General features: G+C 70.6%; 46 protein-coding genes, 1 tRNA gene and 5 pseudogenes (2 of these 52 cut by a window edge). 33 read left to right on the top strand and 19 right to left on the bottom strand.

Annotated elements, in window-relative coordinates; translation table 11 throughout:
- From B1L11_RS07045 to B1L11_RS07010, 8 genes and pseudogenes are all read left to right on the top strand, one after another.
- Positions 1-888, top strand: partial view of a HupE/UreJ family protein gene (locus tag B1L11_RS07045; RefSeq protein ID WP_079313729.1) — the 3' portion only. 237 nt of this gene lie to the left of the window's left edge; the window shows 888 of its 1,125 coding nt (coding positions 238-1,125); the start codon falls outside the window, past its left edge; its stop codon occupies positions 886-888.
- A 125-nt stretch (positions 889-1,013) separates the two neighbouring features.
- Positions 1,014-1,610 carry a class I SAM-dependent methyltransferase gene (locus B1L11_RS07040; protein ID WP_079313728.1) on the top strand — a complete coding sequence of 199 codons (597 nt, stop codon included), beginning with the start codon at positions 1,014-1,016 and terminating at the stop codon, positions 1,608-1,610.
- A gap of 81 nt (positions 1,611-1,691) precedes the next feature.
- Positions 1,692-2,102: a molybdopterin-binding protein gene (locus tag B1L11_RS07035; protein WP_079313750.1), complete on the top strand. Its 411-nt coding sequence runs from the start codon at positions 1,692-1,694 to the stop codon at positions 2,100-2,102.
- An 11-nt stretch (positions 2,103-2,113) separates the two neighbouring features.
- Positions 2,114-2,893, top strand: coding sequence for a molybdate ABC transporter substrate-binding protein (modA, locus tag B1L11_RS07030; RefSeq protein WP_218670945.1), 780 nt, complete (start codon positions 2,114-2,116; stop codon positions 2,891-2,893).
- A pseudogene (locus B1L11_RS07025) lies at positions 2,890-3,698 on the top strand (ABC transporter permease). The gene modA and the pseudogene B1L11_RS07025 overlap by 4 nt, the downstream one beginning before the upstream one ends.
- Positions 3,695-4,726, top strand: a complete 1,032-nt coding sequence (locus B1L11_RS07020) for an ABC transporter ATP-binding protein (protein WP_079313726.1) — start codon at positions 3,695-3,697, stop codon at positions 4,724-4,726. The pseudogene B1L11_RS07025 and the gene B1L11_RS07020 overlap by 4 nt, the downstream one beginning before the upstream one ends.
- 74 nt (positions 4,727-4,800) lie before the next feature.
- Entirely contained in the window at positions 4,801-5,661 is an 861-nt protein-coding gene (locus B1L11_RS07015; RefSeq protein ID WP_079313725.1) for a TIGR03619 family F420-dependent LLM class oxidoreductase, read from the top strand.
- Between the two features lie 81 nt (positions 5,662-5,742).
- Entirely contained in the window at positions 5,743-6,102 is a 360-nt protein-coding gene (locus tag B1L11_RS07010; protein ID WP_079313724.1) for a hypothetical protein, read from the top strand.
- An 87-nt stretch (positions 6,103-6,189) separates the two neighbouring features.
- Here the strand turns inward: B1L11_RS07010 and B1L11_RS07005 are convergent, their stop codons facing one another.
- The 4 genes and pseudogenes from B1L11_RS07005 to B1L11_RS49940 form a co-directional block, all read right to left on the bottom strand.
- Positions 6,190-7,467 (bottom strand): SGNH/GDSL hydrolase family protein, encoded by a 1,278-nt coding sequence (locus B1L11_RS07005; RefSeq protein WP_256862290.1) that lies wholly within the window; start codon positions 7,465-7,467, stop codon positions 6,190-6,192.
- Between the two features lie 46 nt (positions 7,468-7,513).
- The gene (locus B1L11_RS07000) at positions 7,514-8,302 is read right to left on the bottom strand and encodes an SDR family NAD(P)-dependent oxidoreductase (RefSeq protein WP_079313723.1); all 789 of its coding nucleotides are present in this window, start codon (positions 8,300-8,302) and stop codon (positions 7,514-7,516) included.
- A gap of 29 nt (positions 8,303-8,331) precedes the next feature.
- Positions 8,332-9,297, bottom strand: a complete 966-nt coding sequence (locus tag B1L11_RS06995; protein ID WP_256862289.1) for an MFS transporter — start codon at positions 9,295-9,297, stop codon at positions 8,332-8,334.
- Positions 9,298-9,401: 104 nt separating this feature from the next.
- Positions 9,402-9,668 (bottom strand): annotated as a pseudogene (locus tag B1L11_RS49940) (MFS transporter); the annotation flags it as partial.
- Positions 9,669-9,915: 247 nt separating this feature from the next.
- On the opposite strand from B1L11_RS49940, the gene B1L11_RS06990 reads away from it, so the two are divergent.
- Positions 9,916-10,530, top strand: a complete 615-nt coding sequence (locus tag B1L11_RS06990) for a TetR/AcrR family transcriptional regulator (protein ID WP_079313722.1) — start codon at positions 9,916-9,918, stop codon at positions 10,528-10,530.
- 65 nt (positions 10,531-10,595) lie between these two features.
- A complete protein-coding gene (locus tag B1L11_RS53735; RefSeq protein WP_079313721.1) occupies positions 10,596-11,195 on the top strand; it encodes a sugar O-acetyltransferase in 600 nt (199 codons plus the stop codon).
- Between the two features lie 40 nt (positions 11,196-11,235).
- Here the strand turns inward: B1L11_RS53735 and B1L11_RS06980 are convergent, their stop codons facing one another.
- Positions 11,236-11,751, bottom strand: coding sequence for a DUF6624 domain-containing protein (locus B1L11_RS06980; RefSeq protein ID WP_218670944.1), 516 nt, complete (start codon positions 11,749-11,751; stop codon positions 11,236-11,238).
- A gap of 306 nt (positions 11,752-12,057) precedes the next feature.
- On the opposite strand from B1L11_RS06980, the gene B1L11_RS06975 reads away from it, so the two are divergent.
- From B1L11_RS06975 to B1L11_RS53730, 3 genes are all read left to right on the top strand, one after another.
- Positions 12,058-13,041 carry a DUF6745 domain-containing protein gene (locus tag B1L11_RS06975; RefSeq protein WP_218670943.1) on the top strand — a complete coding sequence of 328 codons (984 nt, stop codon included), beginning with the start codon at positions 12,058-12,060 and terminating at the stop codon, positions 13,039-13,041.
- 91 nt (positions 13,042-13,132) lie between these two features.
- Complete coding sequence (locus B1L11_RS06970; protein WP_079313719.1) at positions 13,133-16,495, top strand: LamG-like jellyroll fold domain-containing protein; 3,363 nt, start codon at positions 13,133-13,135, stop codon at positions 16,493-16,495.
- A 333-nt stretch (positions 16,496-16,828) separates the two neighbouring features.
- The gene (locus B1L11_RS53730) at positions 16,829-23,428 is read left to right on the top strand and encodes a polymorphic toxin-type HINT domain-containing protein (RefSeq protein WP_143737076.1); all 6,600 of its coding nucleotides are present in this window, start codon (positions 16,829-16,831) and stop codon (positions 23,426-23,428) included.
- 393 nt (positions 23,429-23,821) lie between these two features.
- On the opposite strand, the gene B1L11_RS06955 is transcribed toward B1L11_RS53730, so the two are convergent.
- Positions 23,822-24,229 (bottom strand): DUF1778 domain-containing protein, encoded by a 408-nt coding sequence (locus B1L11_RS06955; RefSeq protein ID WP_143737075.1) that lies wholly within the window; start codon positions 24,227-24,229, stop codon positions 23,822-23,824.
- A gap of 103 nt (positions 24,230-24,332) precedes the next feature.
- Positions 24,333-24,980, bottom strand: a complete 648-nt coding sequence (locus tag B1L11_RS06950) for a response regulator transcription factor (RefSeq protein WP_179155015.1) — start codon at positions 24,978-24,980, stop codon at positions 24,333-24,335.
- Between the two features lie 309 nt (positions 24,981-25,289).
- Between B1L11_RS06950 and B1L11_RS06945 the strand changes: the two genes are divergently transcribed.
- The 4 genes from B1L11_RS06945 (at position 25,290) to B1L11_RS06930 (ending at position 30,561) form a co-directional block, all read left to right on the top strand.
- Positions 25,290-26,420, top strand: a complete 1,131-nt coding sequence (locus B1L11_RS06945) for a sensor histidine kinase (RefSeq protein WP_079313716.1) — start codon at positions 25,290-25,292, stop codon at positions 26,418-26,420.
- A complete protein-coding gene (locus B1L11_RS06940) occupies positions 26,402-27,574 on the top strand; it encodes a hypothetical protein (RefSeq protein ID WP_079313715.1) in 1,173 nt (390 codons plus the stop codon). Before B1L11_RS06945 ends, B1L11_RS06940 begins: the two co-directional genes overlap by 19 nt.
- 222 nt (positions 27,575-27,796) lie before the next feature.
- The gene (locus tag B1L11_RS06935; RefSeq protein WP_079313714.1) at positions 27,797-28,513 is read left to right on the top strand and encodes a hypothetical protein; all 717 of its coding nucleotides are present in this window, start codon (positions 27,797-27,799) and stop codon (positions 28,511-28,513) included.
- A 584-nt stretch (positions 28,514-29,097) separates the two neighbouring features.
- Positions 29,098-30,561, top strand: a complete 1,464-nt coding sequence (locus B1L11_RS06930) for an RICIN domain-containing protein (RefSeq protein WP_218670942.1) — start codon at positions 29,098-29,100, stop codon at positions 30,559-30,561.
- 376 nt (positions 30,562-30,937) lie between these two features.
- Here B1L11_RS06930 and B1L11_RS06925 read toward each other — a convergent pair.
- Positions 30,938-31,014 (bottom strand) — tRNA-Pro (locus B1L11_RS06925).
- Between the two features lie 35 nt (positions 31,015-31,049).
- Complete coding sequence (locus B1L11_RS06920; RefSeq protein WP_079313712.1) at positions 31,050-31,982, bottom strand: metallophosphoesterase; 933 nt, start codon at positions 31,980-31,982, stop codon at positions 31,050-31,052.
- An 80-nt stretch (positions 31,983-32,062) separates the two neighbouring features.
- Between B1L11_RS06920 and B1L11_RS06915 the strand changes: the two genes are divergently transcribed.
- Positions 32,063-32,518, top strand: coding sequence for a GatB/YqeY domain-containing protein (locus B1L11_RS06915; RefSeq protein WP_079313711.1), 456 nt, complete (start codon positions 32,063-32,065; stop codon positions 32,516-32,518).
- A gap of 130 nt (positions 32,519-32,648) precedes the next feature.
- On the opposite strand, the gene B1L11_RS06910 is transcribed toward B1L11_RS06915, so the two are convergent.
- Positions 32,649-34,784 (bottom strand): transglycosylase domain-containing protein, encoded by a 2,136-nt coding sequence (locus B1L11_RS06910; protein WP_256862288.1) that lies wholly within the window; start codon positions 34,782-34,784, stop codon positions 32,649-32,651.
- Positions 34,785-35,149: 365 nt separating this feature from the next.
- Between B1L11_RS06910 and B1L11_RS06905 the strand changes: the two genes are divergently transcribed.
- Positions 35,150-35,446, top strand: a complete 297-nt coding sequence (locus tag B1L11_RS06905; RefSeq protein WP_030506755.1) for a WhiB family transcriptional regulator — start codon at positions 35,150-35,152, stop codon at positions 35,444-35,446.
- Between the two features lie 48 nt (positions 35,447-35,494).
- Here the strand turns inward: B1L11_RS06905 and B1L11_RS06900 are convergent, their stop codons facing one another.
- Positions 35,495-36,634 carry an ArsA family ATPase gene (locus tag B1L11_RS06900; RefSeq protein ID WP_079313710.1) on the bottom strand — a complete coding sequence of 380 codons (1,140 nt, stop codon included), beginning with the start codon at positions 36,632-36,634 and terminating at the stop codon, positions 35,495-35,497.
- A gap of 43 nt (positions 36,635-36,677) precedes the next feature.
- Positions 36,678-37,718: an ArsA-related P-loop ATPase gene (locus B1L11_RS06895; RefSeq protein ID WP_079313709.1), complete on the bottom strand. Its 1,041-nt coding sequence runs from the start codon at positions 37,716-37,718 to the stop codon at positions 36,678-36,680.
- 228 nt (positions 37,719-37,946) lie between these two features.
- Here B1L11_RS06895 and B1L11_RS06890 point away from each other — a divergent pair, with 228 nt between their 5' ends.
- The 5 genes and pseudogenes from B1L11_RS06890 (at position 37,947) to B1L11_RS06875 (ending at position 41,217) form a co-directional block, all read left to right on the top strand.
- Complete coding sequence (locus B1L11_RS06890; RefSeq protein ID WP_256862287.1) at positions 37,947-38,861, top strand: slipin family protein; 915 nt, start codon at positions 37,947-37,949, stop codon at positions 38,859-38,861.
- A gap of 37 nt (positions 38,862-38,898) precedes the next feature.
- The gene (locus tag B1L11_RS44930; RefSeq protein WP_143737071.1) at positions 38,899-39,051 is read left to right on the top strand and encodes a DUF4177 domain-containing protein; all 153 of its coding nucleotides are present in this window, start codon (positions 38,899-38,901) and stop codon (positions 39,049-39,051) included.
- Positions 39,051-39,512, top strand: coding sequence for a RidA family protein (locus B1L11_RS06885; protein WP_079313707.1), 462 nt, complete (start codon positions 39,051-39,053; stop codon positions 39,510-39,512). The genes B1L11_RS44930 and B1L11_RS06885 overlap by 1 nt, the downstream gene beginning before the upstream one ends.
- 93 nt (positions 39,513-39,605) lie before the next feature.
- Complete coding sequence (locus B1L11_RS06880; RefSeq protein ID WP_079313706.1) at positions 39,606-40,430, top strand: NUDIX domain-containing protein; 825 nt, start codon at positions 39,606-39,608, stop codon at positions 40,428-40,430.
- Positions 40,427-41,217, top strand: a pseudogene (locus B1L11_RS06875) (MBL fold metallo-hydrolase). Before B1L11_RS06880 ends, B1L11_RS06875 begins: the two are co-directional and overlap by 4 nt.
- 4 nt (positions 41,218-41,221) lie before the next feature.
- Here the strand turns inward: B1L11_RS06875 and B1L11_RS06870 are convergent.
- A complete protein-coding gene (locus B1L11_RS06870) occupies positions 41,222-41,902 on the bottom strand; it encodes a Crp/Fnr family transcriptional regulator (RefSeq protein WP_030506761.1) in 681 nt (226 codons plus the stop codon).
- A gap of 341 nt (positions 41,903-42,243) precedes the next feature.
- Between B1L11_RS06870 and nth the strand changes: the two genes are divergently transcribed.
- The 3 genes from nth (at position 42,244) to B1L11_RS06855 (ending at position 45,010) form a co-directional block, all read left to right on the top strand.
- On the top strand, positions 42,244-42,981 hold the full coding sequence (nth, locus tag B1L11_RS06865; RefSeq protein WP_079313705.1) for an endonuclease III: 738 nt from the start codon (positions 42,244-42,246) through the stop codon (positions 42,979-42,981).
- 103 nt (positions 42,982-43,084) lie between these two features.
- Positions 43,085-43,732, top strand: coding sequence for a CoA pyrophosphatase (locus tag B1L11_RS06860; RefSeq protein WP_079313748.1), 648 nt, complete (start codon positions 43,085-43,087; stop codon positions 43,730-43,732).
- Positions 43,733-43,819: 87 nt separating this feature from the next.
- Positions 43,820-45,010: a MarP family serine protease gene (locus B1L11_RS06855; protein WP_079313704.1), complete on the top strand. Its 1,191-nt coding sequence runs from the start codon at positions 43,820-43,822 to the stop codon at positions 45,008-45,010.
- 57 nt (positions 45,011-45,067) lie between these two features.
- Here B1L11_RS06855 and B1L11_RS06850 read toward each other — a convergent pair whose 3' ends face one another.
- The 4 genes from B1L11_RS06850 to acs all read right to left on the bottom strand — a co-directional run bounded on the left by B1L11_RS06850 (position 45,068) and on the right by acs (position 49,519).
- On the bottom strand, positions 45,068-45,454 hold the full coding sequence (locus B1L11_RS06850) for a DUF309 domain-containing protein (RefSeq protein WP_239108649.1): 387 nt from the start codon (positions 45,452-45,454) through the stop codon (positions 45,068-45,070).
- 394 nt (positions 45,455-45,848) lie between these two features.
- Positions 45,849-46,769 (bottom strand): alpha/beta fold hydrolase, encoded by a 921-nt coding sequence (locus B1L11_RS06845; RefSeq protein WP_079313703.1) that lies wholly within the window; start codon positions 46,767-46,769, stop codon positions 45,849-45,851.
- A complete protein-coding gene (locus B1L11_RS06840) occupies positions 46,759-47,256 on the bottom strand; it encodes a phage holin family protein (RefSeq protein ID WP_079313702.1) in 498 nt (165 codons plus the stop codon). The genes B1L11_RS06845 and B1L11_RS06840 overlap by 11 nt, the downstream gene beginning before the upstream one ends.
- A 286-nt stretch (positions 47,257-47,542) precedes the next feature.
- A complete protein-coding gene (gene acs / locus B1L11_RS06835) occupies positions 47,543-49,519 on the bottom strand; it encodes an acetate--CoA ligase (RefSeq protein WP_079313747.1) in 1,977 nt (658 codons plus the stop codon).
- A 260-nt stretch (positions 49,520-49,779) separates the two neighbouring features.
- Here acs and B1L11_RS06830 point away from each other — a divergent pair, with 260 nt between their 5' ends.
- From B1L11_RS06830 to B1L11_RS06810, 5 genes and pseudogenes are all read left to right on the top strand, one after another.
- Positions 49,780-50,556 carry a Fic family protein gene (locus B1L11_RS06830; RefSeq protein ID WP_079313701.1) on the top strand — a complete coding sequence of 259 codons (777 nt, stop codon included), beginning with the start codon at positions 49,780-49,782 and terminating at the stop codon, positions 50,554-50,556.
- Positions 50,557-51,499: 943 nt separating this feature from the next.
- On the top strand, positions 51,500-52,585 hold the full coding sequence (ssd, locus tag B1L11_RS06825) for a septum site-determining protein Ssd (RefSeq protein WP_079313700.1): 1,086 nt from the start codon (positions 51,500-51,502) through the stop codon (positions 52,583-52,585).
- A pseudogene (locus B1L11_RS06820) lies at positions 52,582-53,759 on the top strand (TadA family conjugal transfer-associated ATPase). The gene ssd and the pseudogene B1L11_RS06820 overlap by 4 nt, the downstream one beginning before the upstream one ends.
- Positions 53,756-54,496, top strand: coding sequence for a type II secretion system F family protein (locus B1L11_RS06815; protein WP_179155014.1), 741 nt, complete (start codon positions 53,756-53,758; stop codon positions 54,494-54,496). Before B1L11_RS06820 ends, B1L11_RS06815 begins: the two are co-directional and overlap by 4 nt.
- A gap of 292 nt (positions 54,497-54,788) precedes the next feature.
- Complete coding sequence (locus B1L11_RS06810) at positions 54,789-55,544, top strand: type II secretion system F family protein (RefSeq protein ID WP_256862286.1); 756 nt, start codon at positions 54,789-54,791, stop codon at positions 55,542-55,544.
- Positions 55,545-55,858: 314 nt separating this feature from the next.
- Here the strand turns inward: B1L11_RS06810 and B1L11_RS46570 are convergent, their stop codons facing one another.
- Positions 55,859-56,098, bottom strand: coding sequence for a hypothetical protein (locus B1L11_RS46570; protein WP_179155013.1), 240 nt, complete (start codon positions 56,096-56,098; stop codon positions 55,859-55,861).
- Here B1L11_RS46570 and B1L11_RS49920 point away from each other — a divergent pair.
- The gene (locus B1L11_RS49920; protein ID WP_256862293.1) at positions 56,070-56,561 is read left to right on the top strand and encodes a DUF4244 domain-containing protein; all 492 of its coding nucleotides are present in this window, start codon (positions 56,070-56,072) and stop codon (positions 56,559-56,561) included. The genes B1L11_RS46570 and B1L11_RS49920 overlap by 29 nt on opposite strands.
- Before the next feature lie 48 nt (positions 56,562-56,609).
- Here the strand turns inward: B1L11_RS49920 and B1L11_RS06800 are convergent.
- Positions 56,610-57,671 (bottom strand): annotated as a pseudogene (locus B1L11_RS06800) (recombinase family protein) (its annotated part continues 33 nt past the right edge of the window); the annotation flags it as partial.

The following is a 57,671-nucleotide window of genomic DNA, read 5'->3' as shown; positions in this document are numbered from 1 at the left end:
CTCAAGAAGAACCGCGCCGCCGTCGCCGACTACGTCACCCGCCGCTTCGCCGTGGCGTACGGCGACAGGCCGTGCGCGCCCACGCCCGTGGGCGACGCGGGTGTGCGCGACCGGGACGACGTGGCCTACGCGGTGCTGACCCTCGACTACCACTGCGCGAGCGACGGCGGGGGAGGGCATGCGATCTCCAGTGCGCTCTTCCCCGACGCCGAGAGCTTCGTGCACAGCACGGAGACGATCGTCGGCTACACGCTCGACGGCACGACGGGTTCGGCGGTCCTGACCGCCGGTAACCCGACGCTGCGGGTCGGCGAGCACCGGGCCTCGCACCAGATCGGGGAGTTCTTCCTGCTCGGCGCCGAGCACCTGCTGTCCGGACTCGACCACATCTTCTTCCTGCTCGCCCTGCTCATCGGCGCCCGCCGCCCGCGCGACGTCGTCGTCACGGCCTCCGCGTTCACGGTCGCCCACAGCATCACGTTCCTCCTGGCGGCGCTGGGGATCGTGGATGTTCCCGCGGGGATCGTCGAGCCGGTCATCGCGGTGTCGATCATCGTCGTGGCCGTCGCCAACCTCCTGGGCCGCGACGAGGACAAACTGGGCAGGTGGCGGCTGCCGATCGTCTTCGCCTTCGGCCTGGTGCACGGGCTCGGCTTCGCGAGCGCGCTGGACATCGATGAGAAGGGGTCGTGGGAGCTGCTCCTGTCGCTGCTGAGCTTCAACGTCGGCATCGAGGCGACCCAGTTGCTGATCATCGCGGTGCTCTTCCCGCTGCTGGCGCTGCTGCGCCGTACGTCGGCAGTGCGCTGGGTGACCGCCGCCATGTCACTGCCCATCGTGGCGGTCGGCCTCTACTGGTGCGTCGACCGGATCACGCTCCCTCTCTGACGGAAGCCGGCGGTGATCTACCGGCGTAGGGTGAGCCCGTGCGCGAACGGGTGCTCGGCTTCGTGACGAGGCCCGCACCGTGGTCGAATCGTTCATCCAGCTCCTTCCGCTGAGGAGACGAAGAGATGAACGATCGATCCCTTGAGGAGACCAGGGAGTTCTTCGCCGCGAAGGCGGACACCTGGGAGGAGAAGTATCCCGACGACGGCCCGGCCTTCGCCGCCGCGATCGCCGAGATGGCCCTGCCTGCCGGAGGTCTGGTCCTCGACGCCGGATGTGGCACCGGCCGCGCGTTCCCTCTGCTGCGGGACGCGGTCGGGGCCGCAGGACACGTGGTGGGCGTGGACGTCACCCCGGAGATGATCCGGTCGGCCCGCGAGCGCGGACGCGGCGAGTTCGGCCGGCTGCTGATCGCCGACGTCGGGAGGCTTCCGCTCCGCGACGGCGTGGCCGACGGCGTGCTGGCCTCCGGGCTGATCTCCCACGTTCTCCAGCCGGTGGCCGTGCTGTCCGAGCTGGCCCGGGTGACCCGCCCCGGCGGACGGCTGGCGCTGTTCCATCCCGTGGGCCGTGCGGTGCTCGCGGCTCGGCGCGGCCGCACGCTGACCCCCGGCGACGTACGGGCCGAGCACAACCTCCGCCCCCTGTTGGACACCGCCGGCTGGACCCTGATCGACTACGACGACACCGACGAGCGCTATCTGGCGCTGGCTCGCAGATGAGAGAGCGAGAACCCGAATGAAAGAGCTTCTGCGATCGAACAGAACTCCAAGGGCCAGCAATTGCGGCGTAAGGTGGTGCCCGTGACGACGTTCCGGATCAGCGAAGCGGCCGCGGTGCTCGGCGTCAGCGCCGACACCGTGCGGCGTCTCGTCGACGGGGGCCGGCTCGCCGCGCACCGCGACGAGAACGGCCATCGCCTGATCGCCGGCACCGACCTCGCCGCGTTCGCCCGGGCCCAGACCGAGGCGGACGAGCGCACCGGAGTCTCCTCGGCGCGCAACCGCTTACGCGGGATCGTGACCGAGGTGATCAGGGACGCGGTGATGGCCCAGGTGGAGATCGCCGCCGGGCCGTTCCGCGTGGTCTCGCTGATGAGCCGCCAGGCGGCCGACGAGCTCGGCCTGGAGCCGGGGGTGATGGCGGTGGCCGTCGTCAAGTCCACCAACGTCGTCGTCGAGATCCCCGACCACGCGCGCGTCGCGAGTCAGTAGAAGGAGCCGTGGTGCTCAGACGTCTCTCCCTGGCCGCCGTCCTCGCCTCGGTGCTGAGCCTGGCGGCGTGCGGCTCCTCCTCCTCGGACACGGCCGCTTCCGCGTCCGGCTCGGGGGCTGCCAAGTCGCTCACGGTGTTCGCCGCGGCGTCCCTGACCGAGACGTTCACCGAGCTGGGCAGGCGGTTCGAGAGCACCCACTCCGGCACGAGGGTCACCTTCAACTTCGGCTCGAGCGCGACGCTCGCGCAGCAGATCACGCAGGGCGCGCCCGCCGACGTCTTCGCCGCCGCGAGCCCGGCCACGATGAAGACGGTCACCGACGCCGGGCTGGCCTCGGCGCCCACCGTGTTCGTCAAGAACACGCTCCAGATCGCCGTCCCGCAGGACAACCCGGCCAAGGTCGAGTCGCTCAAGGACCTGACCGACCCGAAGGTCAAGGTCGCCCTGTGCGCCGAGCAGGTGCCCTGCGGCGCCGCGGCGACCAAGGCGCTGGACGCGGCAGGCCTCAAGGTCACTCCCGTCACCCTGGAGCAGGACGTCAAGGCGACGCTCACCAAGGTCCGGCTCGGCGAGGTCGACGCGGCGCTCGTCTACCGCACCGACGTGATCGCCTCCGGCGGGAAGGTCAAGGGCATCGACTTCCCGGAGGCCGAGCAGGCGGTCAACGACTACCCGATCGCGGCGCTCACCAAGGCGCCCGCACCCGATCTGGCCAAGCAGTTCGTCGATCTCGTGCTGTCGCAGCAGGGCAGGGACGTGCTGACCAAGGCCGGTTTCCAGGCGCCGTGACCGGGCCCGTACGAGCGCGCGGCCCGCGGGCGCGCACGCCGTGGCCGCTGCTGGTGCCCGCGCTCGCGGGGCTGGCCTTCCTCGTCCTCCCGCTGGCCGGGCTGCTGGCCCGCGCGCCGTGGGCGACCCTGCCGGAACGGCTGGCCGAGCCGCGGGTGCTGGAGGCCCTGCGGCTCTCCCTGGTGACCGCGACCATCGCGACCGCCGTCTGCCTGCTGCTCGGCGTGCCGCTCGCCTGGCTGCTGGCCCGTACGACCCTGCCGGGGAGGCGGTTGCTGCGCGCGCTGGTCACCGTGCCGCTCGTCCTGCCGCCGGTCGTCGGCGGCGTCGCGCTGCTCCTGGTGCTCGGCCGTCGCGGGCTCGTCGGCCAGTGGCTGTACGACGCCTTCGGCGTCTCCCTGCCCTTCACCACCACGGGAGTCGTCGTCGCGGAGGCGTTCGTCGCCATGCCGTTTCTCGTCATCGCCGTGGAGGGGGCGCTGCGCGCGGCGACCAGCGCTACGAGGAGGCCGCCGCGACCCTGGGCGCCTCCCGCTGGACGGTCTTCCGCCGGGTCACCCTGCCCATGGTCGCCCCCGGCGTGCTGGCCGGCGCCGTTCTGTGCTGGGCCCGCGCGCTCGGCGAGTTCGGGGCGACCATCACCTTCGCCGGCAACTTCCCCGGCCGCACGCAGACCATGCCGCTGGCCGTCTACCTGGCGCTGGAGACCGATCCGGACGCCGCCATCGTGCTCAGCCTGGTGCTGCTCGCGGTCTCGGTGATCGTGCTGGCCGGGCTGCGCGACCGCTGGGTGGGTGCGGCATGAGCATGGAGGCCCACCTGGTCGTCGAACGTCCCGCCTTCCGCCTGGACGTCGAACTCCGCGCGGCGGCCGGTGAGGTGGTGGCGCTGCTCGGCCCCAACGGCGCGGGCAAGACGACCGCGCTGCGCGGCCTCGCCGGGCTCACCGCCCTGAGCGGCGGGCGCGTCGAGCTGGACGGCGCCGAGGTGCACCACCTGCCGCCGGAACGCCGCAGGATCGGCGTGGTCTTCCAGGACTACCTGCTGTTCCCGCACCTGTCCGCCCTCGACAACGTCGCCTTCGGGCCCCGCTGCCAGGGGCTCGGCAAGGCCGCGGCCCGCCGGGTCGCCGCCGAGCTTCTCGACCGCGTCGGCCTCGCCGGCCACGCCGATGTCCGCCCCGGGCGTCTGTCCGGAGGCCAGGCGCAGCGCGTCGCCCTCGCCCGCGCGCTGGCCGTACGGCCCCGCCTGTTGCTGCTGGACGAGCCGCTGGCCGCCCTCGACGCCCACACCCGGCTGGTGATCCGGGCCGAGCTGCGCCGCCACCTCGCCGATTTCGACGGCGCGACCATCCTCGTCACCCACGACGCGCTCGACGCGATGGTCCTGGCCCACCGGCTCGTGGTGATCGAGAACGGCGCCGTCGTGCAGACCGGCACCCCGGGCGAGATCGCCCGTCATCCGCGTACGGACTACGTCGCCCGCCTCGTCGGCCTCAACCTCTACCGGGGCGAGGCCGACGGGAACCACGTCGTCGTGGGCGATGTGCGCTTCAGCAGCGCCGAACGCCTGACGGGGCCCGCCTTCGTGGCCTTCCCGCCGTCCGCCGTCGCCCTCTACCGGACCCGCCCCGACGGCAGCCCACGCAACCTGTGGCAGGCCGTCATCGACGGCATCGAACGGCACGGCGACAACGTCCGCGTGCACCTCCACGGGCCGATCCCGCTGCTCGCCGACGTCACCCCGGCGGCCGCCGCCGACCTCGACCTCACCCCCGGCCGGCAGGTCTGGGCCGCCGTCAAGGCCACGGAGACGCACGCCTACCCGGCCTGAGCCGGCTCCGCCCTTGCCTTGACGCCTGCGTCAAGGTTCTAGCGTGATCGCGAACACCGGCCCGAGGAGCCCCGATGAAATTCGCGATCGCCTACTCCACCGCCGACGGGCTCGACCCCGACCGGCTCGTGGCCTATGCCCGCCATGCCGAGGACTGCGGCTTCGAGGGGCTGTACCTGCCGGAGCACATCGCGCTGTATCCCGGCGCCGCGATCGGCTCCTTCGAGATCCCGCCGACGCTGCCCTATCCCGATCCGCTCGACTGCCTGAACTTCGTCGCGGCGGCCACGCACCGCCTCCTGCTCGGCACGGCCGTGCTGCTGCTGCCGTACCACCACCCGGTGGTCCTGGCCAAGCGCCTGGCGACGATCGACGTGCTGTCCAAGGGGCGGATGCGGTTGCTGACCGTGGGGCTTGGCACCCTGCCCGGCGAGGCCGGGGCGGCGGGGGTCGACTTCGCCAGCCGGGGACGCCGTGCCGACGAGGCCATCGACGTGCTGCGGCTGCTGTGGGAGGGAGACGAGAAGGGCGTCAGCTTCAGTGGCGAGTTCTTCGGCTTCGACGACCTGTGCAGCTATCCCAAGCCCTATGACGTCACCCACCTGCCGATCCACGTGGGCGGGTCGAGCCGGGCCGCCGCCCGCCGCGCCGGGCGGCGCGGCGACGGCTACTTTCCCGGCGGCGCGCTCACCGCGGAGGAACGCGCCGCCCAGTGGGAACTGGCCCGGTCGGCGGCAGCCGAGGCCGGTCGCGATCCCGACGCGCTGGAATACACGCGCTGGGGGTCGATCGACATGTCCCCGGAACGCGTCGAGACGTACGCCGCGCAGGGCGTGACCCGCATCGTGGTCAGCCCCTCGTCCACGGAACCGGAGCGGCAGCGGGACGAGATGTCCGCGTTCGCCCGGCGGTTCGCCCTCCTCCGTACGGCCTGACGCCTGGCTCGCTCGGTGCGAGGCGCGACAGCGTGACGCGGCGCTCGCGACCACAGGCGTGAAGAACGGTACATTGCGCGCATGTCATCCACTTCGCGGCCGGACGACCGCCTCGCGTCCGTGTTCCGGTTCGCCACCGAGTTGGTCGCCTGGGTCGCGACACCGTGGGCCATCGCCTCATGGTCCGTGCCGCTGGCCGTGCTGTCGGTCGTGGTGCTGATCGGGCTGCCGACGCTGTTGTCCACGCCGGGAGACAAGCGGAACGTGATCGTCGCGGTGCCCGGGCCGGTCACGATCGCGCTGGTCCTTGTGCAGTTGGCGGCGGCGGTGGTGGCGGCGTGGGCCGCCTGGCCCGCGCTCGCCGCCGTGCCGGTGACCGTGCTGGCCGCGGTCACCGTGGTGCTCGAACTGCCCCGCTGGCGGTGGCTCGCCGCGCGGTGAGCCGAGGAAGAGAGGAGTGGCCGTTCAGGCGTGCGCGTGGTCGCCTGTGTGAGGAACGGTATTTCCGGTGAAGGGGCGTCCGGGGCCTCACCTCGTCGTGGTCGTCAGCTCGTCGGCGATGAGGCGGGCCATGACGGTGTAGCCGGCGTCGTTGGGATGCAGGTGGTCGCCGCTGTCGTAGGCGGGGTTGAGCAGGTCGGCGTCGCCCGGTGCGGCCATGGCGCGGTCGAGGTCGACGACGGCGTCGTACTCGCGGCTGGTGCGGATCCACTGGTTGACGGCGTCGCTGACGGCGGCGGCGTGCTCACCCCAGTGGTCGGAGCGCTTGAAGGGCAGCAGGGTCGCCCCGACCACCTTGACGCCCTTGGCATGCGCGAGCCGGATGAGCCGGCGGTATCCGCCGATCAGCTCGTCGGCCGAGACCACGGGCGCGGGCTTGTACGTGGGCGTGTCGGACTCGCTGAACCCGATGTCGTTGACGCCCTGTAGCACGACCACCGTGCCGACACCGGGCTGGTCGAGCACGTCGCGGCGGAAGCGGGCCGCCGAGCCGTCGCCATACCAGGCCGAGTCGTGCAGCAGCAGGTTGCCGCCGATGCCGGCGTTCAGGACGGGCCGGGCCCGGCCCCGGGCGGCGAGCTGCTCGGCCAGTTCGTCGGGGTAGCGGCCGTCGGCGTCGGTGGTCGAGCCGAACCCGTCGGTGATGGAGTCGCCGAAGGCCACGACCGCGTCCTTCCCCTGGTCGTTCCCGCCGGTGACGTCGACGCCGGACAGGTAGTACCAGGAGTGGGTCACCTGGGTGAAGGCGTCCGCGGTGGTGTCGGTGCGGTGGTCGCCCTGCGCCCGGTAACTGCCGGCGTACGCCTGCGCGTGGAAAGTCGCCGGTCCTGTGGTGCCGGCGAAGTAGAGCGTGACGGCCACGGACTGGAACGGCTGCACGCGGAGCCGCACCGGATCGCTGGTCAGGGAGCCGCGGGCCGGGATGTCGGCGGCCTCGGCGCCCGCGAAGGTCAGCCGCCGTATGGACTCCGGCCGCACCGAGGCTCCCTGACCGGCGTAGGCCACGGTGGCTCCGGTCAGGCGGACGGCGGAGGGGCCGTAGTCGTTCGACAAGCGGATGCGGAGCGACGAGCCGCCGGCGGTGAGCCTGACCACCTGGCGCACGCTCTGGCCGCTGAAGCCTTCCTCCGACCAGTTCGGTTCGAAACCGGTGCTGGCCCGCTGCGGCGCGGCCATCCACGCGGCCTGCCAGGCTGTCGGCCGTTCGGCGCGGGCCTGGGCAGGCACGGCGGCGGCCGCAGGCGCGCCGAGGGCGATCACGAGTGCCGCGAGCGCGGTGCCGGTCTTGGCTGCGAAGGGGTTCACGACGATCTCCTGTCTGTGGAACGCGAGTTTGAGTGGACGGCAGCGTTCACAACTGGCGCAGGGCTCCTCCGTCGATGACCCACTCGGCGCCGGTGACCTGCGCCGCGAGGGGTGACAGCAGGTAGGCGATCACCCCGGCCACCTCCTCCGGGGTGCCGATGCGCCCTGTCGGCAGTCGCCGTTCGACGCGTACGAAGTGGTCGACGGCCTCCGCCGGCGACATGCCGAAGCGCTGGGCCAGTTGGTCGGCGAAGCCGCCCGGAGCGTCGAAGAGCGCGGTGCGCGTGGGCCCCGGGGAGACGACGTTGGAGCGTATCCGGGCCGGGCCCAGAGCGGCTGCCAGGGACTTCGACACCGACAGCAGTGCCGCCTTGGACGCGGCGTAGTCCGCGATCGAGACGTCGGGCAGGCGGGCCGCCTCACTGGCGACGTGGACGATGGCGCCTCCCCCCGGGTTCTTCTCCAGGGTCGGCAGCACGGCCCTGGTCATCCGGACCGCCGCGTGCAGGTTGAGCTCGAACGTGGAGTGCCATTGGTCGTCGTCGATGGCGGCGAAGGACTCGCGGGAGGTCAGGGAGGCGGCGTTGTTGACCAAGCCGTCCAGCCTGCCGTACCGGTCTGTGATCTGCGCGATCGCATGCGCGGGGGTGGCCGGGTCGGTGAGGTCGGCGCGAATGAGCAGCGTGCCGGGCGGAAGCGCGGGGAGGGCGGAGCCGCCGCGCGCCAATGCCGCGACGTGCGCCCCCTCGGCGGCGAGCAACCGCGCGGTCGCGAGGCCGATGCCGCTGGTCGCACCGGTCACGAGAATCACTTTGCCGGTGAGCTGAAGGTCCATGATGTGCTCCTTGAGGGGGGAGGGACCGGTCAGGCGTGCGCGCGGTCGCGTCGTGTGCGCAGGAAGACCGCGGCGAGGAGGACGCCGAGCAGGACGAGGACCGCGTTGACGGCGACGGCGGCGGTGACACCGTGCAGGATCGCCCCGGCGGACGCCGCGCCCCCGGCCGTGGCGGTGACGATCGCGGACATGATCGGGGTCCCCATGGTGATGCCGACCTGCTGGGACATCGACGCCAGGCCGGTGGCCAGGCCCTGCTCGTGGTCGGGGAGCCCGGTGGTGGCGGTGACCATGAAGCCGACGATGACGAGCATGTTGCCCACGCCGCCCAGGAAGGTGGCGGGCAGCAGCAGTCCCATCGAGGCCGGCGTGTCGCCCAGGAAGACCAGCACGGCGGTGAAGACGGCCTGGAGCAGCCCGCCGCCGATCAGGACGGCCGTCGTGGAGGTGCGGGCGATCGCCTTCGGGGCGAGCATGCCGCCGGTCACGGTCCCGGCTCCCAGGACGCCGAAGGAGAGTCCGGCGGCGAGGGCCGAGAAGCCGAGGGTCTTCTGCATGTACAGGGTGAGCAGGTACACCAGGGACGTCTCGGTGACGAAGGCGAGCAGCCCGAGCAGGTTTCCCCAGGCCACAGTGCGCTTGCGCAGTACGCGCACCGGGACCAGGGGCTCGGCGGCCCTGCGCTCGACACGGTAGAAGACGACCAGCAGGACCGCCCCGGCCAGCAGGCCCGTCAGGGCGAGGGGCTCGCTCCAGCCGTGTTCGCCGGCCCGCGTCAGGCCGTAGACGACGCCGAGCAGCCCGAGGGTGACCGACAGCGCGCCGGGCAGATCGATCCTGGGACGGGCGGCGGGACGCGACTCGGCGATGACGGCGGGGGCGACGAGGAGCACGGCCAGGGCGACGGGGACGTTGACGAAGAAGGCCCAGCGCCAGGACAGCAGGTCGGTGAGCACGCCGCCGAGGACCGCGCCGGCGGTGAACCCGGCGGACATGAGCGCGCCGTTGAGGCCCAGGGCCTTCTGGCGCAGGGGGCCTTCGGGGGAAGGACGTGGTGAGCAGGGCGAGCCCGGCCGGGGGTGGCGGCGGCGGTGGCGAGCCCTTGGGCGATGCGGGCGATGACGAGGACCGTGGGGGTCGGGGCGAGCCCGCCGGCCAGCGAGGCCGCGCCCAGGAGCGCGAGGCTGCCGAGGAAGATGCGCTTGCGGCCGATCAGGTCGCCGATGCGGCCGAAGAACAGAGTGAAGCCGGCCGCGCACAGCGCGAAGGCGGTGGTGACCCACTGCAGATCCGCCAGGGAGAACCCGAGGTCGTCGCCGATCGCGGGCAGCGCCACGTTCAGGATCGAGAAGTCGACCGCCAGCATGAACTGGGCGACCAGCAGCACCGCGAGGACGACCTTCAGGCGGCCGGTCAGGCGCCGTGGTGGCGCGGCGGTCGCGGCAGTCGGCAGAGATTTCGTGGTGGACATGACAGAGACATCCCTTCGGGCATGGGGGCCATGCAGCGACTTAACGGGTCTGTCGTCCCGTTAAACTGATGAGGACACTAGCACTCCATGCCGCCTTAAGGGAACTGCGGTTCCGATAGTCGCCTTGTGGGAAGGAGCCGTCATGGCAGCAGCCACTCCACCGCCCGGTGCCGTCCGCCCAGGTGGACGCACCGCCCGCGTCCGCGAGGCCGTACTCGAAGCCGCCGCCGACACCCTGGCCGAAAAGGGCTTCGAGGGGCTCGACCTCGGCGAGATCGCGCGTACCGCGGGAGTCGGGAAGACCACCCTCTACCGCCGCTGGGGCACGCCCGGCGCGCTCGCCGCCGACCTTCTCCAGGACATGGCCGAACGATCCCTGCCCCGGTCCCGCAACGACGACATCGACCAGGATCTGCGCGACAACGCCCGGCTGGTCCTCAAAACCCTCACCGATCCCCGCCAGGGGCGGCTGTTCAAGGCACTGATCGCCGCCTCACTCTGCAACGACCAGGCGGCGCAGGCCTTGCGCCGCTTCTACGCCGTACGCATCGACGAATGGGCCGGCTGCGTCACCGACGCGATCGAACGAGGGGAACTGCCCACCGGCACCGACCCGCGCCGGGTGATCGCCGCGGTCTCCGCACCCCTGTACTACGCCCTGCTCAACACCGGGGAACCTCTGGACGAGGCCGCGGCGGACCGGGCCGCGGCGGCGGCGCTGGCGGCGGCCCGCGCCGGGGCCCTCTCGATGAGCTGATGCGCCGGCGTCCGCGACACTTGCTCCTCGACGAGTACGAAGACCGAACGCCGCAGGAGACAACCGTGAGCCTCGAGGCACAGCGCGCCCACATCCTCACCGGGCGGATGTACAACGACCTGACCGACGAACTGGTCGCCGCTCGCCGGCGCGCCGTGCTGCTCACCAACGCCTACAACGACAGCTTCGGCGCTCCCCAGGCCCACCGCGAGGCTCTCCTGCGTGACCTGCTCGACCACGTCGGCCCCGGCGCTCACTTCGAGCCCACCTTCCGGTGCGAGTTCGGCTACAACATCAGCGTCGGCGCCGACTTCTACGCCAACTTCGACGCCGTCATGCTCGACGGCGCACGAATCACGATCGGCGACAACGTCCTGCTCGGACCGCGCGTGAGCATCTACACCTCTAATCACGCCATCGATCCTGAGGAGCGCGTCGCCGGGGCCTGCTACGCCAAGCCCGTGACCATCGGCGACCGCGTGTGGATCGGGGGCGGGGTCACCGTCAACCCCGGTGTGACCATCGGCGACGGCGCGATCATCGGCTCCGGGGCCGTCGTGACCCGGGACGTCCCCGCACGCGTCATCGCCGCCGGTAACCCCGCCCGGATCCTGCGCGAGATCACCGAGCGGGACGTCACCGGCTGGCGCCCCGACGCCCCGTAGGCACCCCCGATAGGCACAGAAAGGTATGGCGAGAACGGCGTCAGACGTCGCCCTCGTACAGGCGCCGCATTTGCGCTTCATACTGCTCGAACGGCTCCAGGCCTACTGCAGCGCGTCGGTCATCCAGCTGATCTGCGTCCTCTATCGGGTGTGGTCTGAAGCCGCTGCCCTCGCTGAAGAATTGAGTTCCATATAGCTGGGGACGACCGGAATTCACTCGCACTCGATCCTCGAGGTAGGCGAGGTGGGCGGGCTTCGCCTCGTTCCGGGCAACGGCGTCGGAAAGCGCCCGGTGGAATTCGCGCTGAATCTCGGGCGAGGCGTCGGCGTGCTGGGCGAGTAGCCATGCCGCGAGCGCCCCGTCCTCTCCGACCTGGGACAAGAGTGGCCAGCCGCGCATGCCGACCACCGACCGCAGCCATGCCGTGTTGTCCCGGTCGATGTTCCTCCACTGGACCATGCGCTCCTGGTTCAGAGGCTCCTTGGCTGGTTCACGGATATCCTGATCGACCTTCATGCGCTTCAGCAATTCCGCTCGCAGTTCGTCGTCAGTCACGTTCCGACTTTACGATGCGGGTGGCGTTCAGTCAGCTTGTCGAAGCCGCGCAAATCGATTTCGGAATGCACTTGATTGCCGTCGACTGGGCGGTCGGCTTTTTGGTGCCGTCCCCAGCCCATTTTCTGTCTCGCCGCAACCGGCCCGTCCGCCGCGGAGCAAGCGGTGGTCGGGGCGCGGATCGGACGAGTGGTTGCGCGCACCGCGGCGTGCAGGCCATCATCGAGGCATGATCTCCAACCGAAAGGGCGGCGACGCCCACGCGCGTTGAGCGCGCTCACGCGGCGCTACGCCGCCGCTGAACCTGTGACCGACGTCCGGAGCGGCAAGAGCGCTCACGACCGGTGGCAGGAAGCCGTCAAGATCCGGCAGGAGTGGCTTGACCACGGCCTGTCCACCCAACCGGCCGACCGGCGGACGGTCGAACACAGCCTGACCGCGATCTACGCGAGGATCTCTCGCCCGAAGCCCCGGTTCGAATGGGTCGACTCGCCGGACCAGGCGATCCCGCTTGTCGCCGGTCTGCCCACTCTCGACCGGCTCTACGGCTGGATCCGGAATCCGCACCCGCGGGGGACACCGCCACTGGCCAGTGATCTGGCCATGCTCGAGTCCCAGCTACGGGGCGCACTCAGCGCCGGGGTCTCCCACGCCGACCCTGAGCTGTCCCCGGCACGGAGGGGCAAACGGAACGAGCCCTGGCCCGAACTGCCACCTCTGAGGGCACTCGACGCCGGCGTTCCACTGGGTGTCGTGGTGCACCAAGGCATCCGCACCGCACTGCATCGGAGCCTCGCGCACGGTTTCCGCATGCCGATCCGCAACACGTTGGCCGGCAGCGGGCCCGTACCGGCCTGTTGGTACGGCCAGCAGGACGCGGCGTGGGTCGCCTACTACGACGCCCTGCATCGGCTCGGACTGGCCTCCTACCGGCCGGACGAACTCGAGCACCTCGGCCACTGGGCCGCACTGGCGCGCTCCGGCGGCTGGTGGTGGCCTGGCGAGGATGTGTGCGTCGTGGTGGACCGACCCGAACTGGCCCGCACCGAACCGGTCCCCGGCACCTGGCACGACGAGGTCCGGCTCCGGCGCGGTGTGTCCGCTACCGCGACGGCTGGCACCCGCTATTGGCATGACCAGCGGGCGGGCCGGGACGAGACACCTTCTCTCGTCCCGGCCCGCCCGATCGATCAGAAATACCGGCCGCAGGGGGTCGGCCATGCTCAGGCCCGGGTTGGAGCCCCCGCACCACACGGGGTGTGGTGCGGGGCCGAGGTGCTTGTCCGGTGAATAGACGACAGGCGTTGTAGCTGGTCAACGGATCACAATCATCTTCCCGAGGTGGGATGGCAGACGCTGTCTGGGCAGGAGCGGGTGAGCCGTGACGAGGTGCATCGCCAAGCGTGTACGCGGATTCGTGGTCTGGATCGTCAGCCCGCTGGCACTGGCTTCGGTCGCGTTGGCGGCCCCGTTGAGCGCTCCGCCGGCCGCGGTCGCCGAAGTGGTCCGTCAGCCGGAGAACGCCTCGCCCTCACCGAGCGCCGACACGGCGCGCCACGACCAGAGGCCGTCGGTGGCACCGCGATCCGACGAGGCCGACGCGTCAGCCGCGGCACGCTCCTCACGGCATCGGGTGGAGGTGACCGGAAGCCGCACCGGCACCGCGACGGTGTACGCCAACCCGGACGGTTCGTTCACCATGGAGCAACGGAGCCGGCCCGTCCGGGTGCGCCGGGGTGACGACTGGGTACCGGTCGACCCCTCCTTGCGCCGCGCCTCGGACGGCTCGGTGACCCCCGGCGCCACCACGACGGGCTTGCGATTCTCCGGGGGAGGGACCGCTCCCCTGGCCACGATGTCGGGCAGGACCTGGTCGATGTCGCTGGCGTGGCCGACGGCGCTGCCGACGCCTTCGCTGTCCGGGGAAACCGCGACCTACCGGGACGTACTGCCCGGCGTCGATTTGCTGGTGACCGCGTCGAATGACGGATTCTCCGAAAGGCTGGTCGTGAACTCGCGCTCCGCCGCGGCCGATCCGGCGCTGCGCGAGGTCGCGTTCTCCCTGCGCTCTACCGGCGTTTCGGTGCTGGCGGGGGGCGACGGCGGGCTCGTGGGCCGGGACGAGGGGGGTGAGACGGTGTTCACCGCCCCGCCGCCGCTGATGTGGGACACCGCAGTGTCTCCCGGCGCGCCGCCACGGCAGGCCCGCGTGGGGCTCACCCTGCGGGACGGCACGCTGACCCTGCGGCCGGACCTGTCGTTCCTGCGCGATCCGGCCACGCGCTTCCCCGTCACGATCGACCCGTCGTTCAGCGGAAAGCGGCTGGACTGGACGACTGTGCTCGCCGGCTCCCCCGGTGTCTCCTTCTGGAACGGACAGAACCTCGCCGACAGCGCCAACGGCAAGGTGATGGTCGGCTACGAGACGGAGCAATACACGCTGGCCCGCTCGTTCTTCCGGATGGACACCTCCGGCGTCAGGGGCAAGCACATTCTCAACGCGAAGTTCCAGATCACCGAGAAGTGGTCGTGGTCCTGCCAGGCCCGGCCGGTCCAGCTCTGGCACGTCGGCGTGATCAACTTGGGCACCACGTGGAACAGCCAGCCCCAGTGGATCAGGCAACTGGGCGAGGCCGACGTCGCGAAGGGCAACGAGAACTACGGCTGCGGCGACGGGTCGGTCGAGTTCGACGTGACCTCGGCGGTGCGCGACGCGAGCGGCAGCGGACGGTCGGATCTCACCCTCGGCCTCCGTGCGGCCAACGAGTCCGACGCCTACGGGTGGAAGCGTTTCGACGACAACCCGGTCCTGGCCATCACCTACAACACCGTGCCCGACGCGCCGTCCGGGCTGACCGTGGAAGGAAAGCCCTGCGGCAGCGGGACATACGTCAGCACGACGACGCCGACGTTGCGTGCCAAGGCGACCGACCCGGACGCGGGTCAGATGCTCGACGTGTCGGCCTACTGGGCGGCGCCCGGCTCGGCCACGAACGGCACCGACAAGGTGACCCAGACCAACGTGGCGAACGGCGGGCAACTCGTCGCGAGCGTACCCGCCGGGCGGCTGTCCGACGGGCAGTCCTACTACTGGCAGGCGCAGTCCACCGACAGGACCGACACCTCCCCCTGGTCCGGGCAGTGCGCGTTCACCGTCGACGCGACACGCCCCGGCAGCCCTCCCACGGTGACGTCCGCCGACTACCCGGCCGATGGCGGCTTCCACGGCGGCAAGGGCAAGACCGGCATCTTCACCCTGGGCGCGGCCGGTGTCTCCGACGTGACGTCCTACCTGTACGGCTGGGCCGACCCGCCCACGACAGCGGTGGACGCCGGCACCCTCGGCGGCACCGCCGCCGTGTCCGCGACGCCGCCCGGCGAGGGGATCAACACGCTGTACGTGCGGTCACGCGACAGGGCGGGCAACCTGTCCGACGTCTCCACATACGTGTTCTACGCGGGCTCGGCGAACGGCCCGGTGGGAAGCTGGATTCCGGACGACGGCGGGGGTTCGGGCACCACGTTGACCGACACCTCGGGGAACGGTCGTACGGCGGCCCTGAGCGGCGGCGCGCAGTGGAGCGCCGGCCGGCTGCGGACGGCCGGCACCGCGATCTCCTTCGACGGGACGACCGGCTACGCCGCCACCGACGGCCCCGTCGTGCGCACCGACCAGAGCTTCGCGGTCTCCGCGTGGGTCCGGTTGACCTCCGCGGCCAAGTGGGCGACGGTCCTGTGCCAGGAAGGCGGGACGAACAGCGGACTCCTGCTGCAGTACGACCAACCCGGCAACCGCTGGTCCCTGACGGCGCAGACGGCCGACGCCGCCGACCCGCCCGCCGTACGGGCCGGCTCCACCGCGCCGCGTACGGGCGTGTGGACCCACCTGCTCGGCACGTACGACGCCGGCGCGGGAGAGCTCCGCCTCTACGTCGACGGCGTCCTGTCCGGCACCGCCCCTGTGCGGATCGGCTGGAACGCGGGTGGCCGGCTGCTGATCGGGGCCGAGAAGTTCGACGGCAAGCTCATCAGCTACTTCCCCGGCGACATCGCCGACGTCAGGGTGTGGGACCGGATGATCGACGCCTCCGAGGCGAGGGCGCTCGCCACCGCACCGACCCTGGTCGGCGCCTGGAACCTCGACGGCGCGGGCGAGGACGCCTCCGGCTACGGCCGCCCCGTCACGACCTCCGGCGGCGCGACGTGGACCGGGGGGCACAACGGGTCGGGCGGTGTCACCTTCAACGGCACCGACGGGTACGCCGAGACGTCGGGCCCGGTGCTGCACACCGACGAGAGCTTCACCGTGGCCGCCTGGGTGCGTCTGACGACCACGAGCACCTCCGGCCGATGGGTCACCGCGGTCAGCCAGAACGGAGCCGCCTTCAGCGCGTTCGTGCTCTCGTACAACGGCAGCCAGTGGGCGTTCGCGCTGCACGCTTCCGACGTGGACGACCCGGCGAAGTGGCGGGTCGCCGCGGACCAGCCGGTCCAGGCGGGAGTGTGGACGCATCTGGCCGGGGTCTACGACGCCGGCACCCGTGAGATGCGGCTGTATGTGAACGGCAGGCTCGCCGCGAGCACCACCGGCGCCGCGCCGTTCGACGCGGCGCGGACGCTGGACCTCGGCCGGGCCCGCGTGTCGAGCGCGTGGGGGGACCGGTGGCCGGGCGACGTCGACGACGTCCGTGCCTACCAGGGCGTTCTTTCCGACCAGCAGATCGTGACCCTGTTCAACGAGTGATCCCGGCGGCACCGCCGAACAGTGGGAGGTACGCGTGTCCACCCCTCGTTCCCGCGTACGGCGCGACCATGCCCTCAAGCGGTCGCTGACCGTGATGGCCGGCGGCACCGTGGTGGCGCTGCTGCTCGCGTTCACCGGAGAGGCCGCGGCGGGCGCCGCGGAATCCGCGAACGCGGCCGGGGCGGCGCGGTTCCAGCCGCTGAAGGTGCAGCGCGAGCATGTGGTCGCCGGTGAGTCCGAGTCCTCCGTGCTGCCCTACGCCGCCGACCCGGCGGCGAGCCACGCCATAAGAAAGGCGCCGGCGCCGCGGTGGCCGGCGCCGGGAGTGCCACCGTGGACGTCGGCACGTCCACGGCGAAGGTCCCGGGGATGGGGATCGTCCGGGTGGGGCCGCCCGAGGGGCGTGCCGCGCGCTCCGCCCTGGAGCGTCCCCCGGCCCGGGTCGCCGTACGTGTGCTCGACCGGGGCGCGGCCACCGCCGCAGGGCGGCCGGACGCCGTGCTGCTGCGGGTGTCGCGCGCGGACGGCGAAGGGGTCGAAACGTCGCGCGCGGACGGCGAAGGGGTCGAAACGTCGCGCGCGGACGGCGAAGGGGTCGAAACGGCCGAGGCGAGCACGGCCCCGGTGCGCGTCACGGTTGACTATTCGGCCTTCGGCTCCGCCTACGGCGGCGACTGGGCGCGGCGGCTCCAGATGGTGAGCCTGCCGGAGTGCGCGCTGACCACGCCGGACAAGGCCGGGTGCCATGGCACGGCGCTGCCGTCGCGCAACGACGGCACGACGGTGTCGGCCGAAGTGCCCGCCGCGGCGGGCGCCGGGACGCTGATGGCGGTGACCGCGGGCGCCTCGGGATCGTCGGGCAACTTCGCGGCCACCCCGCTGACGGCCTCGGGCACGTGGTCGGCCGGCGGCTCGTCGGGCGACTTCTCCTGGTCGTACGCGTTGCGCCTGCCGCCCGCGCTGGGCGGTCCGGCCCCGCAACTGGCGCTGGCGTACTCGGCGCAGAGCGTGGACGGCCGGCACGCCGCCTCCAACAACCAGCCCTCCTGGATCGGTGAGGGCTTCGAGATGTGGTCGGGTTACGTGGAGCGCCGCTACAAGCCGTGCGGCGAGGACGGGGTGCAGCCGAAGACCGGCGACCAGTGCTGGGCGACGGACAACGCCACACTCTCGCTGGGCGGCAAGGTCAGCGAGCTGATCCGCGACGACGCGACCGGCACCTGGCATCCCAAGGCGGACGACGGCTCGCGGGTGGAGCACCTCACCGGCGCCGTCAACGGCGACGACAACGGCGAGTACTGGAAGGTCACCACCCCCAACGGCACTCAGTACTGGTTCGGGCTGACCCGCCTGCCGGGCTGGACCTCGGGCAGGCCGGAGACCAACTCGACCTGGACCGTCCCCGTGTACGGCAACAACGCGGGCGAGCCGTGCCACCAGTCGACCTTCGACGCCTCGTGGTGCCGCCAGGCGTGGCGGTGGAACCTCGATTACGTCGTCGACCCGCACGGCAACTCCATGTCGTACCGGTATGCGAAGGAGACCAACAGCTACGGCCGCGACCTCGACCCGGCCAAGACCACGTCGTACGAGCGCGGCGGCTACCTCACCGAGATCGACTACGGCACGCGCACCGACGCCGAGTACGGCAACGCGCCCGCCCGGGTGCTGTTCACCGTGGCCGACCGCTGCCTGCCGAACACCGCCTGCGACTCGGCCCACCCGGCGAACTGGCCGGATGTGCCCTGGGACCAGTCCTGCACGGGCACCTCCTGCACGCAGACGTCGCCGACGTTCTTCACCACGAAGCGGCTGGCGAAGATCACGACACAGGTGTGGGGCGGGTCGGCGTACCGGGACGTCGAGTCGTGGACGCTCAACCACACCTATCCAGACCCGGGCGACGGCACCCGGGCCGGGCTCTGGCTGGCCTCCATCAGCCACAGCGGGCTCGTCGGCGGCACGGTCTCCGTGCCGGACGTCACGTTCACCGGAGTGCAGCTGGCCAACCGGGTGGACACGGTCGATCACTCACCGGCCATGAACTGGTGGCGTATCGCCTCGATCCGCACCGAGACGGGCGGCGAGATCTCGGTGCGCTACTCCGAGCCCGACTGCCTGGCCGGGTCACGCATGCCGTCGGCGCCGGAGTCGAACACGCTGCGGTGCTATCCGGTCAAGTGGACGCCGCCCGGCTACACGGATCCCGTCACGGACTACTTCCACAAGTACGTGGTGACCGCGGTGTCCGAGACCGACCACACGGGCGGCGCGCCCCGCGTGCAGACCCTCTACACCTACATCGGATCGCCGGCCTGGCACTACACCGACGACGACGGCCTCATCTCGGACGACCAGAAGACGTGGTCGGTGTGGCGCGGGTACGCCAAGGTGGGGGTCACCAAGGGCGACCCCGGCCAGCAGTCGTACGGAGAGACGCTGTACTTCCGGGGCATGGACGGCGACCATCTGCCGTCCGGCACCCGGAGCGTCTCGGTGACTGACTCGCGCGGCGGCGCCCACACCGACAGCGACGCCCTGGCCGGCATGGTCCTCGAGCGGATCACCTACAACGGTCCCGGCGGCGCCGAGGTGTCCTCCGTGCTCACCGAACCGTGGATGTCGTCGCCGACCGCGACCCGGGTGCGCGACGGGGTCACCACCCGGTCGCGTTACGTCAACACCGCGACCACGGTGCAGCGCATCGCGCTCGACGGCGGACGCGGCTATCGCGAGACGAAGACCGTCACCGGTTTCGACAAGTACGGCGCGGCCGACCAGACGACCGACTACGGCGACGTCGACGACCCCGCCGACGACCAGTGCACCAGATACACCTACGCCCGCAACACCGGCAAGTGGCTGCTGACCTTCACCTCCCGGGTGCAGACCTACGCCCTGTCCTGCGACAAGACCCCCACGTCCGCCGACCAGATCATCGGCGACGCCCGGACCTCGTACGACGGGCAGGACTGGGGTGTCGCCCCCACCAAGGGCGACGTGACCCGGACCGAGTCCCTGAAGGACTGGGCCGACGGCACGCCTGCCTACCTGACCACCAGCCGCATGGCGTACGACGCCTACGGCAGGGTCACCGACTCGTGGGACGTGGACGGGGACCATACGACGACCGCGTACACGCCCGCGTCGGGCGGCCCTGTCACGAGGACCACCACGACCAACCCGCTCGGCTGGACCAGCACCGCCGACGTCGAGCCCGCCTGGGGCGCCACCATCGGGACGACCGATCCCAACGGCCGACGCACCGACGTGACCTACGACCCGCTGGGACGCACCACCGCCGTCTGGCTCCCCGGCCGCGCCAAGGGCAGCCAGACGGCGAACACCACCTACAGCTACCTGATCCGCACCGACGGCCCCTCGACGGTCACGACTTCCACGCTGAACGCCAACGGCGGATACACCACGTCGTACGCCCTCTACGACGGCCTGCTGCGCGCCCGGCAGACCCAGGCCACGGCGGTCGGTCCCGACGGCGGGCGAATCGTGACCGACACCTTCTACGACACCGCAGGTCGCGCCTACAAGACCAACTCCGCCTACATCGCGGACGGCGCACCGGGAACCGGCCTGTTCACGGCGACCGGCGACAACGCCATCCCCGCCCAGACGCTCACGCTCTTCGACGGCGCCGACCGGCCCACCGCCTCCGTGTTCCGCTCGCTCGGCGTGGAGAAATGGCGCACCACCACGTCGTACGGCGGTGACCACACCGACACGACCCCGCCGGCCGGGGGAATCGCCACCAGCACCGTCACCGACGCCCGGGGCCGCACCGTCCAGCTGCGCCAGTACCACGGGCCGACGCCGTCGGGGACGTACGACGCCACCAGATACGCCTACAACGCCAAGAACCTGCTCGCGTCGGTCACCGACACGGCCGGAAACCAGTGGAAGTACGGCTACGACGTCCGGGGCCGCCAGGTTCGCGTGGACGACCCCGACAAGGGCACCCTGACCACCGCCTACGACGACGCCGGGCGGATCGTGTCCACCACCGACGGCCGGGGGCGCACTCTCGCCTACACCTACGACGCGCTCGACCGCAAGACCGCCGTCTCGGACGGTACGACGAAGATCGCGGAGTGGACCTACGACACCCTCGCCAAGGGCCAGGTGACCTCCTCCACCCGGTGGGCCGGCGGCAACGCCTACACCACGGCGGTCACCGGCTACGACGCCGCTTACCGCTCCCTCGGCACCTCGATCACCATCCCCGCCGCCGAAGGGGCCCTGGCCGGGACCTACCAGTTCAGCACCACCTACAAGCCGGACGGCAACGTCTCCACCACCACGATGCCCGCCGCCGGGGGCCTTCCCCGTGAGGTCCTGGGCTTCACGTACACCGACACCGGCCAGCCGTACACGCTCACCGGTGCGAGCACCTACGTCACCCAGGCCCAGTACACCCGCCTCGGCGAACCGGCGGTTCTCACGTTCAAGGCCGGCGGTCCGCTCGCCCAGCTCGGCTACTACTACGAGGAGTCCACCCGCCGTCTGGAGCGCAGTCTCGCCGTACGGGAGACCGCCCCGTCCACGATCGCCGACCAGCGCCTGACCTGGAATCCCGCCGGAAACATCACCAAGATCGCCGACACGCCGGCCGGTGGCGCGTCCGACACGCAGTGCTTCACCTACGACTACCAGCGCAGGCTGACCGAGGCGTGGACGCCGTCATCCGGGGACTGCGCCGCCGACCCGTCGGTCTCGGCCCTCGGCGGGCCCGCGCCGTACTGGCAGTCCTTCCGCTACGACGTCGTCGGCAACCGCACCTCCTCGGTGGACCACACCGCGGCCGGTGACACCACCACCGGGCTGACCTACCCCGACCCCGGCGCTCCGCGGCCGCACGCGGCCCAGGCCGTCACCACCACGACCTCGGCCGGTTCCAAGACCATCTCCTACGCCTACGACGCGGCCGGCAACACCACGGCGCGGCCGACGGCGACCGACATCCAGCAGCTCACCTGGGACGCCGAGGGCCGCCTGGCAACCGCACGCGACACGAACGGCGACGTCTCCTACGTCTACGACGTCGACGGAACCCGTCTCATCCGCCACGACCCCACCGGCGCGACCCTCTATCTGCCCGGGATGGAGTTACGGCTGACCACTGCCACCGGGACGGTCTCCGGCACCCGGTACTACGCCTTCGGCGGCACGACCATCGGCCAGCGCACCGGCTCAGGCGTCACCTGGCTGATGCCCGACCGGCAGGGCACTGCCCTGCTGGCGGTCGAGGCGGCCGGCGACCAGAAGGTCACCCAACGGCGGCAGAAGCCCTTCGGGGAGCCGCGCGGCGCGACGAGCGTGAACTGGCCCAACGAGCACGGTTTCGTCGGCGGCACCGACGAGCCCACCGGCCTGACCCACCTCGGCGCCCGCGAGTACGACCCGGCCACCGGCCGTTTCATCTCCCCGGACCCGGTCTTCGACTCCGGCGACCCCCAGCAGATGGCCTCGTACGCCTACGCGGGCAACAGCCCCGTCACCGCCAGTGACCCGTCCGGCCTGAGGTACCTACTGGACGACGACGGTGGCGGTGGCAGCACCTCCACTCCCAGCAAGCCGACTTCCAACAACGGCCCGCCCACCTCGACGCCGGCCCCGACCTACCCGGCACCGCCACCGGCCTGCGAGTGGTGGAACATCGGCTGCAACGCGCAGAAGGCATGGAACGCGACCGTCAATTTCGCCGAGCAGCACAAGGCGGAGATCGCCGGTTTCGTCACCAGCACCGTCGTCGGCGTCGGATGCGGCGCGCTCATCGGCTGGACCGGTGTCGGCGCCGTCGCGTGCGGCTTCGTCGCGGGGGCCGCCGGGTCGATCGTCAAGGATCTCGTCGAGGGCGGTCACAGCCCGCAGGAGATGCTCCTCAACGCCCTCGTGGACGGCGGCATCGGGGCCCTCACCGGCGGGCTCATGTCGGTCGGCGGCGCGGCGCTCAAGGCCGGCGCCGCCGCCATGAAACAGGGCATCAAGGAAGCCGGCCAGGCCGCGATGAAGGCCGCCACGACAGAAGTGGCCGAGATGTTCTCCGGCAAGCTCAGCGGCGGCCTTCTCAAGAACGCCGGCAAGAGTGTGGTCGACTGCGTCGCCAACAGCTTCACTCCCGGCACCGCCGTACTCATGGCCGATGGGTCGGCCAAGGCGATCGCCGAGGTCAAGCCGGGCGACAAGGTGAAGGCCACCGACCCCGAAACCGGCAAGACCGGCAATCGCCGGGTCCTCGCGACCATCAGTGGTGAAGGCGAGAAGCACCTCGTCGGCATCACCGTCGACACCGACGGCCCTCACGGCCACAAGACCGGCCACGTCGTCGCCACCGACGGCCACCCCTTCTGGGTTCCCGATCTGCACCAGTGGATCGACGCCGGCCGCCTTCAGCCCGGCATGTGGCTGCAGACCAGTGTCGGCACCCACGTCCAGATCACCGCGATCAAGAAGTGGACCGCCCACCAGCGCGTCCACAACCTCACCGTCGCCGATCTGCACACCTACAACATTCAGATCGGCGACTCGAGCATCGTCGTTCACAACTGTACTGGAAAGGTGCTGGGTATCGGCGGGGACAGGCTTACGAAATTTGCCGAAGAAAAATCTGTCGGGCATTTCATGAACTACTCTGCCGAAACCTTCCAGCATGCGGTTGTCAAAACAATTAAAAATCCGCAGGAGCCCCTTCATATTCTCCTTGATGAATTTTCTGGAAATACTCCAGAGGAGATGTTCAACCTCGCATGGCAGGCCGGGACGAAGCCTGGGGCGTATGCGACCCAATGGGAGATGGCCCAGGTGAGACGATTCGTGGTCAACGGGGTGCGCCCGTGGAGAAGTATCAAGTTCTACCTCGGTGGCAGCCCTGTCAAAGTTTCTGATGACGCGCTGTTTACGCCGGATGCGTTTCCGTGATGAACTGGTCCGGCCCTGGATCCCCACTCGGGCACCGTAACCGGCTGGTAGGGATGCGTTTCTGTCAACCCCGAAGAAGCCTCCCGTCGATCTTCGAGGAATGGGCTCGGGGCTGGGCGAAGTGGACCGACTACGGCACGCCAAGGCGCGTGGGGACTGTGCGCGGCATCGCGGACGCCGGAAGCGACGCATGTCGCCAGGGCCGGTCGTGCTACGCCGTCCCCGTCACGACCTCGGTCGTCAGGGTATGGCTCGCATTGGGGGGCGGGGCGGGTGAAGTTCGCCTTTGCTCCCCCGGCAGGTGTTGGGCCGGCGGAGCGGGTCAGACCGTGAAAAGCCGGAGCTTGACACCGAGGGAGTCGGCGAGGTGCTTCAGGTCTTCGGGGTCGCTGGTCACCACGGGCGCCTGGTATCGGACGGCGGTCGCGACCACGATCGCGTCCACCACATCAGCGGTTCCGGCGAGGCCGCACGCGACCCCGGCGGCACGGCCGACATGCTCGTCGTCGGGGCGAATGTCGCAGCCCTTGAGCACTCGTCGTCAAGCAGTCCTGCCTCCATCAAGAACTCCTGGGCCCGCCGCCGGGACTGCTCGGGCAGCGCGCCGTGCTCGCTCTCATATTCGGCCACCAGTTCGCGGGCGGCCGCGCGCCCCGCCGCGTGCAGGGCCGCGAGGCGGGCCTTTTCGACGGCGGCCTCCGCCAGCCATGCCGATACCGGCTTGCCTTCTTCCTCCGCCGCAGCTTTGATCGTCTCTTCGACCTCCGGGCTGACCGAGATTGACAATTTTCGTGCGGTCACGGCTTCACCATAGCCCTCGGTAGGAATGCGTTCCTACCGATCCTGAAGAAGCGCGCGTCAATCTGCCACGGCCCCGGTGACATATGTGGGCGTCCAGGTGCCGTCACGGACCTTGGTCGGGAGGGAAGGACTCGCGTTGGAGGGCGGCGCGGGTGAGGTCGGCTTTGTTGCCGGCGTTGAGTTTGGCCCGGATGCGTTCGACGTATGTGTCGACCGTGGCCTTGCGTACGCCGAGTCTGGTGGCGATCTGGCTGTGGGTGAGGCCGCGGGCGAGCAGGCGCAGTGTCTGGTCCTCTCGGGGCGACAGCCTCGGTTCCGCGGCGGTGCCGCCGTCGGGTGAGGCCAGCAGGGCGTGGACGATGTCCGCCAGCTCGGTGGAGAGCAGGAAACCGCCAGCGGCGACCGTACGCAGGCCGGACACCACCAGGTCGGCCTCGCTGCGCTTGGTGAGATACCCGGCGGCGCCCGCGCGGATCGATTGGACGACGTCGTCGGGCCGGGCCGAGGTGGACATCACGAGCACGCGGGTGACCGCGGCAAGGTGGGCCACGGCGTCGATCGACGGGGTGTCGCCGTCGAGGTAGAGGTCGAGCATGACCACGTCGACGCGCAGGCCGTCGGCGACGAGCCGCAGCAGGTCGTCCGCAGCGGACACCGAGGCCACGATCGCGACCTCGGCCACATGCTCGAGCACCCGCTCCACTCCGTATCGCGCGATGGGGTGGTCGTCGACGATCGCAAGATGGATCAACCTGACCTCCGTGACGCAGCCGTGCTGGAGCGACCTGCGAGGGACTCGCGAGGGGCGGTGCGACCCGAGCCGACGAGGACAACGGCGGCCCAGAAGGCAGCCCGGACGCCGGCCGGTGTCGAAGTGATTGTGTCTGGAAGCGAGACCAATGATCACCTGTTTTATCCCGCTCGTCCAGTGCACGGAATGAACGCCTTACATATTGTGATTTTCCCGTTTTGACGTCAGTTGTCGGGATGGTCTGCGGGGACATGGAGAGACTCTTCTGATCTGTTAGCATGTGCCCGATATTGGTCGGGGAGGTTCCGATTGCAGCCCGGTTCCGCTGTCGATCGGCACGAGGCCATCCTCGCGAACACGGCCGCCTTCTCGCGGCTCGTCGCGTGTCTCTATCTGGCGGGTCCGGCGTACGAAATCAACGCTGACCGGCCCATCCTGCTCGCCGGTGTCGTCGTGTCCGCGGCGTACTCCATAGGGTCCGCGTGGGCCTACTGGCGTTCTCACCTGGTGCGGGGCCGGTGGGTGGTGGTCGACTTTGTCGTGTACGGGGGCCTGCTGCTGGCCGGGACCTCCCTGCCTAAGGAGACGGGCCTGCCGGGGAACCCGTTCTTCAACCAGGTTCTGCTGTTATCAGTGGTCTTCGGCCTCCCACGATGGCCGGCCTGGAGAACGATCGCAGTGGGGTTCGGTCTCGGCGTGGTCCTGTTGATCGGTGATGTCGTGCTGGTGGGCCGGACGTCACTGCTCTGGAACGTGGTCCCCGACGCCCTGCAGTTTCCGGGCAACGCGACGATCCTCTGGGTCATCGCCAGTCAGTTGCGGGCGGCCGCCCGCCGGATCGACGACGCGCGGTTGGCCGCGACCCGCCGTGAGGCGGAGGTGGCCCGGCAACAGGAGCACGTCCGGCTGGCCGAGGCGCTGCGGCGGCGCGTGCTCGTGACGCTGGAGAGCTTGGCGCAGGCAGCGGCGGTGGACGACGAGCGGCTTCGCCACCAGCTGCGTGCTGATGTGACATGGTTGCGCGCGCATCTGGCAGGTGTTCCTGACGACGGCGACGTGGACCTGTCGGCGGAACTGCGCCGCCTGGCCGCCAACAGACGCCGCACCGGCCTGGCCATCGAGCTGGCGCTGCCGCCGGTCCTTCCGCCGTTGCGGGGTACGCGCATCCGGGCCCTGGTGGCGGCGGCCAAGGAGGCGGTCAACAACGTACACAAACACGCCGGCACCGCGACGGCCACGATAGAGGTGCACTGCGCCCAGGACGGTGTGGCGGTCACCGTTGCCGACCACGGGCGAGGCTTCGAACCGCACGCCGTCAGGGCGGGCATCGGCCTGGACGGGTCGATCCGCGGCCGCCTGGCGGATGCCGGAGGCCACGCTGAGATCGAATCCCGGCCCGGGCAGGGCACCATGGTGACGCTGTGGGTTCCGGCGGGATGAACCCCTTCTCCGCCGCTTCCGGCAATGGCACGCGGGCGTGGGCAGGGTCCGCCACGGTTGGGGAGGACGGCCGTACGCTGCGGGTCGCGTCGGCCGTGATCAGGATCGTGGCGCTGGGGCAGGTGTGGATCGCGGTGCCGCTCGTCTGGGGAAGGCTGGCGCGTCCTGCCGCCGGGCTGGGCCTCGCCGCGCTGCTGACGGCCGCCGCCGCGCTGGTGCTGTACCTGGAGCGGCGGCGCGGCGCGCCGACCCCGCACACGCTTGCCCTGGACCTTCCCGTCGGAGTAATCGCGCTCGTGTCGGGGGCGTGGGTGTGCTCTCGGTCCGGATTCTCCGGGTGGTCGTACTTCGCTTATCCGTACACCGGCTATCTGACGCTGACCTTCGGAAGCAGGTGCCGGCGGCTGCCGTGGGCGTTGGCGAATGGAGCGGTGTTCGGAGTGACCTACGCGGTGGTCGCCGTGGCGACACGGCACGAGTCGCCGGTGCCGGCCGTCGGCGTCGTCGTCACCTACCTGGTCAACGCCGTTCTCGGTTGGATATGCGCGCACTGGCTCCGGCGTACGAACCGGGACCTGCGGCGGGCCCGCCAGGAGGCGGTGACTCAGGCGGCCGAGGTGGCGGTGGGGCGGGAGCGCGCCCGGCACGCCCGTGCCGTACACGACCATGTGCTCCAGACCTTCGAGACCGTCGCCCGGATGGACGCGATCGCCGATCCGGGATTGCGCGGACAGGTGGCAGCGGACGCCGCCTGGCTGCGCGACTTCGTACGCTGGGGCAACGACTCGGCGGGTGCCGAGCTACGTCAGGGGTTGGTACGCGCGGCCGTCAGCGCGAGCAAGGCCGGGCTCGACGTACGCATCCAGGACGCGGCCTTGGCCGACCCGGCGGCGCTCACGCGGGTGCCGCTGCCGGTCCAACGGGACCTCACCTCGGCGGTCGAGGCTGTCTTCGCTCGCCTTGCCGGCACCGCGAGGCGGTTGGCGGTGCGAGTGGAGCCCACAGACAACAGCGCGCGCATCGTCATCGTGGTGACCGATCCTTCCCCGGCGCAGGTCGCCGCACCCCTCGCAGACCTCGGGACACTGCCCGGCAAGTGCCGACTGACCATCGCCGACGACGGAGTGATGGAACTCACGCCTTCCGCCCGGTAGGTAGCTCGGCCAACTGCGGCCCCGGGCGAATGACGCCGACCCGTGGTGAACCGTCCCTGCCTGTGTAGCGAGCTGCCATACGAGATCGGAAGGCGATAGTCGCGGCGCCCACGTACTGATGCCGGGGCCGGAAACATCAGCGACTGGTTATTGCGCACCCGAGATGTCCCGACCTTGCCCGGCTGTGGAGGGCATATTGCCCTTATGACAACGGGCAGGTGTGTGAGGGACCTACTGGCGGCAGGGGTCGCCGGTGGCATCCTCGTCTGGGGTGCGGTTGGTATGTGGACGGCCGCTACGGTCGGCAACTACCCCTGGAACGTCTGGGTCCCGATCGCCTACGGAGCCGGCAAAGGTGTCTTCCTCGGTCTGCTCGCCGGACTCGGTGCCGCCACAGGGCTGACAAGGTGGGCGCGGCGCACGCCGAAGTCCATCGCCTTCGTCGGCGCCCTCGTCAGCGGTTCGATTCTGGGCACGATCAAAGACTTCAACGGCCCACCTGCACCCATGGACTACTTCATGCCGCCGATGCCGGACGAGCGTTGGTATTGGTCCACCATGCTCGTCCATTGGTCCGGCAAGATTATTGCGCCGGCCGTCGTTTGTGCCGTCGGCCTCGTCATGCTCGTCGGTCGCCTTATCCGGGAACCGTACCCGGCAAGGCTGTCCGTCGTGACCAACTCGATGCTCGCCCTAGCAGGGGTGGGGCTGCTGCTCCTTCCGGAGATCGCGTCAAGCTTCGTCCCCGAGGTGGAGGGCAACGGACAGCACGTGAACGAGGGAATCATCGCGGCCCTCTACTGTTGGGCGGTAGCGATCCCCGTGATCGCCGTGGGCGCCTGGCGCACCTGGCGACTCCTTCGTCGTTCTACCCCCATCTCAGCGCTCCCGCCCGGAGACGCCTCCGCTAGGGCGCTTGGGGCTCGAACCCCGAACTGACGGCTTGAAAGCTGATTGATCGGCGCCCGAGCCGGGCGGTCTACCAGTGCGGGTCGAAGGGCAGCATCGGGATCACCCCCAGAAACGAATCCCGTATCAGCGTCAGCATCCACAACACACCGGCGCTGAGTGCGGTGCTCACCAGGAGTGTCACCACGACCAGTCTCACCAAAGTCCGCCCAGAGGGCCGGGGCCGACGCTGAAGCATCATGCCGCAAGCCAAGCAAACGGACGGCAGGTGTACCAGCCTGGATGGCGTTCGCTGCGAAATCGATGCCGAGGCGCGGCGGAGTTGCATTGGCACCATCGGGGCGTTGGCGCGACCAGGAAGTCTGCCTGAAATTTGCAGCGGTGTCCCTCACGGACCAGCGGTTCGAGCAAGTCGTCTCCCTTTCTGTTGACGCACTCCCGCCTTCTCTCTAGCGTGAGGCCTCCGTGAGTGATCGGCATTTATTTGTTAGCGCTAACAAAGTGCACAAGTGAAAGTTCGACCCAGCAATTCAGATCTAGTGATGGGACATCTCATGGCACTGAGCATGGCGTCTGATGGTTACTCATCAGGACCATCGCGGAGCATCCGGTCGTTGCGCCAGTTGCTGATCGCCCTTGTGTTGACCGCGCTCACCGCAGTGGCAGCCCTCGTCCCCGCGCCATCGGTCAATGCCGCCACCAGCCAATTCCGAGGCATGAACTGGGCCGTGCTGGGTGACAACTTCAGCACCGGCACGCTCGTCGTGCAGGGCCTGAGCCAGTCCGACAGCAACGCGACAGTACGGGCCAAGGCCAACGCGCTCTACGACTACATGGAATACACCATGGGGGTCAACACCGTCCGGTTGCCCATCAACACCCACACTGTGGCCAATACGAGCTGGTGGAACTCCTACCGTGGTGCCATCGACGCCGCCACCGACCGTGGATTCAAGGTCATCCTGGCCTATTGGGAGGACGGCGCAGCCTCCGGCGGCAGGATCACGAACCTCGCCGCATGGAACTCGATGTGGTCCACCGTGACCAACACGTACGGCTCGAACAGCAACGTCTACTTCGAGCCGATGAACGAGCCGCACGGCTACTCATCGGCGGAATGGCGCAACGTAGCAGCGAACTGGCTCAGCACTCACACTTCGGCGGTGCCTGGCCGGGTACTCATCGGCGGTACCGGCTTCAGCCAGGACCTCCGGGACATCTGCAACGACAGCCGCTTCAACTCGACGCTGCTGTCCTTCCACTACTACGCCTTCTTCTACAGCGCGATGACCTACGACGCCTTCCGGAGCCACATTCAGACGCTTCTGGGCAACTGCGCCTCCCGCGCGATCGCGACGGAATTCGGCGCGCCGATGTCCACCGGCCTCAACTACGCCGACGCGGACAGCACCGACAACTTCGTGCGCTACCTCCGCGCCATGGCCCAGGTCATGCGTGACAACCAGATGGGCGGCACCTACTGGCCCGCCCTCGGCGGCAAGCCGACCGGAAGCCTCGGCTACGACCACTACTCGATGTACGCCCTCGGCGGCAGCGGCACCAACCTCACCTTGACCGTCCGCAACCAATCCGGCGCCGACCGGGTCCGCTACGGCTGGGGCGACACCGTCCGCGACTCCACCCCTTCGCCGCAGCCGGAAACGTTCTACAGGATCGATGCGCGCCACAGCGGCAAGGCCATGGACGTCCAACAGGCGAGCACCAACAACGGTGCGCGCGTCGACCAGTACACCTACGGCGGCAACCCATGGCAGCAGTGGCAGTTCCAGGACGCCGGCAGCGGCTACTGGCGCATCGTCAGCCGCCACAGCGGGAAGTGTCTTGATGTGGTGGGCGCTTCAACCGCCGACGGTGCCGAGCTCATCCAGTACACCTGTGGCACCGGCACCAATCAGCAGTTCCAGATGGTCGCCAACGGTAGCTACTTCCAGCTCCGGGCACGACACAGCGGCAAATGCGTGGACGTACCGTCCGCATCGACCGCGGATGGCGTGATCCTCAAGCAGTATCCGTGCAACACCGGCGCCAACCAGCAGTGGTCGCGCACGGCCGTCTAACGGTCGTCTCGACGTAACCGCGGATCCGCGGTACATCCCTCCCCGGTGCCGATCTCGTGCTGTGCGCTCGGTGCCGGGGATCCGGATCGCGGCGTTGTGCGGGCGGCCCGAGGTGGGGTGTCGGTCCTGCCATCGGTCCGTCTCCCCGGCCGCCGTCCCGGATCGGACGTACGATTCTCACCACCGCGCGGCGGAGGCAGTCCACGAGATCGGGGCTGCGGCCGGAAAGGCGGCCGCGCTTTCTCGCCTCAGAGGGACTGTCGTCGCACTCGCGGAGAGGGTAGGGAGCGCGACCGGCCGTAGTCACTCAGTCAGTCACTCGGCAACGCAGAAGGCCGTTCCGATCTTCGGAACCGGCCTTTCAGCTGGTACTACATGGTCGGGGTGGCGGGATTTGAACCCACGGCCTCTTCGTCCCGAACGAAGCGCGCTGCCAAGCTGCGCTACACCCCGGTCGCTTGGACTTTTCGTCCTGCGCCTCGGCAAGTCTAGCGGACTTTGCGGCTGCTTGTGTCATCCGGCACGACGGGGCGGCGGGGGACGAGCGTCAGCAGGGTCGCCTCGGGCGGGCAGGCGAAGCGCGCGGGCGCGTACGGCGAGGTGCCGAGCCCGGCCGAGACGTGCAGCCAGGAGGTCTCGTGCCTGCTCAGCCCCTTGACGCGGGCGCGGTCGATGCCGCAGTTGGTCACCAGGGCGCCGTAGAACGGAATGCACAGTTGCCCGCCGTGGGTGTGCCCGGCCAGCAGCAACTGATATCCGTCCTGGGCGAAGCGGGACATGTTGCGCGGCTCGGGCGAGTGCATGACGCCGAGCCGCAGGTCGGCGTCGACGGGGGCCTGGCCGGCGATCTCGTCGTACCGGTCCCGGTCGATGTGGGAGTCGTGGATGCCGCCCACGTGGACGTCGAGGTCGGCCACCTTGAGGCGGGCCGTCGCGTTGTTCATGTCCAGCCAGCCGGCCTCCCGCATCGCGGCGCCCAGCTCGGCCCAGGGCAGGGTCGGCACGTGCTGCCGGGAGTCCCCCTTGGACGTACGCCACAGGTAGCGGACGGGGTTCTTCGGCCGAGGGGCGTAGAGGTCGTTGGAGCCGTAGACGAACAGACCCGGCCGGTCGAGCAGCGGCTCCACGGCGTACATGTACGACTCGACCGCGTCGGGGTGCGCCAGCGTGTCACCGGTGTTCACGACGAGGTCGGGGTTGAGCGAGGCCAGCGAGCGCACCCACGTGATCAGGCGGTGGCGCCGGGGCGTGAGATGCAGGTCGGAGATCTGCAGGATCCGCACCGGCCGCTGGCCGGGAGCCAGGACGGGCACGTCGAACCGGCGCAGCCGGAACCAGTTCCGCTCGATCACCGAGGCGTAGCCGACACCGGCCACGCCGAGGCCGAGGATGGACAGGGGAATCGCGGCTGCTTTCCTCACACAGCCATGATGCCCGACGTACGGCCCGCCTCCCGCATAACCTGGCGAAGACCGGAGCCCGGGCACGGCAAGATGGACGCATGAGTGCGTTGAAGGACAAGCTGAAGGCCGACCTCGCGGCCTCGATGAAGGCCCGTGACGAAGTACGGGTCCGGACCATCCGGATGGCTCTGGCCGCCGTCAACGTCGAGGAGGTCGCGGGCAAGGAGGCCCGCGAGCTCTCCGACGACGAGGTGATCAAGGTGCTGACCCGCGAGGCCAAGAAGCGCCGGGAGGCGTCCGAGGCGTTCGCGGGCGCCGGGCGGGCCGAGCAGGCCCAGGCGGAGCTGGACGAGCAGGCGGTCCTGGAGGAGTACCTCCCCGCCCAGCTGAGCGACGACGAGCTGAACGCGCTCGTCGACGCGGCGATCGCCGAGAGCGGCGCGGAGGGTCCCAAGGCCATGGGCCAGGTCATGAAGATCCTGAACCCGAAGGTCGCGGGCCGCGCCGAGGGCGGCCGGGTCGCCCAGGCCGTACGCGCCCGTCTGTCCGCCTGACGGCCGCGGGAAGCCGGTCCCGGACCGGCGCGGCGTCCGGCCGAGACCGGAAAGTGCGCGGCGTCCGGCCGAGGCCGGAAACGCCGATGGGCCGCTCCCCGGCGAGAGGAGCGGCCCATCGGGAAGAGGATCACCCGAACGGGTCGAAGGGCGAGTCGCCGCCGCCGTGGCCACCGCCGTTGCCGCCGCCCCGGCCGTTGCCGGGACCGCCGCCGTGGCCGTTGCCGCGACCGTCGCCACCTGGACCATCGCCGCCGCCCTGGTCGGACTTCGGCTTCGGCGGGGGAGCGCACTGGTGGGCGCAGCCGCCGAACCTCGACATGTCCGGCTTGACGAACGACGAGGCTTCTACGCCCTTGAGCGCCGACAGGAAGGTCGCCTTCCAGATCGGGCCCGGGATGCTGGCGCCGAAGACCGAGCCGTACGACCGGCCGCCGATGACGCGGTTGCTCAGCGGGTAGCGGACCGGGCCGCGCGGGTCGCCGAGGCTGACCGCACCCGCCAGGTCGGGGGTGAAACCGGCGAACCAGACGGTGCGGGAGACGTCACCCGTACCGGTCTTGCCGGCCGCGTCCCTGCCGATGCCGCCGACACTGGACATCGTGCCCTTGGTGAACACGCCCGACAGGATGCTCGTGGCCGCGTCGGCGACCTCGGCCTCGACGGCCTGCTTGCACTCGGGCTTGAACGAGGTCACCTTGTTGAAGCGGTCGGTGATCTCGGTGATGGCCATCGGCGCGCAGTACTTGCCGCGGGCGCCCAGCGTCGCGTACGCCGCGGCGACGGTGACCGGGTCCATCTCGTTGAAGCCGAGCGTGAACGGCTCGAACTCCTGGAGCTTGCCGCCGTCGGCGCGCTTGATGCCGAAGTCCTTGGCGGTCTTCACGACGTCGCAGAGGCCGACCTTCTGCTCAAGGGTGAGGAAGAAGGTGTTCACCGAGCCCCACGTGCCGGTCTGCAGGGTCAGGAACCCGCCGTGGCCCTCCGCGTTGTGCAGCGGGGTCTTGATGTCGCCCACGGAGTTGCCCTTGCAGTCCTTGAACGCGGAGTAACTGGGCGCCGTGTAGGTGCTGCCGACGTTGAAGCCGTCGTTGAACTTGTAGCCTTCCTTCAGCGCCGTCACCAGCGTGAACATCTTGAAGGTCGATCCGGCCTGGAAGCCCGTGCCGCCGCCGTGGAGAGCGTCCGCGACGACGTTGATCGACATCTCGTTCTTCTTCCTGCTGGTGCCGAACTTCCGGCTGGAGGCCATCGCCTTGATGGCTCCCGTGCCGGGCTCGACGAGCGCCTCGGAGGCGACCGGCTTGTCGCTCGGGAAGACGTACTTCTTGATGGCCTTCTCGGCGGCCTTCTGCATCTTCTTGCTCAGCGTGGTCCTGATCGTCAGGCCGCCGCGGGCCAGGAAGTCCTGCCGGGCCTTCTGCGTCTTGCCGAACTGCGTGTCGTTGAGGATCTCGTTGCGCACGTACAGGCAGAAGTACGGGTAGTCGCTCTCCTCACAGCCGCCGGGGATCTCCTTGTCCTTCCACCCCAGCTTCTTCTTCTTGGCCTCGGCGGCCTCGGCGTCGGTGATGATCTTCAGCTCGGCCATGCGGTCGAGCACGACGTTGCGCCGGGCCAGCAGCCGGTCACGGAAGGCCTTCCCCCGGTTGGGGTCGGTGGCGTTCGGGTCCTGGACGGCTCCCGCCAGCGTGGCGGCCTCGCTCAGGTTCAGCTCCGAGGCGTGCTTGCCGAAGAACCGCTTGGACGCCGCCTCGATGCCGTACGCGCTGGCGCCGAAGTAGGCGATGTTGAGATAGCGGTTGAGGATCTCGTCCTTGCTGTACTTCTGCTCGATCCCCATCGCGTAGCGGATCTCGTTGAGCTTGCGCCCGACGGTCGGCGCGACGGCGGCGGCCTTCTCCTCGTCGGTCTCCGCCCGGTTGTACAGGACCTGCTTCACGTACTGCTGGGTGATGGACGAGCCGCCCTGCGTCACCCCGCCGGTGGTGATGTTCCTGACCAGCGCGCGGGTCGTGCCCTCGACGTCGAGCGGGCCGTGCTGGTAGAAGCGGAAGTCCTCGATCGCCACGATCGCCTTGCGCATGATCGGCGCGATGCGGTCCATCGGGACCGATTCCCGGTTCTCGAAGTAGAACTGCGCGAACTGCTTGCCGTCCGCGTCGAGCAGGACCGTCTTCTCCGGCAGCGGTGGTTCGTTGAGGTCCGCCGGCTTGAGGCTGAGGGTCTCGATGCTCGACTTGACCGTCACACCGGCCCCGCCCACGGCGGGTAGTGCAATCGCCGCCGCCAGCACTCCCGCGACGCCCGCGCGCCGACGAGGCGCAGGGCCGCACCTGTCCGGGATGCCAGAGTTTTGCCGTGAGCTTGCACGGATCCAAGGGTACGTCCGTTTGGTGACTCTCCCGGCATCGACCTCACAGGTCGGCATTACCCCCCGGCGGGGGGGACTAGTCATTCCCGGCCACATGGCCTGACATGACCATGCACGAATTTGGTCCCCCCGGGGTATGTCGGTTCGATCGTTTCGTTGCGTACTTTCTCCTCTGCGGCTACTGCAATCAGGAGGCCCGACGCCCGCGCCCGTCGGCCGAAACGACGACTGACCACCTAAGGGGAGTGGGGTCGAACATGTGGATCACGGATTGGACCTCCCGTGCCGCCTGCCGGGGTGCGGATCCTGACGCACTCTTCGTGCAAGGCGCCGCCCAGAACCGGGCCAAGCTCATCTGCCGTGGATGCCCCGTCCGTACCGAATGCCTCGCCGATGCGCTGGACAACCGCATCGAGTTCGGGGTGTGGGGCGGGATGACGGAGAGGGAACGGCGCGCGCTGCTCAGGCGCAGGCCGGACGTGGAGTCCTGGCGAGACCTGCTGGAGTCCGCCAAGGAGGAGTACGAGCGGACCAACGAGCTGATCGCCGGCTGAGCCCGGCGCGGCGTCCCGCGGCGAAGCGGGACGCCGGATATCACGCCTTCAGGACGCGAGGAGTTGCCCGATCTGGCGAAGTCCCGCCAGATCGTGCACGTCCTCGGGCATCGCGGGCACCTGCGCGATGGGCACCGTCGGATGGGCCGAGGTGAAGTGCTCCTGCTGGCGCTGCTCCCGCGAGGCGAGCTGCATCCTTCCGGCGTGCAACCGCAGCACGGCCGCGGTCAGCTCGTGCTCGCCCCTGGCGTCCAGGTCCTCGGCGGCCGCGGAGCTGCGTGCCGCCGACAGCGACGGCGCCAGCGGCCGGTGCACGCGGTTGACGACGAGCCCGGCCAGCGGCATGCGCTCGTCGGCCAGCCGTTCCACGAAGTAGGACGCCTCGCGCATCGCGTCGCGCTCGGGCGCGGCGACGACGACGAACGCCGTGCCGGGCGCCTGGAGCAGCCGGTACGTCTGCTCGGCGCGCTGGCGGAACCCGCCGAACACCGCGTCGAGCGCGGTGACGAACATCTGGATGTCCCGGAGCACCTGGGCCCCGATCACCTTGGTCAGGATGCCCGCGACCATTCCGAATCCGGCGTTGAGCAGCTTGAACGCACTGCGCCCGCCGGCCTTGGCCGGGGCCGTGAGGATGCGGATGAGCCTGCCGTCCAGGAACCGGCCGAGGCGCTCGGGGGCGTCGAGGAAGTCGAGCGCCGACCGCGACGGCGGGGTGTCCACCACGATCAGGTCCCACTCGTTCGAGCGGCGCAACTGGCCCAGCTTCTCCATCGCCATGTACTCCTGCGTGCCGGAGAAGCTCGACGACAACGACTGGTAGAAGGGGTTCGTCAGGATCTGCTGGGCGCGCTCGGGGTCGGCGTGGGCCTCGATGATCTCGTCGAAGGTCCGCTTCATGTCGAGCATCATCGCGTGCAGTTCGCCGCCGGCCTCTCCGGCGCCGTCCACACCGTGTACGCGTCTCGGGGTGTTGTCGAGCTCGGTCAGGCCCATCGCCTGGGCCAGCCGCCTGGCGGGGTCCACGGTCAGGACGACCACCGAGCGGCCCCGCTCGGCGGCGCGGAGCCCGAGGGCCGCGGCCGTCGTGGTCTTGCCGACACCGCCCGAGCCGCAGCACACGATGATCCGGGTGTCCGGGTCATCCAAGATCGCGTCGATGTCCAGCGCGGGCGCCGTCCTGGTCACAGCTCAGCCTCTCACTCGGTCGAAGGGTCACGCCGCGCACTCTTCACACCACGCACTGGGCGCGCAGGGCGTCGGCCAGTTCGTAGAGCCCGGCCAGGTCCGCGCCGTCGGGCAGCAGCGGCAGGTCGTAGCGGGGCACGTCGGCCTCCTCCAGCGCGACGCGCTCGCGCTTTTCCAGCTCGGTCCGTTGGGCGTGCTCGCACACCTCCCGGGCGAGCGCCTCCGCGACCGCGGAGGCGTCGGCCCTGCCGTCCGTCAGCCCGGCCGCCTTGAGGCCGAGCGCGAGCTCGGCGGAGTCGAAGCGTCCCTGGCAGGCCGCCTTCAGCACGCCCTCGGGCAACCCGGCGGGGCGCACCATGTTGACGAACACGCCGCCCACCGGCAGGCCGGTCGTCCGCAGCTCCTCGATCCCGTCCAGCGTCTCCTGGACGGGCATCTCCTCCAGGAGCGTCACGAAGTGGACGGCCGTCTCCGGGGAGGCGAGGACGCCCCGCACCAGGTCGGCGTGGTTCTTGATGGGCCCGACCCGGGCCAGCCCGGCGACCTCCTGCGTCACGTTGAGGAAGCGGGAGATCCGTCCGGTCGGGGGCGCGTCCATGACGACCGCGTCGTACACCCTCCGGCCCAGCTTGTCGCGGCGCCGTACGGCCTCGCTGGTCTTGCCGGTGACCAGGACGTCCCGCAGGCCGGGGGCGATGGTCGTGGCGAAGTCGACCACGCCCATGCGGGTCAGCGCCTTGCCCACGCGCTTGATGCCGTAGAACATCTCGAGGTATTCGAGCATGGCCTCTTCGGGGTCGACGGCCAGCGCGTACACGTCCCCGCCGCCGGGCGCCACGGCGATCTTGCGCTCCTCGTACGGCAGCGGCGGCAGGTCGAACGCCTGGGCGATGCCCTGCCGTCCCTCGACCTCGACGAGCAGCACCTTGCGCCCGCCCGCCGCGAGGGCCAGCGCGAGCGCGGCGGCGACCGTCGTCTTCCCGGTGCCGCCCTTGCCGCTCACCACGTGCAGGCGCACGCCGTCCCAGTCGGTGTCACGGGCCTCCCCGTTGCTCCCGCCGCGACTGCTGGTCGGCTGACTCACCGTGCCTCCTCCGGACGGCCGGCGAGATCGCGTGCGCGGGTCGTCGCGCGGTGGTTCCCGTCGGCGTGCCTGCTCCACTCGCCCACCTGAGGAAGGCTACCCAAGGGTTACCTGCCGATTCGCGGGGGTCGTCCCGAGCCGGAACCCGAGGTACGGCTTACGCGTCGATTGGGTAAGGGTTGGACAATGGGTGCTTGCCCAATCCGGTCGACGAAGGAGGTGCCGGCCGTGGAGTCGGTGCTGTTGACGCTGGTCGTGGTCCTGGGCTTCGCCCTGATCGTCGCGGTGGCCCGGGGTGTGCGGATCGTCCAGCAGTACGAGACCGGAATCGTGTTCCGGCTCGGCCGCATCCAGCAGGAGGTGCGGGGGCCCGGTCTGCACTTGATCGTCCCGATCGTCGACCGCATGCAAAAAGTGAACATGCAGATCGTCACGATGGGGGTGCCCGCGCAGGAGGGCATCACCAGGGACAACGTTTCGGTACGCGTCGACGCGGTGGTCTACTTCCGGGTGATCGACCCGATCAAGGCGGTCGTGAACGTCCAGAACTACCTCTTCGCGGTCTCCCAGGTGGCCCAGACCTCGCTGCGCTCGGTGATCGGCCAGTCGGAGCTGGACCAGTTGCTGTCCGACAGGGACGCGCTGAACGCCCAGCTCAAGGCCGTCATCGACGAGCCGACCGAGGGACCGTGGGGCATCCGGATCGAGCGGGTCGAGATCAAGGACGTGGCGCTGCCCGAGGGCATGAAGCGGTCGATGTCCCGGCAGGCGGAGGCCGAGCGGGAGCGGCGCGCCCGGATCATCACGGCCGACGGCGAGTTCCAGGCGTCCAAGCGGCTGGCCGCCGCCGCCCGGGAAATGTCGTCCGACCCGGCGGCCCTGCAACTGCGCATGCTGCAGACCGTGGTCGAGGTCGCGGCCGAGAAGAACAGCACGCTGGTCATGCCGCTGCCGGTCGAGCTGCTGCGTTTCTTCGACAAGATGGCTCCCGCCGAGGCGCCCGCCGCCACCCAGAAGGCGGAGGAGCCCGAGCCCGTCGAGGAGGCGCTGGGCGAGCTGCCCGCCATCGACGCCCCGGCCGACCTGCCGGGAACGGCGTTCGACGTGCCCGCCCACGCCCCGCGGACCGAACCGCGTTCCTGAGCATCCCCGGCGCGCTGTGCCTCGATAGCCTTTGCCCATGACCAAGTGGGAATACGTCACCGTGCCGTTGCTCACGCACGCCACGAAGCAGATTCTGGACAACTGGGGCGAAGACGGGTGGGAGCTCGTCTCGGTCATCCCGGGGCCCAACCCCGAGCAGCTGGTCGCCTACATGAAGCGGGCGAAGTGATGGCGACCCCGGAGGAGCGGCTCGCCGAGCTCGGGCTCGCGCTGCCCGAGGTCGTGCCCCCGCTGGCCGCGTACGTGCCCGCCGTACGGACGGGCGACCACGTCTACACCTCCGGCCAGCTTCCGCTCGTGAAGGGCGAGCTGGGCGTCACCGGCAAGGTCGGCGCGGAGGTGTCGGCCGAGGAGGCCAAGGAGCAGGCGCGCATCTGCGCGGTCAACGCCCTGGCGGCCATCAAGGCGCTGGTGGGCGACCTGTCGCAGGTCGTAAGGATCGTCAAGGTGGTCGGGTTCGTCGCGAGCGCCCCCGGCTTCACCGGGCAGCCGCAGGTCGTCAACGGGGCCAGCGAACTGCTCGGCGAGGTGTTCGGCGAGGCGGGCAAGCACGCGAGGAGCGCGGTCGGCGTGGCGGTCCTCCCGCTCGACGCCCCGGTCGAGGTGGAGGTCATCGCGGAGGTCCGCTGACCGTCCAGCCGACCGGAACCGGGGTTTGCGGTTCCGTGAACGCGTGGGGGAGCATGGGGGCCGGTTGACCCGATCGTTGTTCTGGAGGGCCTCATGGGGTTTCCGCTGCCCGGCGAGGTCGGCGAGCGGGCGCGGGAGATCCTCGCCGGCCGCCTGGCTCCCGTCCCCGCCAGGGACGCGGCCACGGTGGTGCTGCTGCGCGACGACCCCCTGGAGGTGTACCTCCTCAGGCGTAAGGCCACGATGGCCTTCGCCGCCGGCGCCTATGTGTTCCCCGGCGGATCGGTCGACCCGCGGGACGCCGACCACACCGTGGCCTGGGCGGGCCCGTCGCCGGCCGAGTGGGGCGAGGTCTTCCGGGCCGACGAGAGAACGGCCCGGGGCCTCGTCTGCGCCGCCGTACGGGAGACGTTCGAGGAGTCGGGCGTGCTCCTGGCCGGGCCCGGCCGGGACACGGTGGTGACGGACACGACCGGCCCGGACTGGGAGGCCGACCGCCTCGCGCTGATCGCGCGCACGCTGTCGTTCGCCGAGTTCCTCGACCGGCGCGGTCTCGTGCTCAGGTCCGACCTGCTCAAGGCGTGGGCGCATTGGATCACGCCGATCGTGGAGCCCCGGCGCTTCGACACCCGCTTCTTCGTGGCGGCTCTGCCCCCGGGGCAGCGTACGCGTGACGTGGGCGGGGAGGCGTCCGGCGTGGCCTGGATGCGACCTCGTGACGCGCTGGCCGCCGCGAGGGCGGGAACGGCCCACGTGCTGCCGCCCACCTTCAAAACGCTGGCCGAGATGGCGGCGTTCGAGTCGGCAGGCGACGTGCTCGCCTGCCCCCGGTCGATCACGACCGTCCTGCCGGAGCCCGCCGAGGTGGACGGGCGGATGGTGCTCATGATTCCCGAGACAGGAAAGGCGGCCGAGTGAGCGGTCTGCGCATCCCGGTGGAGGGACCGGACGGCTCCGGTACGGCCAGCGCGGTGAATGTGCTGGCGCCCAACCCGTCGCCGATGACCCTCGACGGCACCAACACGTGGATCGTCGGCGGGGCGGACGCCGTACTGGTCGTGGACCCCGGCCCGGACGACGAGGCGCACCTGCGGCGGGTCGCCGAGCGGGTGGACGGCCGCCGGGTGACCGCCGTCCTGCTCACGCACGGCCACCCCGACCACAGCGAGGGCGCGGGGACGCTCGGGCGGATGCTCGGCGCACCGGTGCGGGCGCTCGATCCCGCCATCGCCTGGGCGAGGAGGGCCTGGCCGACGGCGACGTGGTGACGGCGGGCGACGTGGAGGTGCGGGTCGTCGGCACGCCCGGGCACTCGTTCGACTCGCTGTGCTTCTGGCTGCCCGGCGACCGGGCGATGCTGACCGGTGACACGATCCTCGGCCGGGGGACGACCGTGATCGCCCCCGACGGGGACCTCGGCGACTACCTGCGCAGCCTGGACCGGCTCAGGCAGGGCGCCGAGATGCTGGAGGCCACGGCGCTGCTGCCCGGTCACGGGCCCGTCCTGCCCGATCCGGCCGGGGTGCTCGACGCGTACATCGCCCACCGGCGCGAGCGGCTGGACCAGATCCGCGAGGCGATCCGCAGGGGCGCCAGGGACGCGCGCGAGATCGTCGAGATGGTCTACGCCGAGGTGGACCGGTCACTGTGGCCGGCCGCCGAGATGTCGGTGGCGGCCCAGCTCAACTACCTCAAGACGCTCTAGCGGCTCAGCGGGAGCGGTTGAAGAGCCGCTCCCTGTCCATGATCACCACGGCCTTGGCCTCGATGCGCAGCCAGCCGCGCTGGGCGAAGTCGGCCAGGGCCTTGTTGACCGTCTCCCGCGAGGCGCCAACGAGCTGGGCGAGCTCCTCCTGGGTGAGGTCGTGGTGCACCCGGATGCCGTCGTCGGTCTTCTGCCCGAAGCGGTCGGCCAGGTCCAGGAGCTGCTTGGCGACCCGGCCGGGCACGTCGGTGAAGACGAGGTCCGCGAGCACGTCGTTGGTGCGGCGCAGCCGCTGGGCCAGGGCGCGCAGCAGGTGGAGGGCGACCTCGGGCCGGCCGGTCAGCCACGGCCGCAGGTCGTCGTGGCCCAGCCCCGCCAGGCGCACGTCGGTCAGCGCGATCGCCGAGGCCGTACGCGGACGGGGGTCGAACAGCGACAGCTCGCCGAACATCTCGCCGGGGCCGAGCACGCTCAGCAGGTTCTCCCGGCCGTCGGGGGCCGTACGCGCCAGTTTGATCTTGCCTTCGAGCACCACGTAGAGCCGGTCGCCCGTCTCGTTCTCACTGAAGAGGGTGCGGCCCTTGGGCAGCTCCACCTCGGTGATGCTCGTACGCAGAGCCGCGGCGCTCTCGCGGTCGAGCGCGGAGAACAGCGGCGCCTTGCTCAGTACTTCCTCGGTGCTCACGGTGCCTCCTTGCTGCGGGCGCGCTCGGTCGCCGGCTCCGTGCTAGCCATTGTGACCCACGCCTTCCACGGCGCTTTACGGGGTGTCCCGTTACGTCGCATGGGCGTAGCTCCCGGCTCGCACTCGTGTGCGTCGTGCCTGGCGAAACAACACAATCTTGGCGGAAACCTATCCTTACGCCCATTGCGCACTCGACCGGCCGGGCAGCCGGTCGTCCCCCTACGGGCACAGTGTATTGCGCGCCATAGGGACAAATTGGCAAATACAGGCTGCATATGTGGCATGTATGGCAAGACATGCTCTCGGCGCGGGCCGCGGACGCGAGGCCCTACGCTTGCGGCATGGCGACGAACACGGCCGCTCCCCGACGGCGTCAGCGCCAGGCCGAGACCCGCCTGGGACTCGTGCGGCGGGCGCGGCGAATCAACCGGATCCTGGCCGAGACCTACCCCGACGCCCATTGCGAGCTCGACTTCGGCAACCCCCTGGAGCTGCTGGTCGCCACGATCCTCTCGGCGCAGTGCACCGACAAGAGGGTCAACATGGTCACTCCGGTGCTCTTCGCGAAGTACCGGACCGCGGCCGACTACGCCGGGGCCGACCGCGCCGAACTCGAGGAGATCATCAAGTCCACCGGGTTCTTCCGGGCGAAGGCCAACAGCATCATCGGGATGGCGCAGGCCCTCTGCGAACGCCACAAGGGGGAGGTCCCGGGCAAGCTGGCCGACCTGGTCAAGCTCCCCGGCGTGGGCCGCAAGACCGCGAACGTCGTGCTCGGCAACGCCTTCGACGTCCCCGGCATCACCGTCGACACGCACTTCCAGCGGCTGACGAGGCGCTTCGGCTGGACGACGGAGACCGATCCCGTGAAGATCGAGCACGAGGTCGGCGAGCTGATCCCCAAGTCCGAGTGGACGATGCTGTCGCACCGGCTGATCTGGCACGGCCGGCGCATCTGCCACGCCAGGAAGCCCGCCTGCGGCGTGTGCCCGCTCGCCGCGCTCTGCCCGTCGTACGGCACGGGCCCGACGGACGCGGACGAGGCGCGCAAGCTGGTGCGGCCGGGCCCGTTCTCGTGAATACGCGGTGATCGGGAAGCTCGCGTGCTCTCGCGTGGTTGTACGGCACGCCTGGGCCCGCGCGTGCCCGGTGTGACAGCGGTGTGACGATGTGGAGGTGGTCGTGGCTCCCCCTTGGTTGACGGAGCTGGCCGCGAAGGCCGCGCACAGCCCTGTTCCCACCGCGTTGCGACCACCCGCGAACGGCGCCGGCCGCTCGGCGGCGGTGCTGTTGCTGTTCGGCGAGGGGCCGGAAGGCCCCGACATTCTTCTCATCCAGCGCAGTTCGAAGGGCCGGGTGCACGCCGGTCAGCCCGCGTTCCCCGGCGGCGGCGTCGATCCCGGCGACGACGGCCCGATCGGCGCGGCCCTGCGCGAGGCCCAGGAGGAGACCGGGCTCGACCCCTCGGGCGTCGAGGTCGTCGGCACCATGCCCGAGCTCTACGTCTGGCGCAGCGACAACCGGGTGACGCCCGTGCTCGCCTGGTGGCACACGCCCTGCGCCGTGCACGCCGCGTCTCCCGACGAGGTCGAGACCGTCGAGCGGGTGCCGGTCGCGGAGCTGGTGGACCCGGCCAACCGGCTGCGGCTGCGCCACCCGCGCGGCGTCGGCCCCTCCGTGGCGTTCCGCGTACGCGGCCTGCTCGTGTGGGGGTTCACCGCCGGTGTGCTGGACGGCGTGCTGACCGCGGCCGGCTTCGAGCGTCCCTGGGACCGGTCGCGGGTCGAGGATCTGCCCCCCGAGGTCGTCGACCTGGCCGCGCGGGGCTGAGCCCGCGGGTGCTCGTACGCCGCGGATGGCGACGAGACCCGGCAGACGCCCGCACACGACGAGTGGCGTGCCTATACCGTGGAAACTGTGCGCGGCGATCTTCTGGATCTCATCCTGATCGGCCTGGTGGTGGCCTTCGCGGTATCCGGTTACCGGCAGGGCTTCATCATCGGGGCCTTCAGCTTCATCGGATTCGTCGGCGGCGCCCTCCTGGGCCTGTTCATCGCGCCGCCCCTGGCCGGAGCGATCGTCAGCGGCGACATCGAGAGGGCCCTGTTAGCCATCGTCATCGTCTTCCTGGCGGCGACGATCGGGCAGTTCGCGTCCTCGACGATCGGGGCGGTGGCCCGCAGCCACGTCACATGGGAGCCGGCCAAGGCCGTCGACGCCTTCGGCGGCTCGGTCGCCAGCGGTCTGTCGGTTCTGGCCATCGCCTGGCTGCTCGGCTCCCTGATGGTCTCGATGAGCTTCGGCCAGCCGCTGATCAAGGACCAGATCAACGGATCCGTCGTGTGGCAGACGGTCGACGAGGCCATCCCGGACGGCGTACGGGACATGCAGAAGCCGTTCAGGGACTTCGTCAACACGTCCGAGTGGCCGCAGGTCATCACCTCCATCGGCGGCCAGAACGTGCCCCCGCCGGACCAGAGCCTGATCAACAGCAGCCCCGCCCTCGTCCGGGCCCGCAGGGCGATCGTCAAGGTGCAGGGCACGGCCCCGAGCTGCCGCAAGCGCATCGAGGGCACCGGGTTCGTCTACGCGCGCCAGCGGATCATGACCAACGCCCACGTCGTCGCCGGGGTCACCGAGGGGCTGCGGGTGACCGACTACGAGGGCAACCAGTACGAAGCCCGGGTCGTCCTGTACAACCCCGAGCGCGACATCGCGGTCCTGTTCGTCCCCGGCCTCCCGATCAACGCGCTGCGCTTCGACATGAACGCCGACAAGGGCGACAGCGCGATCATCGCCGGCTACCCGAAGGGACACCCCTTCACGCCGCTCGCCGCGCGCATCAGGATCAAGCAGCGCGCCGAGTCGTACGACATCTACAACCAGCGCAGGGTGGAGCGCGAGGTCTACGCCATCCGGGGCAAGGTCCAGCCGGGCAACTCGGGCGGGCCGCTGCTGAGCCCGGACGGCCGGGTGTTCGGAGTGATCTTCGCCGCCGCGACGGACCAGCCGGAGACGGGCTACGCCCTCACGGCGGAGGAGGTCATGCCCGACGCCAACGACGGCAGCGGCGCCGTCGTCCGCGTGGGCACCCAGGACTGCGACTGAGGGCGGGTCGGGCTCTCCTGCTGGGAGCGTACCCGGAGGTCGCCTGACGGCGTCTCGCTAAGCGTCAGGGGTCAGGCGGGCCAGGATGGCGGCGACGGCGGAGCCGGCGTCGGCGTTCCCCTCGTCGATGGCGGTCGTGACCGCGTCGGCCTCCACGGCCAGGGCCCGCAGGTCCAGCCCGTAGGGCCGGGTGGAGCCGTACGCGCCGAGCCGGGCGGACCCGCGGGTCAGCAGGGCGGCGGCGCCGGAGAGGTTGCCGCGCTGGATGTGCGTCAGACCGACGCATATCTGCGCGAGCCCCTGCCACAACTCGCGTTCCTCGGCCGGGCCGGTCTTCCAGCGGGCCTCCAGCACCTCGTGGGCGTGGAACGGCCGGCCCGCCGCGAGCAGTTTCCTGGCCTCCTCCAGCGCCTCTTCGGCGGCGGGGGCGTAGTCGTCCGGCACCCGGGGCACTCCCTCTGTGCCTCTGGGGAGCGGCCTGCCGTACTCGTCGCGAGGGCGTGCATTGCGGGGGCGACCCGCTTCGTCACGGTCACGCATGGTCTCTCCGCAGGGCGCGTGGGCGGTTCAGAGCGGCCGAAGCGGCGGTGATCTCCCGGAGCACCCGGAGATCAACCAGGAAGTTGGGCCACTTCAGGGCACATTTCTACTATCTTCTACAAGATCACGGGTACCGATCGGGCAGCCGGGGCGGCCACACTGGGGCGCTCACGGCGGGTGAGACGGGCGACGGCGGGACCATGCCCGGCGCCGGACACCAGGTCAGCGGCGGGTTGAGCGACCGGTTCAGCGGTCGGATTCAGCGATCGGATCCAGCGGTCGGTTTCAGTGGTCGGGTTCAGCGGTCGGGTTCGGGGTCGGAGAGCCAGGAGACGAGTTCGGCGTTGAACTGCTCGGGGCGCTCCTCGTGCGGGAAGTGCCCGGCGCCCTCGATCAGCCGCCACCGGTACGGCGCGGCCACGAACCTGCTGGAACCCTGCGCGGTCCGCGGCAGGATGCACGGGTCGAGCGCGCCGTGCAGTTGCAGCGTCGGCGCCTCGATCTCCGCGCGCATCTGACGGGCGTAGCGGAAGCCGTCAGGGCGGAGCTGGGACCGGGCGAACCAGCGGTAGTACTCCAGCGCGCAGTGCGCCACAGCCGGGAGCCGCATCGCATCCCGGTACACCCGCGTCACGCCGTCGCCCGGCCACTGCGGCCCGGCCCACCGCTCGACGAGCCTGCCCACCGCGGCGCCGCCCCTGCGGGTCAGCTTCCGCTCCGGCAGGAAGGGGAGCTGGAATCCCAGGGCGTAGCGGCTGGCCCTGAGCTGCCCGAGAGGGTCGGTGAACAGCGCGGAGCGCATGCGCAGCGGATGCGGCGCCGACACCGGCACCAGCCGCCGCACCACCTTCGGGTCGAGGACGCCCATCGTCCAGCCCAGCAGGCCGCCCCAGTCGTGGCCCACCACGATCGCGCTCGTCTCGCCGAGCGCCCGCACCAGGCCCGCCGCGTCCACGGCCAGCGTGGGCAGGTCGTAGCCGCGCGGGGGCTTGTCGCTGGTGCCGTAACCGCGCAGGTCGACGGCGACGGCCCGGTAGCCGGCCTCCGCCAGCGCGGGAAGCTGATGCCGCCAGGTCCACCAGAACTGGGGGAACCCATGCAGCAGCAGGACCAGCGGCCCGTCTCCGGCCTCGGCCACGTGGAACCGCACACCGCCCGCGTGCACCACGCGGTGTGCCCAGGGGCCGTCGACCTCGATCAGCGTCTCGTCAACCGGCATCGCTCACGGACTCCCGGTGGGCGCCCACCTGCCCGGCGGTCGGCCCCGTGTACGGCGGCGCCGGAGCCGCGGGCCGCGGCGCGGGGGCCGGAACCCTCTCCGGCAGCTCCTCCTCCGCCTCCTCCGGCCCCGCCAGGCCGCGCAGGCTCCGCCTGGTGCGCTTCATGCCGGTCAGTCCCTTGAGCCGGCGGTAGCCGACGAGGACCAGCAACCCGGCCATCAGGAGGTAGAACACCGTGACGATCGTGAACGCCAGCCACGTGGCCAGCCCCGCGGCCACGAGGGCGTACGCGATCGCGAACGAGGCCAGGATCAGGCAGAGATGCCCGATGAAGGCCGCGGCGCCGAACAGCCCGGCGGCCATGCCGACCCGCTTCGCGTCGAACTTGAGCTCGGCCTTCGCCAGCTCGATCTCCGACCGTACGAGGGTGGAGATGTGATGGCTCGCCTGGGCGACCAGCGCACCGAGCGATTCGTCCTCGGGCATGAGCGATCTCCTATCTGCGACTATCAAACATCATCTCGTGCCCGTCCGCGCACGTGCACGTGAAGCCCCCTCGCCTGTGGATGACCGTAGTCCGAAGGCCGCGCACGCGAAGACCTGCCCGCAGACGGCCGGAATATGACGGCTCAGGCGATCTGTGCGCTCCCTGCCGCCCCCGGCGCGCACTGGCCCGCGGCCGGACACGGAGACGGGGAAACCGGCGCGGAGACGAGGAAAGGCGTGGACGCCGGTCGTCCACGCCTTCCTCACGAGATCGGGCGGCTCACGATCAGTCGTCGCTCTTGGCGCTGGGCAGCTTCTCCGCGATCAGGTTCATGACCGAGCTGTCGGTCAGCGTGGTGACGTCGCCGAGCGAGCGGTTCTCCGCCACGTCGCGCAGCAGCCGGCGCATGATCTTGCCGGAGCGGGTCTTCGGCAGCTCGGGCACGACCAGGATCTGCCGCGGCTTGGCGATCGGGCCGAGCGTCTTGGCCACGTGGGCGCGCAGCTCGGCGGCGATGTCGTCGCTCTCCTCCGCGCTGCCGCGAAGGATCACGAAGGCCACGATGGCCTGGCCGGTCAGCGGGTCGGTGGCGCCCACGACGGCCGCCTCGGCCACCTTCGGGTGGCTGACCAGCGCGCTCTCGACCTCGGTCGTGGAGATGTTGTGCCCGGAGACCAGCATGACGTCGTCGACCCGGCCGAGCAGCCACAGGTCGCCGTCCTCGTCGCGCTTGGCGCCGTCGCCGGGGAAGTACATCCCCTCGAACCGCGACCAGTAGGTGTCGACGTAGCGCTTGTCGTCGCCCCAGATGGTCCGGAGCATGGACGGCCAGGGCTCGCGGACCACGAGGAAGCCGCCGCCGCCGTTCGGCACCGAGTTGCCCTGATCGTCGACCACGTCGGCCGCGATGCCGGGCAGCGGCTGCATGGCGGCGCCGGGCTTGGCGGCCGTGACGCCGGGGAGCGGGCTGATCATGATGCCGCCGGTCTCCGTCTGCCACCACGTGTCCACCACGGGGCAGCGGTTCGCGCCGATGTGCTCGCGGTACCAGACGTACGCCTCGGGGTTGATCGGCTCGCCGACCGACCCGAGCACCCGCAGGGACGACATGTCGTACTTCGCGGGGATGTCGTCGCCCCACTTCATGAACGTACGGATCGCGGTGGGGGCGGTGTAGAGGATCGTGACCTTGTACTTCTGTACGATCTCCCAGAAACGGCCGCGGTGCGGGGTGTCCGGGGTGCCCTCGTAGATCACGCTGGTCGCGCCGTTGGCGAGCGGGCCGTACACGATGTAGGAGTGCCCGGTCACCCAGCCGATGTCGGCCGTGCACCAGTAGATGTCGGTCTCGGGCTTGAGGTCGAAGACCGCGTGGTGGGTCCAGGCGACCTGGGTGAGGTAACCGCCGGTGGTGTGCAGGATGCCCTTCGGCTTCCCGGTCGTGCCGCTGGTGTAGAGGATGTACAGCGGGTCCTCGGCGTCGTGCGGCACCGGCTCGTGCTCGGCGGGCTGGCGGTCCACGAGGTCGTGCCACCAGACGTCCCGCTCGGTGACCGCGACGTCCTGGCCGGTCCTGCGCACCACGAGGACGTGCTCGACGCCGGGGCACTCGGCGACGGCCTCGTCGACCGTCGGCTTGAGCGCGCTGGGCGCGCCGCGGCGGAAGCCGCCGTCGGCGGTGACGACGACCTTGGCGTCCGCGTCATGGATACGGCTCTTCAGGGCGGAGGCGGAGAAGCCGCCGAAGACCACCGAGTGGATCGCCCCGATCCGGGCGCAGGCCAGCAGGGTGATCGGCAGCTCGGGGATCATCGGCATGTAGACCGCGACCCGGTCGCCCTTGCGCACCCCCAGCTCCTGCAGCGCGTTGGCCGCCTTCGCGACCTCCTTCTGCAGGTCGGCGTAGGTGATCGTACGGCTGTCGCCCTCGGGCTCGCCCTCCCAGTAGTAGGCGACCTTGTCGCCCCGGCCGGCCTCCACGTGGCGGTCGACGCAGTTGTAGGCGACGTTCAGCTTGCCGCCGATGAACCACTTGGCGAAGGGCGGCTCCCACTCCAGCGTGGTGTCCCAGCGCTCCGCCCACGTCAGCCGCTCCGCGGCGCGTTCCCAGAAGGCGAGCCGGTCCTGTGCGGCCTCCTCGTAGGCGTCCGCCGTGACGTTCGCGGCCGACGCCAGGTCCGCCGGAGGCTCGAACCGGCGCGTCTCGCTCAGCAGGTTCGACAGCGTCTCCTGGGTTTCCTGACCGGGGGTCTCGGTGGCCACTCCGTACTCCTTCACAGCGTCTAAAAGTTGTCTCTCGTTCGGCCGCCTCGGCCAAGCTGGGGTATGTCGTGTCCCACTTCACCAGGCGAGCGGTGTCAAGTACAAGTAATCGGGGTGGGGGCGTTTTGTCCGGTTACCGCCTATAACCTGCCAACTTAGCGATAGGTGAGGAACTGGCCGAGACCGGCGTCGCCTTTGTGCGCTGAACGGCCGCACCTCCTCGGCGAACGACCTTCTACCGGCGGGTATGGTCGGGGGCTGTGAGCGATCCCCTGGCCGTGATCGCCGGGCTGCCCGGCGTGCCCGAGGCCGTACAGGAGGCCCGAGAGGCCGTTGACCGCCTCTATCGGCACCGGGTGCTGCGCCGGCGCAGTCCCGAGGTGTCGGCCGAGTCGGCCCTGCGTGGTGCACGTGCCTCCGCCGCGATCGAGGGCGTGGACGTACCGCTCGAGCCGCTGCGCATGGGCGAGGTGACCGATCCCGTCGTGCAGGGTGCGCTGCGCGCCTCGGCCGAACTCGGCCGGCTGGCCCCGACGTGGCGGTCGGCGCCGCGGCAGGTCCTCGCCCGGCTGCACGCGCTGGCGGCGGCCGGGCTGACCGCCGACCCCGGCAGGCCCAGGACCGTGCCCACGACCGCCGATCCGCTAGGGCTCGGCCCGGCGCCCGGGCCGGAGGAGACCGCTGCCCGCATGTCGGCCCTCGCCGGGCTGGTCACGGATTCCACCACGGCGCCCGCCCTCGTGCTCGCCGCGATCGTGCACGCGGAGCTGGCGGTGCTGCGTCCCTTCGGCGTGGCCGACGGCCTGGTCGCCCGCGCCGCCGAGCGGCTCACGCTGGTCGACCTCGGCCTCGACCCGAAGTCGCTCGCCGTCGTGGAGGTGGGCCACGCCAGTCTCGGCGAGGCGTACGCCGAGGGCCTCAGGGCGTATCTCAAGGGCACGAGCGAGGGCGTCGGCACCTGGGTGAGGCACTGCGCCTCGGCGGTCGTCCTCGGCGTCCGCGAGACGACGGCGATCTGCGAGGCCATGTCCCGCTGATCCGCCCTCCACGGGCCGCCGCGCGCGGCGATGGTGTGAGCAGGTGCGGTCGGCCGTGTCGGGCCGCCGTGGGTCGCGGTGATGTGGGCGCGGTCCGTCGGGCCGTGTCGGGCCTCCGGGGGCGGCGGTGATGCGGGCACGGTCCGTCGGGCCGTGTCCCGCTGTCGTGCGCGCTGGTGTGGACAAAGCGGACGGCGTCCCTGGTGTGGAACGCCGTCGCCGGTACGTTTCACCGGGTTACCAAGCGTGCACCTGAATCTGTCGGAGCGGGTCAAGCCCGTCTCGACACGCCTCCCGCGGCTGGTCGCGCGTGGGTACCCGATGCCGTACGCGGACCCGCAGGTCCGTAATCCCTTTTTACGTCCGATTCCCCGGGATGGAAACCCCTACGTCCAAGAGCTTTACCGAGTCACTTGGGTCATTCCTGTACTTCTGTCCCCATTGATGCCGCATGTCGGCATTCAAGGTGTGATCGGTGACTCCTCGTGGCCGCCGTCCGTACCCGTTGCGACCGCACCTGTCGACATGCCACACTGACTCTGGGAAAAAATTTTACTCAGATTGGAGAGGGTTCTCGACGTACCTCTCGTGATCAGGCAGCATACGGTGTGTCTCTCCATACGGAACGGCGTGTGTGCCTCAGAGGTGTTGGAACCCTTGCCATGCCCTGGTCCCTTGTTTAAAGCTTTCTTCTAATACGGGACCGGCTCTACCCCCCCCAGAGCCGGACCACTAGGCGACCCCCGCTCTCCCCCCCCGGCGGGGGTCGCCCTTTTCGATCAACTTGCCCTGCTGCCATTAGTGGACGACCCGAACTGCCCGGGTCTTGTCCACAGGCCGGGCTTCGTCCACAGAACGCGGTTCGCTCTCCCGGGCCGGTCGCGGCCTCTCGCATTGTGGTCCTCCCGAACGCCGAGTCGTCCCGGACGACAGGGAGACACCGATGCCACGCCCACTGGCCATAACCGACGATCAGGAACTTCTCGACGATCTGCTCCGCATCGCCGCCGCCGCGGGCGTCGAACTCGACGTGGCCCACGCGGCCGCCCACGCCCGGCCGTACTGGATCCGGGCTCCGCTGGTCGTGGTCGGCAGCGACCTGGCCGACGATCTGGCCGCCACGGGTCCGCCGCCCCGGCAGAACGTGGTCGTCGTGACGCGGACGGCCGACGACCCCGACATGTGGCGCAGGTGCGTCGCCGTGGGGGCGCACACCGTGCTGGAGTTGCCCGAGGCCGAGCGGTTCCTCGTGGAGGAGTTCGGCGACGCCGCCGAGCCCGTGACCAGGGCCGGCACGGTCCTGTGCATCGCGGGAGGGAAGGGCGGCGCCGGTGCCACCGTCCTCGCGGCGTCCCTGGCGCTGACGGCGTCCCGCGGCGGGCTGCGCACGCTCCTCGTCGACGCCGACCCGCTCGGCGGTGGGATCGACGTACTACTCGGCCAGGAGGAGGCTCTGGGCGCCCGCTGGCCCGACGTCGTCGGGCGGGAGGGCAGGGTGAGCTTCGCCGCCCTTCAGGAGGCGCTGCCGACCTTCGGGGAGCTCACCGTGCTGTCGGCGCATCGCGGCGATCCGGTGCGCATACCCCGGGAGGCGATGCGCGTCGTGCTCGACGCCGCCCAACGCGGCTGCGACCTGGTCGTGGTCGACCTGCCCCGGCATGTCGGCGAAGGCGAGGCGGAGGCGCTCGCCAGGGCCGCCGCGACGATCGTCGTCGTTCCCGCGGACCTGCGCGGGGCGCTCGCGGCGGCCCAGACCGTGACGCTGCTCCGGCCGGCGACCGGCGACCTGCGCCTGGTGATGCGCGCCGGAACCCTCGATCCGGAGATCGTCGCGGCCTCTCTGTCGGTCCCGTGCGCGGGCGTGCTCCCGGAGGTGCGCGGACTCGTGGAGACGCTGGATCGGGGAGACCCGCCGCCGCTGCGCCGATCCCCGTTGGGCCGCTTCTGCGGTGAGCTGCTCGAGTCCCTCCTGGGCGGGCTCTCCCAGGCCGGCAGGACCCGGCCGTCCGCCGGGGCGGGTGGCCCATGACCCGCCAAGGACCGGTGACCGTTCCCGGGGTCGGCGCGGATCTGGTCGAGGCGGTCCGTGTACGGCTGTCGCAGACCGGGGCCGCTCCCAGCGAGGCCCAGGTGGCGGCGGCCCTGCGCGCGGAGCGGGCCGTGCTCGGGGACGCCGAGGTCCTGGCCGTCGCTCGCACGCTGCGCGCCCACCTCATCGGCGCGGGCCCGCTCGAAGCCCTGCTGGCCGAGCCGGGCGTCACGGACGTCCTGGTCAACGGGCCGCGCGAGGTATGGGTGGACGACGGGGACGGCCTGCGCAGGACGAGCGTGACGTTTCCGGGCGACGATGAGGTCCGCAGGCTCGCCCAGCGTCTGGCCGCGGCGGCCGGGCGTCGTCTCGACGACGCCTGCCCCTACGTGGACGCCAGGCTCGCCGGCGCGTGCGCCTGCACGCGGTCCTCCCGCCGATCGCGGCAGAGGGGACCTGCCTGTCCCTGCGGCTGCCGTCACGGCGGGCGTTCACGGTGGAGGAACTCGCCGCGGAGGGCGGAGCCGCCGTGCTCCGTGCGATCATGGCGGCCCGGCTGGCGTTCCTGGTCACCGGAGGCACCGGCACCGGCAAGACGACCATGTTGAGCGCCATGCTCTCCCTCGCGGGTCCGGCGGAGCGCCTGCTGCTGGTCGAGGACTCCGCCGAGTTGCAGCCCCTGCACCCTCACGTCGTACGGCTCGAGGCCCGGCCGCCGAACCTGGAAGGCGCGGGCGGGGTCGGGCTGCACGATCTCGTACGGCAGGCCCTCCGGATGCGGCCCGACCGCCTGGTGGTGGGCGAGGTGCGCGGAGCGGAAGTCGTCGACCTCCTGGCGGCGCTCAACACGGGCCACGAAGGGGGCTGCGGCACGCTGCACGCCAACAACGCCGCCGACGTGCCCGCACGGCTGGAGGCTCTGGCCTGTGCGGCGGGGTTGTCGCGGGAGGCGGTGCACAGCCAGATCGCCGCCGCGCTCGACCTCGTCATCCACCTCGTACGGGAGGCGGGCGGCGGCCGTCGCCGGGTGTCGGAGATCTGCGTGCTCGAACGCGGCCCGTCCGGCCTGGTGACGGCGGTTCCGGCCCTGACCTTCGACCCGGAAGGCCGGGCCCGCCGGGGCCCGTCCTTCGACGCGCTACGAGCACGCTGCCCGGCCTCGTGGCCGTCATGACGCCGCCGGGTGGGCTGCTCACGGGGCTGGCCGCGATGCTCGCCGCCTTCTTCGCCGCCTGGGTGTGGGCCGGGCCGGATTCCGGGACGACACGGCTGGCGTTCCTCACCCGGACGCGGCGGCCAAGGGACATGCGCAGGTTCTGGGTGGCACTCACCCGCCGTCCACTGCCAGGGGCGACGGCGGCGGCCTGGCGGGCGGCGTCCATCGAGCTGTGCCAGAGCCTGGCGGCCGAACTGTCGGCGGGGAGGACTCCTGGTGATGCCCTCGCGCGGGCCATCTCCTCGGTCAGCCCTCCCGATCCGGCCGCGCTCGCCCCGGTGGTCGCCGCCGCCCGGGATGGCGGCGACGTCGCCGCGGCCCTGGTGAACGCCGCCCCCGCCCGCGGCGGCGAGGGCCTCGTCCGGCTGGCCGCCTGCTGGCGGGTGAGCGTGGCCGTGGGCGGCGGCCTGACCGCGCTGGTGGAACGGGTGTGCGCCTCTCTGCGGGAGGCACAGGCCCATCGGGAGGAGGTGGCCGCCCAGCTCTCCGGACCTCGGGCGACCGCCCGGATGCTGGCGGGACTGCCCGTGCTCGGCCTGCTGATGGCCGCCGGACTCGGCATGAATCCGCTGGTGTTCCTGTTCGGCGGCCCGGCGGGGTTCGCCTGCCTGGTCGTCGGGCTCGCCCTCGACGCCGTCGGCGTCTGGTGGACCCACCGGCTCGTCACGCGGGCGGAGGAACTGACGGTGCCGTGATCGGACGGCGCTGTGATCGACGGCGTGGGGAGGGACGGTGCGGTGGTCGAACGAGGCCGGGGCCGGGCGGTCCTGATCGGGCGCTCGGGGACGGCGCGCACCGAAGACGCCAACGGTGCGGGCGGCGGGAGGCGCCGGGCCGGCGTCTGTCGTGAGGGGTGAAGAGGACGGCCGTCGTCGTGGAGGGCGAGCCGTGGTCCTGCCGGAAGACGGTTGTCTCGCTGGAGACGGATGTCCTGCTGGAGAGGGTTGTCCGCTGAAGACGGACGTCCCGCTGGGAAGGGGGCGAGACATGATCGCCTTACTGGCCGGGCTCCTGACCACGCTGGCGATGCTGGCATGGCCGGTTGCTCGTTCGCCGGCTGTGCGGCTGAACGCCATCGCGTCGTCGGCGTCGTCGGAGGCGCAGACCCAGGGGTCACCGGGCGCCGCGCCGGTGGGCGCGAGCGCGGCACGTCGGGGGGTGGCCGTCGCGACACCCGTGGGATTCGCGCTGTTCCTGCTTCTCGGCGGCCCGGTGGGGGCGCTCGTGGGGACGGTGACGGCCATCGGTCTGTTCGTCGCCGTTCGCAGGCGGGAACCGGCCGAGGTCAGGCGCCGCCGGGAGCGTATGGGGGCCGACCTGCCGTTCGCCGTCGATCTGATCGTCGCCTGCCTCCGAGCCGGACAACCGATGAGCGGGGCCGTCGAGACGACCGCCGTCGCGATCGCGGGCCCGGTGGGCGAGCGCCTCTCATGGGCCGGTGCCCAGATGCGTCTGGGTGCTCCTCCCGAGGAGGCATGGGCCGCTCTGCGCGATGACCCGGCGCTCGCCGCCCTCGCCAGGACGATGATCCGGGCTGCCCAGAGCGGTGCGCCGGTCGCCGACGTCCTCACCCGGCTCGCCGACGACGCCCGGCGTGCGGCTCAGGCGACGGCCTCGGCCGCGGCGCGAAGAGTGGGCGTCCACGCCGTCGCACCCCTCGGGCTCTGCTTCCTGCCGGCCTTCGTCTTCCTGGGGATCATCCCCATGGTCGCGGGTCTGGCGGGTCAGATCCTCCTGCCATGAACAACCTGTGGACAGTCTCATCCACACCTGTGGACAGCAGTCGGGGCAAATAGCTCAGAAGCTCCCCAATAGCTGGTCGTCGATCCACAGCTGAGGGTGCTGTCGTTGTGGACAACTGTGGTGGCAGGCCTCTTGTCCACAGAACCTCGCTCGGCCCGAATCCCTCCGCCCGTGATCCCGCAGTCTGGCCCCAGCACGGGCGGAGGGGCCGCCCCGAGCGGGTCAGGAGGACCGATGAGCAAGCACGCCGCGACCGGCCGGAGGAACCAGACGGGCACCATCCTCCGGCGGCGAGACGGTGACTCTGCGGGCCGTCACAGGGCTCGGCCGGCACGATGGACGGCGCTGGTGCGCTCCGCACGAAGGGCGCTGGTGGGCCGCTCACGGAACGCCGCTCGGGCGACGTGCGACGCCCTGCGGCGGCCGTCCGCCGCGCTGCGGCGTCCCGCCGCCCGGATCTCGTGCCGCGCTCGGGAGCTGAGCATCCAGTGGGCGGTACAGGCCAGGACGAGGGCCGACGCGGGCATGTCGACCGCGGAGTACGCCGTCGGCACGATAGCCGCCTGCGGGTTCGCCGCACTGCTCTGGAAAAGCGCCTGCAAAGCAAAAATGAAGGTCCTACACGCTGACCTGCCTTTTATCGCCCCACGTCGAGGTGATCTCCAGCCACGCCGTCCGCGGATCGGTCCTGAACACGTGCACGCTATCGATCAGCTCGGCCATCAGCTCCCGCCGGCGGACCGGCCTCAGGGTCGGCCACTCAGCGACCAACGCCTGGATCACGGGGACGTACGCGTGTCGGCTGCGGGGCGCTGGCCGCTGGAGTTCGTCGACCTGGGCGACGAGCTCGGCCCGCTCGGCGAGCAGATCGTCGCGTGTGCGTTTGTAGGTGTCCTCTGGAACGAGTTCGAGCGCGAGCTGGCGCGTCAGACGGTCCAGGGCGGCATCCAGACGCCGGATCTGGCCTTCCAGACCGGATACGTCGATCTGAGCCTCCAGGGCTGGTGCTGGGGCTGACCCGGGGTCGGCCTCGATGTCCTCGGCCCACTGGGCGAGCACACCGAGCACGAGCTCCTCCACGCGGGCCCGCTGCACGGAGCGGGAGCCGCACTGCCCCTTGCGCATGTAGGCGGAGCAGTTGTATCGGGCGGCCTTGACGCCCTTGTGCTCGCCGACGGTCATGGTCGCGCGGCAGTGGCCGCACCAGATCCGCCCGGTCAGCGGGTAGACGGTGACCCGGGCCCGCGGGGCAGTCTTGGCGACGCGTTCGCGGCGACGGCGATAGGCCTGCCACTCCTCTTCCGTGATGACCGGCTCGTGCGCGCCCTTGAGGTGGATGATGCGGCGGCAGCGGGCGGCGTTCCCGCATCCGCACTGCGGGTCGTGGGTTTTGATGAGGCCGGCGCCGAAGCCGGTGTCCAAGTACCTGAGCAGCGTGCTGGTGGACCAGGGGCGGCCCTGGGTGCTGGCGACGCCTGCGGCGTTGGCCCAGGCGACGAGCTGCCGAGCGCCCTCGCCGGCCGTGTAGCGGCGGTACAGCTCGGCCAGGACGGGCCCGGTTCGCGGGTCGATCTCGTACCGTTCCGGCCCATCCTGGGGCGCGCGGATGGTCCTGTGGGGCTGGAGCGGGTCGGGGATCCGTCCGCGCAGGACATAGCCGAATCGGGCGCGACCATGCGAGGGCAGGCCTCGGCTGCGACGGTACTGGTGCGCCTCGGCCCACTGCTCGCCGGCGCGGTCACTCTCGAAGGCGGCGAACTCGAGGAGCATGCCGCGCTGGAGCTTGCCGATGGCCGTGGTGGCGTCGATGTCCTCGGTGGCGGACTGGAGTTCGCCGCCGACGTTGTGGAGCCTGGCGAGGTTGATCGCGTTGCCGGTGCGGTTGCGGCCGAAGCGGTTGTATTTCCAGGCAGCGATCTCTTTGGCTTCGCCTGCTTCGACTCCGGCGATTGCTTCCATGATCTTGCGGTGGAAGTTCCGGCCGGTCGCGTCGAGATCGATAACCCATCGCACGATCTTTCTGCCGTTGCGCTGGGCCCAGTTCGTGACCGCGGCTTTCTGGATCTCCGGGGAGATCTGCTCTTCTTTGAGCATGGAAACTCGGACGTAGCCAATTACCGGGATAAG

The sequence above is a fragment of the Microbispora sp. GKU 823 genome, from assembly GCF_002027145.1.
GTDB lineage: Bacteria > Actinomycetota > Actinomycetes > Streptosporangiales > Streptosporangiaceae > Microbispora > Microbispora siamensis.
This window is presented reverse-complemented; position numbering and strand designations above follow the sequence as displayed.

What these genes read in the sequence shown, in the direction of transcription:
- B1L11_RS07040 (WP_079313728.1), top strand. Translation starts at nt 1,014, where the DNA reads ATGAACGATCGATCCCTTGAGGAGACCAGGGAGTTCTTCGCCGCGAAG.
- B1L11_RS07020 (WP_079313726.1), top strand. Translation starts at nt 3,695, where the DNA reads ATGAGCATGGAGGCCCACCTGGTCGTCGAACGTCCCGCCTTCCGCCTG.
- B1L11_RS07015 (WP_079313725.1), top strand. Translation starts at nt 4,801, where the DNA reads ATGAAATTCGCGATCGCCTACTCCACCGCCGACGGGCTCGACCCCGAC.
- B1L11_RS07010 (WP_079313724.1), top strand. Translation starts at nt 5,743, where the DNA reads ATGTCATCCACTTCGCGGCCGGACGACCGCCTCGCGTCCGTGTTCCGG.
- B1L11_RS07000 (WP_079313723.1), bottom strand. Translation starts at nt 8,302, where the DNA reads ATGGACCTTCAGCTCACCGGCAAAGTGATTCTCGTGACCGGTGCGACC.
- B1L11_RS06995 (WP_256862289.1), bottom strand. Translation starts at nt 9,297, where the DNA reads ATGTCCGCCGGGTTCACCGCCGGCGCGGTCCTCGGCGGCGTGCTCACC.
- B1L11_RS06990 (WP_079313722.1), top strand. Translation starts at nt 9,916, where the DNA reads ATGGCAGCAGCCACTCCACCGCCCGGTGCCGTCCGCCCAGGTGGACGC.
- B1L11_RS06915 (WP_079313711.1), top strand. Translation starts at nt 32,063, where the DNA reads ATGAGTGCGTTGAAGGACAAGCTGAAGGCCGACCTCGCGGCCTCGATG.
- B1L11_RS06905 (WP_030506755.1), top strand. Translation starts at nt 35,150, where the DNA reads ATGTGGATCACGGATTGGACCTCCCGTGCCGCCTGCCGGGGTGCGGAT.
- B1L11_RS44930 (WP_143737071.1), top strand. Translation starts at nt 38,899, where the DNA reads ATGACCAAGTGGGAATACGTCACCGTGCCGTTGCTCACGCACGCCACG.
- B1L11_RS06885 (WP_079313707.1), top strand. Translation starts at nt 39,051, where the DNA reads ATGGCGACCCCGGAGGAGCGGCTCGCCGAGCTCGGGCTCGCGCTGCCC.
- B1L11_RS06880 (WP_079313706.1), top strand. Translation starts at nt 39,606, where the DNA reads ATGGGGTTTCCGCTGCCCGGCGAGGTCGGCGAGCGGGCGCGGGAGATC.
- nth (WP_079313705.1), top strand. Translation starts at nt 42,244, where the DNA reads ATGGCGACGAACACGGCCGCTCCCCGACGGCGTCAGCGCCAGGCCGAG.
- B1L11_RS06845 (WP_079313703.1), bottom strand. Translation starts at nt 46,769, where the DNA reads ATGCCGGTTGACGAGACGCTGATCGAGGTCGACGGCCCCTGGGCACAC.
- B1L11_RS06840 (WP_079313702.1), bottom strand. Translation starts at nt 47,256, where the DNA reads ATGCCCGAGGACGAATCGCTCGGTGCGCTGGTCGCCCAGGCGAGCCAT.
- ssd (WP_079313700.1), top strand. Translation starts at nt 51,500, where the DNA reads ATGCCACGCCCACTGGCCATAACCGACGATCAGGAACTTCTCGACGAT.
- B1L11_RS06815 (WP_179155014.1), top strand. Translation starts at nt 53,756, where the DNA reads ATGACGCCGCCGGGTGGGCTGCTCACGGGGCTGGCCGCGATGCTCGCC.
- B1L11_RS06810 (WP_256862286.1), top strand. Translation starts at nt 54,789, where the DNA reads ATGATCGCCTTACTGGCCGGGCTCCTGACCACGCTGGCGATGCTGGCA.
- B1L11_RS49920 (WP_256862293.1), top strand. Translation starts at nt 56,070, where the DNA reads ATGTCGACCGCGGAGTACGCCGTCGGCACGATAGCCGCCTGCGGGTTC.